Source organism: Sphingobacterium sp. IITKGP-BTPF85, assembly GCF_001006065.1.
Lineage (GTDB): Bacteria > Bacteroidota > Bacteroidia > Sphingobacteriales > Sphingobacteriaceae > Sphingobacterium > Sphingobacterium anhuiense.
Genome location: NZ_ASZT02000035.1, coordinates 1 through 42722, shown reverse-complemented (window position 1 = coordinate 42722; position 42722 = coordinate 1). Strand labels below are relative to the sequence as shown.

Genomic DNA, 42722 nt, shown 5'->3' with positions numbered 1-42722 from the left:
AAATCGGAAACTTGCACGATCGTTTCCTCCTGTAATCCCTAAATCAGCAGAGTAGGTCGGGGTATTTTTATAATATTTGTCATTCCAGTTTGAGGGACCAAAATAAGCTGTATTAGTTGAATCTCTTAAATAGCTGGCATAATTATCATACCGCTCTTGGTTGCCATATTTTTCGTAAAATGGTTTTCTAAAATTATTCTCATAAACACCATTTACAGTATACACTTTGGGTGCAGTAACATATCCAAAATAAGAATTTAAGCTAATTTCTCTTAAGCCTGACTTTGCTTTTTTAGTCGTGACATAAATAGCCCCATTTACTGCATTTGGACCCAATTTAGCAAGTTCAAAAGGATCCTTAATAACTGCAATGGATTCAATATTACTAATATCAATTTGCGAAAATAAATTAGTAGCAGGACCGATGCGGTTGTAATCGTATTTTTGTACGTCAAATGCAAAGGGGTTTTCTTGTACCATGGGCACCCCATTGAGATATATGGCAGGTTGCAAAGCATAGACATCCCTTTTAGAAAACAGGACACCAGAAGCACCTTGTACAATCATACTCTGCTCCGTGCCTGGCTCACCATTTGGTTCTTGAACATAGACACCAAGAAGATTTCCTTTGACGATCTGTTGTAATGAAAGGTTAGGAACAGGAATGACCGATCGGATGTTAATGGTATCCCGAATCGTCTTAAATTTCTGCATGGCCTTCATCATCTGGCCAATCGTATCTGTTTCAAAATTATTGCTGGAAAACTCACCTTTACTTGTATCTCTTAAAACACTGGACTTATTGGTCGGTAATTTCAAGTATTTTTGGTTAGCATGTAAAGATTGTGATCCAACAACAGCTAAAAACAAAGCAAAAGAAACGCTTGTGTAATTTTTAACCATTATTTAATTTAATTTAAGTTTTGATAAAATTATTCAACATAAATCGTTCTCAAGATGAATTCCTCAAGATAAAATGCATAGAAAAGCCAGGAAGAAAAACGGATGTTTTTTACCTAAAAATATATAACTAAAAATAAAATCACCTATAAGTGCTAAACAAAACACTATTAATTAAATTATACGGGCAATTGATTATTTACAGTCATAAAGTCAATTACGATAGAGACTTCTTAACTTTTGCTAAATTTTTACGAATTAATAAATCTAGGTACTCTTTTCATTTGATTTCATTTGGTTTTTTTAAAATTTAAAATTGGTATTATTATGATTTTTATAAATCGGTTAATGATAAATATGCGTCCGTTTTGGCAGCTAATAATTGTTAGTATGTAACAATAATATAATAATAATATTGTTATTCCATATTCCTTATGAACGAAACCGTTTGCGTAAAATGAGCAATCGATTGCATTTTTCACCACCCTCTTTATGTGTAACATAATTAAAAATATAATAAATATCCTTTCATTTTATAATCAGTGTTTTAGCTAAAAAAGCAAAATCTACCATGTATTCATTACTAAAACGTTTTTAGCACTAGATTTAGTTAATTACAATTTTGAAGCTACGATTTAATGGTCAAACATATTAATGCTGTATGGATGGTTTTGTAAACTATTTTAAAAATATCAAGAGAGAATCTAGGAATGAAATGATATTTTTCACTTTTCCAAGAAAATATACCGCTAAGTTTACTACCAGAATTCTTATTATCTTTTATATGGTTCATTAGAACAAAAAAAATCAACAAAATATCATCACTCAGTTATTAGGGTATAAATAAAATATTTGCAGCATCTATCTGTGGATTTTTCAATTCTTAAAGTTTATAAGTTATTTATTTTGATATCGTTCACATTCGTAAATGAGAAATAATAATACAGCTCACATAATTTATTCAGTTGATTCCCAACACTATGCAAATCACCAATTTAACATTAATTTAACACTATTTGTAATCATTCTAAATTCATCTGTTTGACAGATTTTTGACATATAGCAAAAGCTTTTAAACTACATTTGCAGAGTTAAAATTAATCGAGGGTATTGCTTTGAAGAATCTTAAGGTATTAGCATTCACACATAAACACGTAGAACTTAAAGATTTAGGTAATCTAGTTATTTGTAATGAGGAGTTAGAAAGTAGACTAATGAATCTAAAACATAACATGGATATTCCTGAAGTATTCTATATTGGAACTTGTAACCGTGTTGAATTTGTGTTTTATGGTGCTCATGACTTAACGAATGAATTCATTGCGCAATTTATGGAGAAACTCAATTTCTGTGTCCCTCAGGAAAGATTGCAATGTTATTTAGGTCAGGTGAACAAATATGAGGGTATGGATGCGTTAAATCATCTTCTTCGTATGTCATGTTCTCTTGAAAGTTTAGTTGTTGGTGAGAAGGAGATCTTAGCACAGGTCCGTCGGGCATACGAAAGATGTCGAGAGGCTGGATTTACCGGTGACTTCCTACGCATGCTAATGGACCGTCTGGTAAAAACAGCAAAAGAGGTCTACACCCACACTAAAATATCCAGAAACCCAATTTCTGTTGTTTCTTTAGCATACCGCAAATTAAAAGAAATTAAATCTGTTGAGAATCCAAGAATTCTGATTATCGGATCTGGGGAAACCAATCAAAATTTAGCAAAGTATTTTCAGAAAAAACAATCCAGCAATTTTGTAATTTTTAACCGTACGGTTGAAAATGCGCAGAAATTAGCTACTGAACTCAATGCTGAAGCCTATCCTTTATCGGAATTGATCAACTATAAAGGTGGATTTGATATTCTCATTACCTGTACAGGTGCTACAACGGCCATCATTGATAATTCCCTATATCAATCTTTATTAAATGGAGAAATGGATAAGAAAATCATTATTGATCTTGCCATTCCAAATGATATTGATGCTGAAGTTTTAGCCAATAATGCGGTGCACTATATTGAGGTTAGTTCCCTACAAGCGATTGCCAACAAAAATATTGAAGAACGTTATAGTGAACTGTCTAATGCTGAAAAGATTATTTCAGACAATATTCAAGAATTTTTACCTATCATTAAACAACGACGTGTTGAAGTTGCAATGCGTCAGGTTCCACAAAAAATTAAAGAAATCAAATCTTTTGCATTAAATGAAGTTTTTGCGTCGGAGGTTCAGGCCTTAGATCCGGAAGCGCGTGATGTATTGGAAAAGATTATTAATTACATGGAAAAAAAATACATCAAAGTTCCTATGGTAATGGCTAAAGAGATTTTAGTCAAAGTAAACGAAAATGGTGTTAATTAATTAAGAGCGACTTAAAACTCTTTTTCACACTGCATTTGGATTTATTCTGACAGTAACGTGTCAACAAATCAATACTATTTATTTATTTTTGCCTATCTTAATTATTAAAATAAGGTAAAGTATATAGATTGTGAATAGAAAACTTATCATTGGTACTCGTGGAAGTGCACTTGCGTTATGGCAAGCAAACTTCATCAAAGATCGGCTGGCTGAAATTGGCATTGAATCTGAATTAAAAATCATCAAAACTCAAGGTGATATCATTCAACATCTCCGTTTAGATAAACTCGAAGGAAAAGGTTTTTTTACCAAAGAATTGGAAGAAGAATTACTTTTGGGAACCATTGATCTAGCTGTTCACTCTCATAAAGATTTACCTACTGTGAATCCTCCTGGATTAATCATTGCCGCAGTATCTGAACGTGAAAACCCTGCAGAACTATTAATTATTCATAAAGATTGTGTAGATATTAAGAAACGTCTTTCTTTAAAACATAATGCCACTGTGGGTACATCATCTAACAGACGTAAAGCACAACTTCTTCTATAAGACCTGATCTTGAATTTACAGATTTACGGGGTAATTTACAGACCCGTATGCAGAAACTTCGTGATGAGCAGTATGATGCCATCATGTTAGCAAAGGCTGGTATTTCGAGAATCGATATGGACATCTCGGATTTCCATATTGAGGAAATTCCTCCTGTTGAACTAGTTCCTGCTCCTGCTCAAGGTGTACTGGCTATTCAGATCCGCGAAATTGACACAGAATTATTTCAAGCTCTTCAGCCAATTAATAATGAGGAGGTACAGAAGACCATCGCCGTTGAACGTAAAGTATTGAATCTATTTGACGCTGGCTGTCATGCTCCTCTTGGTGCTTATTGCCGTAAAGTGGGTGATACGTACGAAGCATGGACTTCTATCGCAGATACCAGTGATGATTTTCCTGACCGTTTTTATGTGAAAGGAACTGATCCGGCACTATTACCTGAAATAATTTTCTCTAAGTATGCGAAAGATCGGGTATTACCAAAATCTGTCTTTATAAGCCGGGATCTGGATGAACATTCTTATTTATCCCGCTTCTTTGCAAAGCATAATATTCAAGCTGATGCACGCTCTTTAATCAAAATATTTCCAATAATAAATAAATTGGATCCGTTTATTTTAAAGCATGTGGACTGGATTTTCTTCGGCAGTAAAAATGGAATTGAACATTTCTTTAGCTTGGAGCCACGACTAAGTAAAAAGACTAAAATTGCAGTAGTTGGACGTGGATCTGAGGAGACTTTGCGCAATTTGACCGTGTTGCTGATTTTTCTGGCGAGCAGTCCGGAATTAACATGGAAGAAATCGGGGCTAACTTTGCAGCACTGGCAAATGGTGGTACGGTTTTAATTCCTCGAGCAAAAGGTTCTTTGGAAACAATTCAAAAAGCGCTTAGTCCAGAAACCAAGGTGATCAATATGCCTGTATATGAAACTGTGCTTGAGGATAATGTCAATGCAACAAGTGCTGAGGTCTTAATATTTACAAGCCCGAGCAATGCTGAGGCTTATTTTGTGAATAACTTAATTGAACCTGAGCAACAGGTGATCTGTATTGGACGCTCTACGGCTGCTATTTTTGATGAAATGGGTCTTTCCTATACGCTGCCTTATTCACCAGATGAAATTGGCTTAGCTGAGGCCATTTTTGGATTAGACTATAAATCATAATACGATTGGAAGGATTTAACATTCTTCCAATCTTTTTTAATACATATAACATGTTACAACGTCCGAGAAGAAATCGTAAATCTGCTGTGATTCGCGATATGATTCAAGAAAACCACTTAAGTACCGCTAATTTGATCTTTCCACTCTTTATTGTAGAAGGTCAAAATCAAAAAACTGAAATTTCATCTATGCCAGGTATCTTTCGTTATTCGATTGACAACTTATTGCGTGAAATTGAAAGCTGTTTAAAACTTGGATTAAATTCATTTGATTTATTTCCTGCTGTCGAAGAATCTTTGAAAGATAAATTCGCAACTGAAAGCTACAGAAAAGGTACGCTATATCTTCAAGCAATCGAAGAGGTCAAGAAAAATTTCCCTGAAGCTTGTGTCATTACTGATGTTGCTATGGACCCTTATAGTTCGGATGGACATGATGGTATTGTAGAGAATGGAGAAATCCTAAATGATGAGACTTTAGTTGTTCTGGGTAAAATGGCTTTAGCACATGCGCATGCTGGTGCGGATATTATCGCTCCTTCGGATATGATGGATGGCCGTATTGGTTTTATCCGTAATATTCTAGATGAAAATGGTTTCACCAATGTGTCATTGATGTCCTACACGGCAAAATATGCTTCTTCATTCTATGGTCCTTTTCGTGATGCTTTAGGTTCTGCTCCTAAAAAAGGTGACAAAAAGAGTTATCAAATGAGTTATGCTAACAGCAGAGAGGCATTAATCGAAGCGCAATTAGATCTGGAAGAAGGTGCTGATTTTTTAATGGTAAAACCGGGTCTTCCTTATTTGGACATCATTAAATCATTACATGATAATTTTGATTTGCCTATTGCTGCGTACAATGTCTCCGGCGAATATGCTATGATCAAAGCTGCTATTGGTAATGGTTGGTTACAAGAAACCGCTATATTGGAGACTCTAATGAGTTTCGTCGTGCAGGTGCTACTGCAATCTTAACGTACCATGCTAAAGAAGCTATAGAAAAAGGTTGGATTAAATAAACAACTTATTAAATAACAGATGAAGCCCAAGGATAATCCTTGGCTTCATCTGTTATAGCTAAGTCCTCATCGTGATAACATCTAGATGGTGTTTTGTATAATGCTATTCCTTACACTGAAATGAGAGATTTTAGTAAATAATTGGATACTTTTGTCCTGTAAATTATAATCAATATGACACAACAAAATAGCGCTCACACGAAAACTGCTGATATTTCTAGGGAGAAGTCGGCACAACTTTTTGAAAAAGCGAAACAATATTTTCCTGGTGGCGTAAATTCACCAGTACGTGCCTTTAAATCTGTTTATGGCACCCCTTTATTTATTGAAAGAGGAGATAAAGCTCATATCTGGGATGCGGATGAAAATGAGTTTATCGATTTTTGTTGTTCTTGGGGTCCACTTATTTTAGGTCATAACAACGATCAGATTCGTGAGGCAGTAATGGCACAATTAAGCAAAGGTTTAAGTTTTGGAGCACCTACTGCTCTCGAAAATGAGCTGGCTGAATTGATTATTTCTAACAATCGATTTATTGAAAAAATCCGTTTTGTAAGCTCAGGTACTGAAGCTGTCATGTCGGCTATCCGCTTGGCTAGAGGGTACACGAAACGTGATAAGATTGTTAAGTTTGAGGGTTGCTATCATGGACATTCGGATTCTCTTTTGGTAAAGGCAGGATCTGGATTGGTTACTTTTGGTGAAACTTCTTCTGCTGGCGTTCCTAAAGCATTTGCTGATGAAACCATTGTCATTGCATTAAATGATAAAGAGGCGTTGGCCGCAGTTTTTGATCAATTTAAAGATCAGATTGCTGCTGTTATTATTGAAGGGGTTCCTGCCAATAATGGTCTTTTACTCCAGACCAAAGAATACATTCATTATTTAAGAGAGATAACAACACAAAATGGAGCCTTACTTATCTTTGATGAGGTGATCACTGGTTTCCGATTAGGTTTTGAAGGTGCTGCCGCTTATTATGATGTGCAACCTGATATCATTACCTATGGAAAAATTATCGGAGGTGGTATGCCGGTTGGAGCTTACGGGGCATCTAAAGAATTGATGAGCTGTATTTCTCCTGATGGTTCTGTTTACCAAGCGGGAACATTATCAGGTAATCCAGTTGCAATGGCTGCCGGAATCGCCACATGTAAAGTCTTAACACAGCCCGATTTCTATAAAAACCTGAATGCAAAAACGGAGTCATTCGTTTCTGAAATACGAAACTATATTGAAGAAAAGAATTATGAAGTAAAAATCTTTACGATTGCTTCGATCTTCTGGTTTGCTTTTACAGATCAAGAGGCGATTTTGAAAGCGAGCGAAATTGATCCAAATTCGATGGAATTATATAAATTGATGCATCGTGAATTGCTGAATCGTGGTATATACTTTGGCCCTTCTGGTTATGAGGTCGGCTTTATCTCGCATGCGCATACAGATGAAGATTTAATTACGGCTAAAAGACATATTTTCGCGGCATTGGATTTAGTTTTCGGGTAATCGTGAACTTTTTCATAAATAATCTGTTTATATTTATTGAATGATCAATCAATAATAATTATGAAAAAAATATCTTAAGTCTGTTGCTGCTGTTTTGGCTATCACAGGAACATTAGCTTCTTGTCAAAATACCGCAACTAAAACAACAACGGGACAGGATTCTACTGTTTCTACTGATACAGTTGCTGGTACTGAAATAACCGTAACACCAGTCTCGGACTCGAAAGCATTTCCTGGTGCTGACTTGAAAATTGCCTCTATTACATCTGAAAAGGTTGGAACGGATTCGGCAAAAGTAACTGTAAAGTATGCTGTTAGTAATTTTAAACTTACTGAACAAACTGCTCATGAGCATCATATGGCAAATTCTCATGATGGTCAACACATTCACTTTATATTAGACAATAAACCTTATGCAGCTCTATATAAACCAGAAAACACGGTTACTTTAGCGCTGAATTCGGAGCATTATCTGATGTCATTCTTATCTCGCTCCTACCATGAATCAATTAAGACAACTGAGGCTTCTAAATTGGTTAAATTTAAGATTGACAAGGATGGAAAAGTAGTTCAAGATGCAGCAGTTACAGCTCCATCATTATTCTATAGCCGTCCAAAAGGTGAATATAAGGGTGAAGATACGAAAGTATTATTGTTAGACTTTTTCTTGGTCAACACAACTTTAGCCGCTGACGGCAATAAAGTATTAGCGGATGTGAATGGGAAACAATTCACATTGGATAAATGGGGCCCATATGAAATAAAGGGCTTACCTTTAGGGGATGTGAAGGTAAAATTGACACTAGTGGATAAGGATGGTAATGCCATCACTGGTGACAATGTTTCTGTAGAAAGAGATATCAAATTATTAGCACAATAAAAGCTAATAGCATTATAAAAAAGGCTTCAAGAATAATCTTGAAGCCTTTTTTATGAACAATATATTATGTTTAAAACCCTACACTCTTCAAATTTAACCCTGCTCTTTCATCTAGACCAAACATTAAATTCATATTTTGTACGGCTTGTCCTGATGCGCCTTTCAACAAATTATCTGTTGCATTCAAGATTAATAATTTGTTACCGTGTTTTTCTATATGAATAATACTTTTATTTGTATTAACAACTTGTTTTAAATCAATATTTTTACGACTCACATGGGTAAAGGGATGTCCTTCATAATAAGCTTCGTAAAGTTCATAAGCCTGTTCTTCAGATAAATCTGAATCGACGTATATAACTGAAAATATCCCTCTTGCAAAATCACCTCGTTGCGGAACAAAATTGATTCTCTCGGCAGCTCTTTCTAGTAAGGATTGATCTGACTGAGGAAGGAATCCATCCTGCAATTGTGCTAAAGATTCCGATATTTCCTGCAAATGCTGGTGTTCAAAAGATTTATAAGCGGATAGGTTATTATTGCGCCACGAGAAGTGTGTAGTCGCGCCTGGTTTCTGTCCTGCTCCTGTAGATCCTGTTGTTGCATTCACGTGAATCTGACTCGGTAATAAACCCTTATCTGCCAATGGCAAAAGAGCCAATTGGATATTTGTTGCAAAGCAACCCGGGTTTGCAATATAGTGAGCTGTTTTAATTTTATCTCTATTCAGTTCAGGTAAACCATATACAAAATTCTTACCGTTGTACGCCGTATTCGCTTTCAAACGGTAATCTTGTGATAGATCAATTATCTTCACAGAAGGATCAATTGGATTTTCATCCAAAAACTTACGAGCATCTCCGTGACCTACACATAAGAATAATACATCTATATCTGAATGAAAATCTGAAGAGAATGTTAATTCCGTATCACCAAATAGATCATTGTGTACTTCATAGATTTTATTGCCTGCATTGGAGGCACTATTGGCAAATACAATTTCAACTTCCGGATGATAAATCAACACGCGTAATAATTCTCCTCCAGTGTACCCTGCTGACCCTACTATTCCTACTTTTATCATTTTTTAGTATTTAGATTTTAATTGTCCTACGATGCGATGGATGGGCTACTAATTTAAGATATCCAAGGACACATCTATCGGTCCAATGTATGTAAAAAATGGATCCCTATCTCAAATGGTGAGCATGGGATCCATTGTATTTTAACAAAGAAATAAGTGCCGAATTCGAATTAAACGAATTACAATAATGCTTACTTTCCGTTAACTTTATGCCAAATAATGGTTTGATTACCAAATATTTTAGAGAATCCTTTTACATCGTCACCTGTATATCCAGCGTTCATTTCACCGTATGTTCCAAATTTATTAGACATTAAATCATATTCCGATTCGATACCAATAACGACAAAGCGGTAAGGGTGTAACTCGATAATCACTTTTCCTGTTACAGTTTCCTGAGTAGATTGTAAAAATGCCTCGATATCACGCATTACAGGGTCGTGCATTTGTCCTTCGTGCATATAATTGCCATAAAACCCTGCAATCTGATCCTTCCAAGATAATTGCCATTTAGTCAACGTATGTTTTTCTAAAGCATGGTGTGCTTTTATCAAAATAACGGATGCAGCTGCCTCAAATCCTACACGGCCTTTAATACCAATAATGGTATCTCCTACGTGGATATCACGACCGATACCATAAGGTTGTGCCAATGCTTGTAATTCTTGAATTACACGTACCGCATCTAATGCTTTTCCATTCAATGCTGTTGGTTCACCTTTTACAAAATCAATCGTAATCTGCTGAGGTTCTGTAGAAGTTACTGGTGTTGGCCAAGCGGAATCTGGTAAATACTGATTGGATGTTAATGTCTCTGCTCCTCCTACTGAAGTACCCCAAAGACCTTTATTAATCGAGTATTTAGCTTTCTCAGCTGAATATTCAACACCATGTTTATTTAAATATTCTATTTCATCTTCGCGTGATAATTGCAAATCACGGATTGGCGTAATAATTTCCACTCCTGGAATTAAGGTATGAAAAATCATATCAAAACGTACCTGATCATTGCCTGCACCTGTAGATCCATGCGCTACACATTCTGCTCCAATTTTCTTAGCATAATTGGCAATAGCGGTCGCTTGACAAACTCGCTCAGCGGATACTGATAATGGATAAGTTGCATTTTTCAATACATTACCAAAAATCAAATATTTAATAGTTTCGCGGTAATAGTCTTCTGTTTCATCAATAGCTGTATGCGACTTTACGCCTAAAGCATAAGCTCGCTCTTCAATCTGTTTTAATTCCTCATCGGAAAAACCTCCTGTGTTAACTACTACTGAGTGAACTTCTAAACCTAAATCTTGTGTTAGATAAATACAACAAAATGATGTATCTAACCCACCACTGAATGCTAAAACTACTTTTTCATCTTTTTGGATTAATTCATTGATAAACCTCGGAATGAGACTTAAACAAAAATATAAAAAACTTAAAACTCCTTAACTACTTTTTTACTCTTATGGAAATTAGCTGCAACAAACTTCTTTGCTGATTTCCATAATTTTGCTTCTATACGTTTCAACAACGATTGTTTCTGCGTAATACGCTCTAATCTTTCTTTTGCTTCTGCTTTTCGCTGAATTTTTTCTTTCAATTCGCGTTCCTTATCAACAGGGTCCCAAAGCATAGCTGTACACATACAGTTTTTACGATCCTTACTTAATAGGATATCGTAATTCACACAACTTTGGCATCCTTTCCAAAATTCTTCATCTTGTGTGAGCTCGGAATAGGTCACAGGTTCATAACCTAGTTCTGAATTAATTTTCATAACCGCCAAACCTGTCGTTAAACCAAAAATCTTTGCATGTGGATACTTTTCGCGAGATAAATCGAAGACTCTTTTTTTAATTGCTTTGGCTAAACCTACTTTACGAAATTCAGGATTGACAATTAAACCAGAATTGGCAACATAATCACCATGTCCCCAGGTTTCAATATAGACAAACCCAGCCCATCTTCCATCCTTGTGTAAAGCAATAACGGCTTTACCCTCAATCATTTTATTAGCAACATATTCTGGCTTGCGACGTGCAATACCAGTACCTCGAGCTTTTGCAGACTCGAACATTTCATTGCAAATCTGCTCAGCATATGCAACATGCTCAGGTTTTGCGGGAATAATTAAAAATTCTGAAATAGTCATTGACTTACGACCCAAATAATAAAACTAACAACCGAAATTGCGTTTTGTTATGAAAAAACAATTAATAAAATCGTGGAGCGACATCATCGGACCTGATGATATTACTGAAAAGAAAGATCACTACCTCATATCAAGCCCGAGGTAGTATGGGTCGTCGAAAGCGAAGAACTGGAATCTGCCTAAAAATAAAAGAACAATACCTCTTACCAACAAACTTTTTAAAAGCATGTAGCAAAGAGAATTTTAATGTATTGTTATTCTTCATTTCTAGTTATCGTCTTCTTAAAGGACGTTGCAAATGTATAAAATAATTTTTTTCTTTTCTGCAATAATAGTACGCATTTTTTATAAAATGACAAAAAACCACAAAAACTTAAAACCACTCAACTTACAACTTATAAATCAATCACTTAAATCATTTTATTGCAATGAATAACTGATGAATAAAAAAACCAATCTGGTAACAAATGTCTAGAATCATTAATAACTTGCTATCAATACTAAAAAAAATAAAGAAATAGAAACTTTTAGTATTCTCATTAAAATTAGATAATTTTGTGCTTCATCGGTGATCTTATAAAGTTCGCCATTAGTACACAACAGCATATGGACACTCCTAGTATCATTTTTTATTGCATTTTCGGGATCCCTTACTTTATTTTTATGTATTGGTTAGTTAAACAAGATAAACAAAAATATGCTTGGGGAATTGCACTTATCACAGTAATTGCTGTTCTCGCAATATATGTTTCGCAAAAGGCGAGCAAGGTTGCGATGGATAATTATCAACAACATCAAATTGATTCTAGACAAATCGAACATGATGAAAAAGTCGATAGTTTAAATCATAAATAATAAAAGCGCCTTTCAGGCGCTTTTATTATTTATGATTTACTTCTCTATATGCTCTAAAGCAAATAGAAATGCATAGTTTAAAGCAATATCTTTGAGATAGTCAAATCGTCCGGATGCCCCACCATGACCGTACTCCATATCCGTTTTAAGCAGTAACACATGATTATCAGTTTCATCTTTCTTAATTTCGCGACCCACTTTGCCGGCTCAAAATATTGAACCTGACTATCGTGCAATCCTGTTGTGACTAATATATTTGGATATTCCTTTCCTTCTATATTTTCATATGGGGAATAGCTCTTCATATAATAGTAAGCTTCCTTTTCATTAGGATTTCCCCATTCGTCATATTCATTGGTTGTTAATGGAATGCCTTCGTCCAACATCGTATTCACGACATCCACAAAAGGAACTTGTGCAATAATACCATTCCATAGATTTGGTTCCATATTGGCTATCGCTCCCATTAAAAGTCCACCTGCACTTCCTCCTTGTGCATAAAGATGTCCCAAGCTTGTAAATTTCTGATCAATTAAATAATGACCACAAGAAATAAAATCTGTAAATGTATTGATCTTATTCATCATTTTACCTTCTTCATACCATTGTCTCCCCATCTCCTCACCTCCTCGGATATGTGCTATTGCATATACAAAACCGCGATCTAACAAACTCAATCGAGCACTATTAAATGTAGGATCTATCGCGTATCCATACGAACCATATGCATATAATAGCAAAGGTGCCGAACCATCTTTCTTAATACCATTTTTATAGACAAGAGAAATGGGAATAGCAGTACCATCACTTGCTTTTGCAAAAATGCGTTCCGTACTATATGCATGCGTATCATAGCCCCCAACAACCTCTTGTTGCTTCAATAAGATTTTTTCCCTAGTCACCATATCGTACTCATAAGTCGATAAAGGTGTTACAAGCGAGGTATAGCCGAAACGTAATTTTTGTGTATCGTATTCAACATTAGTACTGGGATAAACTGTATAAGCTACTTCTCCAAAATCAAGATAATACTGTTCTTCATTTTGTAAGTTGTGTATAGCTATTTGAGACAATCCTTTTTTCCTTTCGGTAACGACCAAATAGTCTTTGAATTCATCTACCTCACTTACTAATACATCTTCTCGATGTGGAATAAATGCTCTCCAATGTTCTCTACTAGTCATACCAAGCTGACACTGCATAACCTTGAAATTTTTTGCTTCGTCATTTGTTACAATGAGAAAGCGATCTTCCAAAGCTGTAACATGGTACAGCACATTTTTCATTCTTGGTTGAAACACCTGAAAATTTCCAGCTGGGTCATCAGATTTCAGATAAAAAACTTCTGATGAAAGCGTTCCTTCTGATTCAATAAATATGTATTCACCATTCTTTGATTTTCCGACACCTATGTAATTGGTATTATCAATTTCTTCATAAACGGTTACATCATCATCTACAAGGGTTCCTAATGTATGTCTATTAATTTTTTCACTTAATAATGTAACTGGATTTTTTGCCGTATAGTAAAGCGTTTTATTATCCTCAGCCCAAGTAGAGTTTCCTGATGTTTTTGGTATTTCGTCTTTATAGATTTCACCCGTCAGTAGATTTTTAATGAAAATGGTATATTCTCTTCGTGATACGGTGTCGACACCAAAAGACATTAAGTTGTTATCGGGGCTTACCGAAAACCCTTTAGCAGCGTAATACGCATAACCTACTGCCATGGCATCAATATCGAGCAGAATCTCTTCGCTCGCATTAAGCTCATCCTTTTTTCTACAAAACTTAAAATACTGCTGCCCATCTTCTGTACGGGTATAGTAATAATATCCATTTTTAAGATAAGGAACAGATTCATCTTTTTCTCTAATCCGTGCTTTCATTTCCTGAAACAATTGCTCCTGCAATTTTTCCGTTGGCTTTAGCACAGCATTCGTATAATCATTTTCTTTTTTTAAATAATCAATTACCAATTCAGCGTCAGGCCCCTCCTTAAAGAAATCATTCATCCAATAATAATCATCGATCACTTGATCGTTGTGAATGTCTCTCTTATGTGGTTTAATCACTGCTAAGGGAGCTTGAATACCTTTTGTATTTAATTGTTCTGAAGTATATTGCTCTGCTCGTGCTGTTCCTATTATAGCGCTTAAAATAATCATATTTCTAATTTTCGTAATGATCAAAAGACTGAATTAATCAAAGAATTCAGAATTATGTAAAGGTAAAAATACGGATGTATCAGTATTATTTAGTAAAAATTAACATTTTAAGCATCATACTAGCATTATATTTGCAGATCGTAACCACATCAAAATATCAAAAGATGAATTTAAAAAGATTACTGTATGTATTTGCTATTGGATTAACCCCCATTTTGGGCTACGCTCAGGAGAATAAAAGTGTGCCTGAAAACTGGTTTAATCTGGATTATGAAAAAGATGGTGTACTGGGCATAAGTACAGAAAGAACTTACGAGAGTTTACTAAAAGGTAAAAAATCTACACCCGTTATTGTAGCCGTTCTGGATGGCGGTGTTGATGTCAATCATGAGGATTTAAAAAACATAGTCTGGATTAATTTGAAAGACAGTATCTCGAATGGAGTTGATAACGACAAAAATGGATTCATTAATGATAAATATGGCTGGAATTTCATTGGTAACGCAACTGGTGAAAACGTGCATTTTGATAATTTGGAATTAACAAGACTGATCCGTAAACATGCTCCAAAATATGATGGAGTAACGGCTTCGACCGTTATGACCGACCAAGAAAAACGTGCTTACAATGCTTATTTAAAAATGGTAGATGCCTATAATGAGAAATTGGATGAAGCAAAATATGGTGCACTAAATTATGTTGCATTGAAAGAGAACATAGATAATCTTATCAAAAGCATTAATAAGGATAAGTCTGCGATAACAACAGCAGATCTAGATAGTCTCAATCCTCCGGGCAACCGTCAAAAGATTGCAATTAGAATTGCGAAAGAAGAAATTGAGAAAGCTGGCGGATTTAAAAAGTTTTATGATGATTTAACTGAAGGCGCAAATTACTTCGGAAATCAAGTCGCCTATCATCTTAATAAAGAATATGATTCACGTTCTATTGTTGGTGATAACTACGATGATGCACGTGAATATCATTATGGAAACTCGGATGTTACAGGTCCTGATGCACTTCACGGAACACACGTAGCCGGTATCATTGCAGCTGATCGCAAAAATAATATTGGCATTAAAGGGGTCGCTAACGATGTAAAAATACTTTCAGTTCGCCTAGTGCCAGATGGAGATGAGCGTGACAAAGATGTCGCAAATGGCATCCGCTATGCTGTTGATAATGGCGCTAAGGTTATTAATATGAGTTTCGGAAAAGGATACGCTTATAATAAAAATACGGTAGATGAGGCAGTAAAATATGCTATGTCAAAAGATGTTTTACTTGTTCATGCTGCAGGTAACGACAGTGAGGATAATGATATTTCACCTAATTATCCGAATAAATTTTATACAGATAGCTTAGGTGCTATAACAGGCGTTGCAGATGCATGGATTACTGTTGGTGCGACAGGGCCTCGGAAAGATGATGAGCTGCTGGCAAGTTTTTCAAACTATGGTAAAGCTTCCGTGGATGTATTTGCTCCAGGATTATATATCAATTCAACTGCTCCACACTCTGAATACAAAGAAGAACAGGGTACAAGTATGGCTGCACCTGTAGTTGCCGGTCTTGCTGGTATGTTACGTTCTTACTACCCGCAGTTATCAGCTCTTGAGACAAAAGATATTATCATGAACTCTGTTACAAAGTTAGATGATTCGGTTCGAATTAAACTGGAAGATGGTTCTTATAAGACAGTCAAATTAGCTGATATTTCTATTTCAGGCGGTATAGTTAATGCTTACATGGCTGTGCAAAAAGCAAATGAATATCTCATTAAAAAGAAAAAATAAAATATTGACATAATATTTGCATCTTGTTTTACGTTTTACTAATAAATTTAACAGTAACAACAAAGATTGCGTATGGTCGAAAACTTTACAACAGAAAATGAAGTTAAAAACATCGAAACAGAAGTAAAAATCTCTGATGAGGATGTGGAACAACAATTAAAACTTCAGCTACCAAAATCATGATGAATCCAAGTGATTCCTGTATTGATAGAATTTTGAATTACTCAAAATCTGTAGTCAACAAAAAGGCTTAGTCGGGAGATTAAGCCTTTTCTATATTTTAAAAACTTAACTATCTTTGATAGATATGTTGAAAAAAGATAGATATAAAGCTTTTGTAGAATATTTTTCTAAAAATAGCCCAGATGCACAAACAGAATTAAATTATAGTAATCCTTATGAATTATTGGTCGCTGTAATATTGTCTGCACAATGCACAGATAAACGAATCAATCTGGTGACCCCTAAACTTTTCCAACAATTTCCAACTGCCGAAACTTTGGCGAATAGTAGTGCTGAGGAAATATTCACGTATATCCGTTCAGTAAGCTATCCGAATAATAAAGCGAAACATTTGGTTGGAATGGCCAAAATGCTGGTTGATGTATTTGATTCTACAGTTCCTGAAAAAATTGAAGATTTGATAAAACTACCCGGTGTCGGCAGGAAAACGGCAAACGTCATCTCTTCAGTGGTTTACAATAAACCTGCAATGGCTGTTGATACACATGTATTTCGCGTTAGTAACCGGCTTGGTCTCACGAGTAAAGCTACAACTCCACTTGCTGTGGAAAAACAATTGGTCAAATATCTGCCTGTTGAAACCATCGCTATTGCTCATCATTGGCTTATATTACATGGTCGCTACATTTGCTTAGCCCGAAAACCTCAATGTGACAAATGTGCCATTACTTACATGTGTAAATATTTTGAAAAAACGCACCAAGTGAAAGAAATCAAAGAAAAAGTTAGTTAAAAACAGTAGACTAATTTTTTTAGTAAAAATATTTTGCAAATTAAAAACTATTCCTTACTTTTGACTTAACAATACTAAGAATATGAGCAACCCAGATAAATTAAAAGCATTACAGCTTACATTAGATAAATTAGAGAAATCATATGGCAAAGGCGCCATTATGAAATTAGGAGATACTACTGTTGATCCCATTGAATCAATCTCTACAGGTTCTTTAGGTCTTGATATCGCATTAGGTATCGGAGGCGTTCCTAAAGGTCGTATCATTGAGATTTACGGTCCTGAGTCTTCTGGTAAAACAACCCTTGCAACGCATATCATTGCTGAAGCTCAAAAATCAGGCGGTATAGCTGCTTTTATTGATGCTGAACATGCTTTTGACAAATACTATGCGCAGAAATTAGGTGTTGATGTTGAAAACTTATTAATTGCACAACCCGATAATGGCGAACAGGCTTTAGAAATTGCTGATAATCTAATCCGCTCTGGAGCTATTGATATTATTGTCATTGACTCCGTCGCTGCTTTAGTACCTAAAGCAGAAATTGAAGGTGAGATGGGGGATTCCAAAATGGGACTTCAAGCACGTTTAATGTCTCAAGCTTTACGTAAATTAACAGGTACAATTTCCAAAACAAACTGCTGTTGTATTTTCATCAACCAGCTCCGTGAAAAAATCGGTGTTATGTTTGGTAACCCTGAAACAACGACAGGTGGTAATGCATTAAAATTCTATGCATCTGTACGTCTTGATATCCGTCGTACTTCTCAGATCAAAGATTCTGATGAAGTATCTGGTAACCGCATAAAAGTAAAAATTGTTAAGAATAAAGTAGCTCCTCCATTCCGAATCGCCGAATTTGATATCATGTTCGGAGAGGGTATTTCAAAAGTTGGTGAAATCATCGACTTAGGTGTTGAATACAATATCATTAAGAAAGCTGGTTCATGGTTTAGCTATGGAGAGACAAAATTGGGACAAGGTCGTGATGCTGTAAAATCATTATTACTTGACAACCCGGATTTGGCGGATGAACTAGAAGCAAAAATCAGAGCTGAAGTTGCTGGCGTAGATCCAAATCTCGTTTTAGAAGAAGGTTAATTTTTTCGTTACATATAGATTTTTAATATAGCCATTCCAAAAGAATGGCTATATTTATTTACTAAAACCTATGCTAATGAAAAAGTATATTCTTTCTTATTTTATTCTTTCAATTTTATGTTGCAGCTCGCTTCTACTTTCGGCACAACAATTAAAGATATTAACATACAATATCCATCATGCTAACCCTCCTAGTGAAAGTGCCGACGTTATCAATCTAGATACTATCGCATCCATTATCAAAAAAACAAATGCAGATCTAGTTGGTCTACAAGAAATTGATGTTAACTTAGATCGATCCCAAAATATTGATCAGGCAAAGAAATTAGCTCAACTCACAGGTATGCACTACTTCTTTTCTAAAGGAATTAATCTAGATACGGGTGAGTATGGGACTGTGATCCTTTCGAAATACCCGATTGTTAAAAGTGAACGTTTCGAACTTCCATCACCAATTGAAAGTGAAAAGAGAAGTTTAGGCATAATCCATATCAATATAAAAGGAAAAGTAGTCAAGTTTGCTAATACGCACCTTGATTTGAAAAATGAAAATAGACTTGCGCAAACGGCTTTTATCATTGACAAATTTAAGAATGATAAAAACCTCGTTATTCTAGTTGGTGATCTAAATGCAACACCTACAGAACAACCAATCCGTAATTTAGAGCAAATATTTACACGCAGTCAAATCAAAAATGGATTTACAATACCTGAAGTAAATCCTGATCGTGAAATTGATTTATCATGATAAATAAAGGAAGTCAGTTTAAATTTAAAAATCATCGCGTTTTATCTGAAACTTATGCAAGTGATCATCGACCTGTATATGTTGAAATTAATGCCCAGTAATAGCTCATGAGTATCAATAGAAGAAAATTTATAGAGGCCTTAACCTTAGCGGGCATAACATTACCAAGCATCGGTTTGGCTGAGGAAAAAAAAGAACTTAGCGACAACGAAAAATTTGATTTTATCGTACCAGCATATTTGCAAAATCAAATCAATAAGAGTATAAGTATCTTTTCCATTTTAAGCAGGCCTGCATTTGCATGGTTGGAGATCTTAGACGACAACAACCAGGTAATTGACAAGATATATCAAAGCGAAGATGGTATGTTAGAGGCTAATACTGACTTATTTAAATTTACTATACAGGAAGCGCCTAGAGTCTTTAAATATAGAATAGTAGCTAAAGAAGTTCTTAAATTTGAAGCTTATAAAATTGTTTACGGAGAGGAAATTAAAACCAACATTCTGCCAAATTAGCTGAAAAAGATCAGGACAAAATTAGATGTTTGATATATAATGATGTACACGAAGCGAAAGATACATATAAGGATTTAGTTCCAAGCCATAATATAGAAGCATATGATTTTTCTATTCTAAATGGCGATTCTTTTCATTATGTTACAAACCAAAAAGATATAACAGAAAAACTGCTTCAACCCTTTTCATTTTTTGAAACCAGCAGGCCTTTTATCATGAATCGCGGTAATCACGAAACAAGGGGTTCATTTTCTCGTCTTTTCAAAAAGTTATTTGGCTATCCTGAAAATAAATTTTATCAATCCTTCAAATTGGGCCCTATTTACTGGATTCTATTAGACAGTGGGGAGGATAAACCAGATACACATGAGGTGTATGGAGGAACTGTAGATTATGACAATTACCGTAAAGAACAGGCTATTTGGTTAGAGAAAGTTTTGCAATCGAAGGAAAGAAAGGCCTCTCAGCATACCGTTGTTGTCAGCCACATTCCTATTTTTCACTCTGATGACTGGCACGGAACATTACATAACCGCTCATGCTTTCATCCATTATTTCAGAAGTATAAAATTGATGCGATGATTACAGGACATACACACAAATATGGGTATTATCCGCCTGACAAAGATCATAATTATACGATCTTCATCGGTGGCGGTCCAAAGGTTGGAGAACGTACAATAATAGATGTGAACGGTGATAAGAAATCGTTAGATATAAAAATGATCAAAGATAATGGAGATGTATTAGGTCATCTTAAAAAGGCATAATTATTACTAATTATTGCACGTAAAAAAGGCGTTTACATAGTAAACGCCTTTTTATAAAATTAATAATCGCTCTGATTACTCACCTTCTTCTAAGAAAGGATATTTATAGTTTGTATCTGGATTAAAGGTTTCTTTAATCGTACGTGGAGATACCCAACGCAATAAGTTGATCATTGATCCGGCTTTATCATTTGTACCAGAACCACGTGCACCACCGAATGGCTGTTGCCCTACTACGGCACCTGTACACTTATCATTAACATAGAAATTACCTGCTGCATTACGCAATGCATATGTTGCCTGTGCGATTGCATAGCGATCTTTAGCGATAACTGATCCTGTTAAAGCATAAATAGAGGTTTTATCAACGATTTCTAATGTTTCTTCCCATTTCTCATCTTCATAAACAAAAATTGTCAAAACTGGCCCGAACAATTCTTCTGACATTGTTTCATAATCTGATTTTTTAGCCACAATAACAGTTGGAGAAATGAAGTAACCTTTAGATTTATCATATGTTCCACCGATCACAACTTCAGCATCAGCAGATTCTTTTGCACGATCAATATATTTTGAAATCTTATCAAATGATTTCTCATCAATAACTGCATTGATGAAATTTGTAAAATCTTCTGTTCCTCCAATTTTGAATGAATTCACATCTGTAGTCATAGCATCTTTCAATGCTGGCCACATCGATGCAGGAACATAAGCACGTGAAGCAGCTGAACATTTTTGTCCTTGATATTCAAATGCACCGCGACTAATGCTGTATTAGTTACTTGCAAATCTGCTGTTGGATGAACTAAAATAAAATCTTTACCTCCAGTTTCACCAACTATTCTTGGATATGTCTTGTAAAGATGGATATTCTCACCGATTGTTTTCCAAATATCTTGGAAAACTCCTGTAGAACCTGTGAAGTGGATACCAGCAAAATCAGGATGTTTGAAAATTACATCACCTGCGTCCGGTCCAGATACATATACTAAGTTAATAACACCTGCCGGCAAACCTGCTTCAATAAAAATCTCCATTAACACTTGCGCAGAATAAATCTGAGCATTAGATGGCTTCCATACGACAACATTTCCCATCATAGCAACACATGATGGTAAATTACCAGCAATAGCTGTAAAATTGAATGGTGTCAAAGCGAATACAAAACCTTCCAAAGGACGTTGCTCTACGCGATTCCATACACCTTTTCCTGATACTGGTGGTTGCTGTGCATAGATTTCAGTCATGTACTGTACGTTGAAACGTAAGAAATCTGTAAACTCACAAGCTGCATCAATTTCTGCCTGATAAGGGTTTTTTGACTGCGCTAACATGGTAGCAGCATTCAACTTATAACGATATTTGGTCGATGCTAGTTCTGCTGCTTTCAAAAAGATTGCTGCACGGTCTTCCCATGGCAAATTCTCCCAATCACTTTTAGCAGCCAAGGCGGCATTAATGGCATCAGTGACATGACTTTTAGTACCTTGACTATATTGTCCCAAAACATGTTGGTGATCGTGTGGAGGATTGATAGATACTTTATTATCAGTACGGACTTCCTTTCCGCCTATATACATAGGTACGTCAACTTGCTTAGCACGAGCTTCATCAATTGCCGCTTTTAATAATTTGCGTTCTTTTGTTCCAACAGCATATGAGTACACTGGCTCATTTGTAGGTGTCGGTACATTAAAAAATCCTTTTATCATAGTAATAATTTTATATTTTCAAAAAGCTGAATTTCAATGAATTCATAGAATTCAACATAAATTTACAAGATTTTAATCCGTGTTCCAATTATTGGATTAGTCTTTAACAGTACTGGTAAAATATGTTTAAACTTTTCCAATTTTGGTTTAATCACGTATTGACAATATCGATCTTCCTTATTATTAGCATAGTAATTTTGATGATAATCTTCAGCTTTATCGAAAGTAGTAAATGGATTAATTTCTGTCACGATAGGACGGTCATACAACCGTTCTTCTTTCATTTTTTTTAGATAAAAATTAACTTTTTCTAATTGTTCTTTATCATGAACAAAAATTGCAGAGCGGTATTGCGTACCGATATCATTACCTTGCCTATTAAATTGTGTAGGATCATGTGCGATAAAAAAAGCTTCTAACAAGGTATCGAATGTTATTTTCTTGGGGTCATACAAAACATTGATCACTTCAGCATGTCCTGTACTCCCTGTACTGACTTGGCTATATGATGGATTCTTCGTTTCTCCTCCAGCATAGCCTGAAATAACTTGCTGTACACCATCAAGTGTCTTAAATTGAGCTTCAACACACCAAAAACAACCTGCTGCAAATGTTGCAGTATCTACAAGACCATTCTGATGATCTGGCAACTGTTCAAATGATTGCGGTTCTTTTTTAGCAATATTAGATTGACAGGATAACAATGCATTACTTGTTGCCAAAAGTACAAGCATAGCGATATATTTATGTACCATCTCTATAACCCTTAAATTAAAAAAAGCGGTAAAATGTTATCATTCTACCGCTTTTGTTTCGCTACTAAAATTAAAAACTATTTAGCGGCAGCATAATTTTTCGCTACTGCATCCCAGTTGATGACATTGAAGATCTCTTCTAAATATGCAGGACGTTTATTTTGAAATTTTAAGTAATATGCATGTTCCCAAACATCAATACCTAAAATAGGTGTACCTTTAACTTCAGCCACATCCATCAATGGATTATCTTGATTAGGTGTCGATGTTACTTGTAATTTACCTTCTGCATTTACAATTAACCAAGACCAGCCAGAACCAAAACGTGTAGCTCCTGCATTTTGCAATTGTGTCTTCAATTCTGCAAAAGAACCAAATGTTTCATTGATTGCCGTTGCCAATTCACCAGTTGGCTCACCACCAGCATTTGGACCTAATACTGTCCAAAATAATTTGTGGTTATAGTGACCACCACCATTATTACGTACTGCTGCAGGATATTTACTGATATTTTTAACGATATCTTCTAAAGATAAGTTCTCAGCTTCTGTTCCAGCAATTGCCTTATTTAAATTATCTACATATGCTTGATGATGTCTATCATGGTGGATTTCCATAGTAGCTTTATCAATATGTGGTTCTAATGCGTCTGACGCGTAAGGTAGCGCTTCTAATACAAATGCCATAATTATTATTTTTTATGTTTATTTAAAGATTGTTTCTATGCAAATATAACGTTTAATATACCTTTATGTTTCGTTTTGCGATTAAATAATCACTAAGCTTTTAACGTTTTTGACGAAAAAATGATTTAACAAGTTCAGCACATTCTTCCCCCAACTTACCATGCTCTACAATTGTTTTGGGATGTAAAATTTTATCATGAAATTGAGAATAACCTCTTTTTTCGTCTTGAGCTCCATATACAATTCGGCTAATATGTGTCCAATAAGCAGCACCTGCACACATTACGCATGGTTCTACAGTCACATAAAGTGTGCAGTCGACCAAATATTTACCTCCCAAATGATTTGCAGCTGCCGTAAAGGCTTGCATCTCGCATGGGCTGTTACATCATTTAAACGCTGTGTCAGATTATGCCCCCTACCGATAATATTACCTTTATGCACAATTACCGCTCCTATGGGCACCTCCCCTGCGGCTAATGCTAATTTTGCTTCCTTCAATGCTTGCTGCATAAAAAATCGTCAGCATTGTCTACAGATGTTCCTTCAAAATCGATATACCGCATTTTACATTAATTTTGCACCATTAGGCACTTTTTTTTCTACAGTTGTTAAAATGATATCCCCGTTGTCATCAGCAAAACCGGTAACTAAACATTCCGAGAAAAAATTTGCGATCTGCTTCTTGGGGAAATTAACAATAGCAACAATTTGTTTACCTACTAATTCTTCTTTACTATAATGCACTGTGATCTGAGCACTACTTTGTTTTACTCCTAACTTATCTCCAAAATCTATAGATAATTGATAGGCTGGTTTTCTTGCTTTTGGAAAATCTTTTGCACTCAATATAGTACCAACACGTAAATCTACTTTTTCAAAGTCATTCCAAGATATTTCTTCCATTATAAACGATTACTTTCTATATTACTTAATGACTTGGCGAGCGTAAATAAAACATATTCTCGATCACGATGTAGTTTAATCATCAAATGATTAATCAATTTTTCTTCTTGATTTTCTTCGAAAACTAAATCTGCATCGCTAAGATGATTGTACTTTCTTTTTATTTTTTCTTTTGCAGTAATCCAATCAAATGTTGTTATTTTGAGTTCCATCATCTTTTAGGTATAAAATTTGCTGATATTTTAGAAACTTGTTGAAGTTTAGTTAAAGATACAATTTATATAGAAAATAAAAGTTATGAAGAAAATTTTACCTGCATTACTATTAATTTGTGGCAGTGTTGCTACTGCAAATGCGCAATTGTTACCTGGAGTCGAAATTGGTTTAAAAGGTGCCTTAAACTTTTCTAAATTTAAAAGTGATGGCAAGTATTTCAATTCAGACAATAAAGCAGGATATCAAGCAGGTCTGTATGGACGTGTTGGCGTTTTAGGTTTCCATGTGCAACCTGAGATTTACATTACAGGCAAAAATACTACTATTAAAGCTGAAAACGGACAGACAACAGATGTAAAATTCACTTCTGTTGATATCCCTGTTCTTTTGGGTAAGCGATTTGGTTTAGGACCAATTGGAGCAAGAATCCAAACTGGACCAATATTTTCATTTAAAGTAGACGACAAACAAGATACGAAGATTCCTGAATTAGATCCAAATAGCTACAAAAAGAACGGTACATCTTGGGCATTTGGGGTGGGTGCTGATGTTTCAAGTCTTCGTGTTGATCTACGTTATGAAATGGGACTGAGCAAAATCAACAACAGCAGTCAAGCAAATCCAAAAATTAACATGTGGAGTGTAGGATTAGGCTATCGTTTATTTAGTTTATAGTACTTTTCAATCAAATTATAAAAGGCTCGTTATCAAAAATAGCGAGCCTTTTTCAATAGCGGTTTAGAATAGTTCTAAATTACTTCTTTTTCTTGTCAAAATTGTATCATATTTAATATCAAATAGTAGATTTGCCTAATTAAATTAAATTACAAAGAATAATGAGTAAATCAAAGCCAGTTTTAAGTTCTTCAATCGGGAAGAAGCTAATCATGAGCTTAACGGGACTTTTCTTATGTACGTTCCTAATTGTTCACTTGATTGGAAACTTGCAGTTATTTAAAGATGACGCGGGTTTAGCGTTCAACAAGTACGCCTATTTCATGACGCATTTTACACCTATCAAGGTTGTGTCTTATTTATTGTATGCTTCGGTGATTATTCACGTGATCTATGCAATCGTGATTTCATTAAAAAATAAGGCTGCTCGTCCTATTGGATATGCATCTTATGATGGAAGCGCAAACAGCAAATGGAACTCACGTAATATGGGTATTTTAGGTACTGTTATCTTAGTATTCTTGGCGACGCACATGTCAAATTTTTGGTGGAAATACCATAATGATCAAACACCTTATATCGAATATCGTACCGATCTGTCGAATGGTGTAACGACTCATCAAGAGATCCAAGCGTCAGATTTTCATGATTACTCAGTGGTTGTTGAAAATGGCGTTGAAATCGTAAAAGCACGTGACTTGTATAAGCAGGTAGACTTTGCATTTAAAAACGTTGCTTTAGTAGCATTATACGTAATTGCAATGGCTGCTTTAGCATTCCACTTGATTCACGGTTTTCAATCTGCTTTCCAAACAGTTGGATTCAATCACAAAAGATACATTGGATTGGTTCAATTTATTGGAGTATGGGTATTTGGAGTAGTTATTCCAATTCTTTTTGCAGCGATGCCATTATATTTCTATTTCCGTTAACAATATTTTAGGATGGTGCTATAAGGCACGATCTAATAAATAAAATATAAGATATGTTAGATTCAAAAGTACCTGCGGGGCCATTGGCCCAAAAATGGTCAAAACATAAATTTGAAATGAAGCTGGTTAACCCTGCTAACAAACGTAAATTTACAATTATCGTTGTTGGGACAGGATTGGCAGGAGCTTCTGCAGCTGCTTCTTTAGCAGAGTTAGGTTACAATGTAAAGACTTTCTGTTATCAAGATTCACCTCGTCGTGCGCACTCAATCGCGGCACAAGGTGGTATTAATGCTGCAAAAGATTATCAAAATGACGGTGACTCTGTTTTCCGCTTATTTTATGATACTATTAAAGGTGGTGATTACCGTGCTCGTGAGGCAAACGTTTATCGTTTAGCAGAAGTATCGACTAACATCATTGATCAATGTGTGGCTCAAGGTGTTCCTTTTGCTCGCGAATATGGTGGTTTATTAGATAACCGCTCATTCGGTGGTGCCCAGGTATCACGTACATTCTATGCGCGTGGTCAAACGGGACAACAATTATTATTAGGTGCATACTCGGCTTTAAACCGTCAAATTCATAAAGGTAAAGTAAAATCATACACTCGTCATGAAATGCTTGACCTTGTTAAAGTTGATGGACAAGCACGCGGTATCATCACTCGTGACCTAGTAACGGGTAAAATCGAATCACATGAAGGTCATGCTGTATTATTGTGTACTGGTGGATACGGTAACGTTTTCTTCCTTTCGACTAATGCAATGGGATGTAATGTAACTGCTGCTTGGAGAGCTCACAAACGTGGTGCTTTATTTGCAAATCCTTGTTATACTCAAATTCACCCAACTTGTATTCCTGTTACTGGTGATCATCAATCAAAATTAACTTTGATGTCAGAATCATTGCGTAATGATGGTCGTGTATGGGTTCCGAGAACAGTTGAATTGGCACAAAAACTTCAAAAAGGAGAACTGAAAGCTGTTGATATCAAAGAGGAAGATAGAGATTATTTCTTAGAGCGTAAGTACCCATCTTTTGGTAACTTAGTACCTCGTGATGTAGCTTCTCGTAATGCTAAAGAAGCAGTGGATGAAGGCCGTGGTGTTGGTAAAACAGGTGTTGCTGTATTCTTAGACTTTGCTGAAGCAATCGGTCGTTTGGGAGAAGATACTGTACGTGAAAAATATGGTAACTTATTCGATATGTATTACCAGATTACGGACGAGAACCCGTACAAACAACCTATGCGTATCTACCCTGCTGTTCACTACACTATGGGTGGTGTATGGGTTGATTATAACTTAATGACAACTGTCCCTGGATTATATGCGTTAGGAGAATGTAATTTCTCTGATCACGGAGCAAACCGTTTAGGAGCTTCTGCTTTAATGCAAGGATTATCGGATGGTTACTTTGTTATTCCTTATACTGTTGGAGATTACTTAGCAAACTTGGGTTCTTTTGCCCCTATTGATAAAATCATCCTGCTTTCGAAGAAACTCGTAAAGAGGTTGAAACTAGAATCAATGCGCTATTAGCGTTGAATGGTACTAAAACTGTTGATGATCTTCATAAAGAATTAGGTTTGATCATGTGGGAATACTGTGGTATGGCCCGTACAGCTGAAGGATTAACTAAAGCTAAAGGATTGATCCAAAACTTGAAAAAAGAATTTTGGTCAAATGCAAAAGTATTAGGTGAAAATGAGGAGTTAAACATGTCCCTTGAAAAAGCTGGCCGTGTTGCTGATTTCATTGAGCTAGGCGAATTAATGGTTGATGATGCGTTGAACCGCAGAGAATCTTGTGGTGGTCACTTCCGCTTAGAATCTCAAACTGAAGAAGGTGAAGCTTTACGTATTGACGAAGAGTTTACTTACGTATCTGCTTGGGAATTCAAAGGTGAAAATCAACCAGAAGTTCTTCATAAAGAAGAGTTAGTTTTCGAAAACGTTAAATTAACACAAAGAAGTTATAAATAATATCAATTGACTACTTTATTAGTAGTCATTGATGACTCAATATTATTATTATGAGTGCACATATGAATTTAACGCTAAAAGTTTGGCGTCAAAAAAACGATAAATCTAAAGGTCAATTCGTAACTGTACAAGCAAATGATATCGCCGATGATATGTCATTCTTAGAAATGCTTGATATCGTAAATGATGAATTGACTCGCAAGGGAGAAGATCCTATTTACTTTGATCATGACTGTCGCGAAGGTATTTGCGGAATGTGTTCATTAGTGATCAACGGACGTCCACACGGACCAAAATATGGTATCACTACTTGTCAATTACACATGCGTTCATTCCACGATGGACAAACAATTGTTATTGAGCCTTGGAGAGCAGCTGCTTTTCCAGTTTTAAAAGATTTAGCGGTAGATCGTACATCATTTGACCGTATCCAACAAGCGGGTGGTTATACAAACGTAAATACGGGTGGTGCACAAGATGCAAATAACATTTTGATTCCAAAACGTATTGCGGATGAGGCTTTCGAGTCTGCGACATGTATCGGTTGTGGGGCTTGTGTTGCAGCTTGTAAAAATGCTTCAGCAATGCTTTTTGTTTCTGCTAAAATATCTCAATTCGCGTTATTACCTCAAGGTCAAACAGAACGTTATGAGCGTGCTCAGGCGATGGTTGATCAAATGGATGCAGAAGGATTTGGTAACTGTACTAATACTGGCGCTTGCGAAGCGGAGTGTCCTAAAGGTATCAAATTGACTAATATCGCTCGAATGAATCGCGAGTACCTAGGTGCTAAGCTTTTTAGAGAAGAGGATATCCACGGATAAAAGAACATCACTTTATAGATAAGTCCTTACAATCTTTTTGTAAGGACTTTTTTTATATATTTATATATTCAATCTCAATAAATAGATAATATAGTGCCGATATCCTCCAAAATAAGAATTTTACTTATACTGCTGACGCTAAGCTTTATCGTTACTGCTATTACTTTACAAAAGTCTATTACTAGTAAAGATATCTTAAATTTTGAAACCGCCAATCTAGAATCTAAAATTCATGAAAAAGAAGAAGTAATTGATGAATTATTTGCGGATCCAATTATTTTAAAAACATTCAAAAATGCAGAAAAATATCCTGAGCAGTCATATCATATACTTGAAAAGTATAATAAAGATGAGGGAATCGCACTTTTTATTTTTAAAAACCATGAACTTCTACTCTGGAGTACAAACCTATTTGTACCCCTAACTGATGCTGGACTCAAAAATCCGGTCAACTATATAGCGACTAATGATCGCTCATTTGTTGTTAAAAAGAAGGAGATCGGAAATACGACAGTTTTAGCCTATGTTATGGTTAAAAAGTATTTCAACATTAATAACGAATATTTCACTAAAGCATTTTCTCCTTTAATAACAAAGAGTACAAACATCGAAATTGCTGATTATGATGATAATGTAAGCATCAAAAATATTTACAGCAAAGACAAAACTTACTTATTTTCTATTAAACTAAAATCTGGTCAGGTACAAAATATTTTTAGTATCCTTCAAACACTCTGCTGGATACTCGCTGCAACATGTTTTATCACTTTAATACATAATCTCGCGAAACTACTCGTAAATAAGGAAAAAATAATACTTGGAATTTTACTCTATCTTACAGCATTAATTGTTTTACGTTATCTAGACCTTAATTCTAATTGGTTGAATATCCACGCTAATTTGGGCATATTTAATCCTAAAAATTATGCCTATAACTACCTTTTTCCAAATATCTGGGGACTACTTATTACAGTCTTTTTCATATTTCTTTTCATATTATTTCTATATAATATCAAAGACTCATTTTCAATTGAGAAGTATCTGAAAAAGAAAGGCTCAAAAATAATCTTTGCAGTTCTTTCCATCCTAAGTGTCTATTTCTTCTTTACTATTCTTTACAGAACTTTAGGGACACTCATTACACACTCCACTACAACTGTGGTAGACTTCACAAAACTTGTTGAGCTAAATATATTTACATGGATCGACCTTTTTATTATGTGCGTAAGTCTCGTCACATTAATATTATATATCGATCTGGTTATTTCTAATATAAAAAAATTACAGATATCAGATACGGTATTAATTAATATACACTTGAGTTGTCTCATCTTATTTATTTTGATCGGGACTTCATTAAGTGAAAATAATGGGCTCGTTAATATTCTACTTGCACTTATAATATTAATAAGATCATTCAATTCGTTTCTAAAAAAGAAGTTCAGACTAGCTACACATATCATCGTTATCATTCTTTTATCTACAATCTTTTCCATTTACCATGGACATTTCTTCAAAATGAAAAAACTGGAGAACATGAAGCTTTTTATCAGCAATTTAGAAGCAGAAGATGACATTAATGCTATTTCATTATATACTGAAATTGAAAAAGATATTTTAAATGACGAGCAACTCAAACATTTATTTAAAATAAGTTTACCAAACACCAGTACACAAACCATAAGTGAATACATTGAAAAAAAATATCTTAGTGGGTATCTTTCTAGATATGAATTTTTGGGATTTTACTACAATAACAATAAGGAACTTGCTCCTTACAAAAACAATAAAGTAGATGAGTACAGAGAAAAAGTTATTAAAAACTCGTTAAAGATTAGTAATAATTTCTACAGATTAAACAGCGAACTGGGAACTCATGAGTATTTTTCTATTATCAATATTCAAATTGATAAACAAAACACTGTCTCACTATACCTTAATCTAAAGAATAGATCATTCAATTACAGCCTGCCTTATCCGGACATACTAGTTGATTCCAGATTAAATAAAATGGAGGCACAGTCATTTAATAATAGTTCCATTGCATTGTTTAAAGATGGGAATTTAGTGACCCAATATGGAAAATATAACTACCCAAGTCATGACAATGGTTATCCGAAGAAATTGGGAGAATATATTAATTTGGATAGTAGGGATGATTATTTTCATATCATGTACAGGCCTAATAATTATACTACTTTTTAGTTAGTTATCCAAAAGAGACACCATGGGAATATTTAGCTACCGCATCATTTTTATTTCTGGTTATTTTTATCTTTTTTTCTATCTCTTCCAGTGTTAGATATGGCTTTAAAATTTTAAAGAATAAATCATTCAAAATCAGAAGCATAAAGTACCATTTCCTTTTTTTAGTAAATAGTATACAATACAGTTCCAGAATACAAACATTGTTTATATCTTCCATCGTGCTGGCAATTTTGATCTCTGGAATTATATCTTTCGTAAGTATAAGTATGCAACTTTCGTATAATAATACTTTGGAAAGAGAAAAGACTGTAACAGATATTAGTAAAAGACTTGAAAGTATAGTCAGTACAGCGTCTACTGCTGAAGAAAAAGAAGAAAGACTGATCTATTATCTGAAATTATTATCAGAATCGCTTTCAAAAGATTTTTCACTCTATTCAAAATCGGGTCGTCTATTATTCAGTTCACAACCCAAGATTTATGATTTAAATATTTTATCAACGTTTATTAACCCGAGTGCATTTAGAAAACTCTCCCTTCTTAAAAAATCAGAGACTATTGAAGAGGAGGTTGTTGGTGATTTTAAGTACGAATCCAGTTATGCAACTATTAGAGATGAAAACTATGCTACTATAGCGTATCTGGGTATACCGAATTTTAATGCACAGAAAGATGATAACTTAAATAAAAATCTACTTTTAAATACATTAATTAATATCTATTCTCTAATAATAATTGGATTTGGTTTTTACGCGGCTTTTGTTGCGAATAAAATCACAGAACCTTTAAATTTGATCAGTAAAAAAATAGCCCAAACAAATCTTGGACAACAAAATGAACCTTTATTTTGGCAACGCAATGATGAGATTGGGGGTCTTATTAAAGAATACAATTTAATGATATTAAAACTTGAGGACTATGCAAATAAAATAAAGGATAATGAAAGGGAGTCTACCTGGCGAGAAATGGCACAGCAAGTTGCTCATGAGATCAAAAATCCACTGACACCAATGAAACTTGGGATCCAACAATTGACAAAATCTTATTATGATAACGATGCAAAATTTGAGGAGCGTTTTAAACGTATCACCGCATCTTTTATTGAACAAATCAATAGTTTAACCCATATAGCTAAAGAATTCTCAGCCTTTGCAAAATTGCCAGATACTAAATATGAAAAGGTCAATTTGGTGGAAAAAATTAATAAATCAATTGCTGTATATAGTCAAAATCCGCATGCTCAGATTCAATTAATGAATCAAACAAATCAGGCTCCTATATTTGTAGAAGCTGACCGGGATCAATTATTAAGAACGTTTAATAACTTACTGAAAAATGCTATTGAAGCAGGTTTTGGAAAAAGGAAAATAAAAATTGATATCAGCATTTCAAATGGAGAACATGATACATACATTATTAAAATAAAGGATAACGGACTAGGTATTCCACAAGAAATGCGGGCAAAAATCTTTGAAATTAACTTTACGACTAAAAGCTCCGGAACGGGACTTGGGTTAGTTTTTGTTAAGAAAACAATTGAAGCCATGGGTGGAACTGTAAAATTCGATTCTATAGAGGATCAGGGAACGACATTTCAAATTACTGTACCGAAATACAGAGGTTCATAGCAAAATATTCGTCATGATTGGGCGGAATTTAGATTACCAATATACAAAATGCGTGATAAAAAAATAAGGAGTTCAAATTGAACTCCTTATTTTTTTATCGTATGACTCGTAATAAATAACGTATATAGTACTATTTTAATACAACAGTTGATCTTCCCATGATAGCATTTTCGGCATACAAAAGAACAGTATAAGCTCCCTTAGTGAACTTTTTATCGTCTTTCCAATATAATGAATATTCTTCACCATGATTGGTAAAGTCTATTGTGCTTTTAAAAGTATATTGGAGTTTTTCACTATGTGCATAAAAAGTATTGTCATCCTGATTGATAATAAGATTACCTTGAGGATCAATAATACGTACAAAAATATCTTTTTTCCCCACTTTTGCAAGGGTATTATCTGCGATATTAAAATTTATACTTAATTTATCAACTCTCTTTGCCCTTTCCTCTACTTCAACTTTATCGTTTCTTTTTTCCTGTAGTCCATAAACCGCAATATTAGAAACTTTGATAGCTGCAGCGACATTTACCTTTGACGCTAAATTTGTATTTGAGCTTTCCAAATTACTAATCTTAGTGGAGGAAGCTGAGACTTCTTTTTGTAATAAGCTATTCTTCTCGGCTAGAATTTTATTTTCCTGAATAAGTCTATTAACATCCAAACTAAAATATGCAACTTCACTTTTCAACGAAGTAATTGTCGACTGTGCATGATCAATATCATTCTGTGACAATTGTTTCTGCGCTAATTTAGTTCGTAAGTCTATGATTTTTTTTCTCGCATTTTGTTCTTTCTCGATTAAAGGAGGAGATAATTGAATATTTTCAATTTTCATTTTATCGAGCTCTGCTTCAATACGATCGATCTCCACTTCAAGATTCTCTTTTTCAACCGTTAGTGCATAGACCTTCTCTCCTGAAGACTTAAATTTAACATAAAAATAAACATTTGTGACAACAAGCGCAGCGATTGCTATTATAAAAAAATAAACTTTTGATGTATTTTTCTTAATCTCTTCCTGCTTATTACCTTTTACTAATTCAGTTTCCATTACCCTTGAATTCCATTTATATTTGACTTATTAAGTCATAGTAGATACATGTGTACAACAAAATTATTCCAAATTTAAATTTTAACAATATTAAAAAAATAATATCTTAAGTCTTAAGGACTGCTTTTGAACATTTCAAGGTTAAAGCGTCTCAAAGCTTAATTAGGACTGTTTTTTCACAACCATTAAATTACTCATAATCACTTCCTTAATAAAGTTATCAAAATGAATCTCCGTTTCGAAATGACCAATATATTGCTGTACTAAATGTTTTCCTATTGTTCCATTCACATCAATTGAAACAGAGGATCGATCTTCAATTTTAACGACAGTTTGTCCAAATTTTGTATATTCTTTGTCTATCTTCAACAGGTCCAATCGTTCCTCATCAATATCAATAATTACACCCTTCTCTAATTCTCCTCTTCCACAGAATTCTATTTCTACCCCCAATTCGGCAAAGCTCATTCTTATCAAATCACGTATGGTAATATCTTTGGCTACATATTCCTCCCCAAAATTAAATTGAGATTTTTCCATCCAATATAAATGAGCAGATAAGTCCTTGATATATATTCTATTTTCTAGACCAAGAGCGATATGAACCACCTCCCTTATAATTTTTTGTACAATATTTTTTTCGATCAAAGTACTGTTTCTAAAATTAGAAAATTTGTTAAATAAAAAATTTTAAACAAGTAAAGCTATAGTTTCCTATAGCTTTATCTATCTTCAAAAAGAATATCTTAATTTACTCTTGAAAAAGTGAACACTAAATATGCTTCGCCATTTGTAATGGTTACGGGCATACGCATAACTAATTTACTAGCGTCTGAGTATGATAAATCTAAACGGTAGCCTGTAATAACATTTTTAGCTTTATCGCCAGCATAAATCTTTTTAAACTGAAACTGAGGTTGTCCGTTATTCTTTCCTGGATTGAATATAGACCATATAATATCTCTGGAAGCACCAGGGCACATAATTTACCGTCTGCTGAAAATGAGATGTTTCCTTTACCATTACCTGGCAATGTCCAAGTACTTCCTATAAAGCATTCAGCAGGTGCTTCTTCAAATACACTTTTAATGGTATAAGATGCGGGTAAATTCTCGCGATCAATAGTGTTTAAAACCCAAGTTCCTTTTACAGCTCCTTTCCAGTCAGAGGCACTAGGCCCTGTAGACATCGCAGTAGATGAAGAACTAGATGGTGTTCCTTTTGGTTGCATACTACAAGCCGAAAAAAGAAACAAACTCAACATGAAAGTTGTGATAGATAAAAGAACTCGATTCATATTCATTAATTTTATAGTTACTTATTGTATTTTGCTGTAAATATAACAACAAATCATGATTGAGACATCCAAAAATCATACCATTAGTAAGATTGTAGCAAAATCACTATTGCGTCTTTTCGTTTTACTTTTAGCACTAGCTTCTGTTCCTATATTATCGAATAAGGGAACCCAGTCTAATTTAGATGCTAAACACGTTGCATTTCCAAATGAAATGGCAGTAGTTGCTCCTGCATTGCTCTTTATCATTTTTGTAGTTTTACTGATTGTCATGTTAAAAAACAAATATTTAAGAGTCGATATTAATTGGCAATTCTCATTATGCACGATTTTCCTATTGATCTACTTAATTCTATTATACTCCCGCATATATCCCCTAATAGCATAATCCAAATAAATACAATATCATTAATCAAATTAATATCTTTGAGAATTAATGAATAAAGTCAAAACATAGACTTAAATATCTAATGAATAAAAAACTAATTTGGAAAATTGTTAAGAATATACTGAAAGTAGTTGTTACTGTTGCTGCTCTTTATTGGGTATTTAGTAAGGTTTCTATCCAAGATCTAAAAGATGCTCTATTAAAATCAAATCCGCTGTTCCTTTTATTCGCATTTTTAGCATATGCCATCTCAATACTAATATCATCCTCTCGCTTACTTAGCTTCTTAACTGCAATCGGACTTCATGTTTCTGAGAGATATAATTTTAAACTTTATCAGCTTGGCTTGTTTTATAATCTTTTCTTGCCTGGAGGTGTTGGAGGTGATGGATATAAAATATATTTCTTCGAAAAAAGTATAGTATTAAAGGTCGAAAGTTGCTTGGAGCATTATTCTTTGACCGATTAAGTGGTCTGTGGGCGCTATGTTTAATAATTGCGGCATTAATCATTTTTATGCCTCAACTTGGAATTCCTAATTACTTAACAATTTTAGGATTTATCTTGGGTACGACGCTTTACTATTTTTTGGTAGGCAAATTTTTCAATGATTTTAAGGCAAATTTCATCAAAACACATCTAAAAGCAATAGGTGTACAGTCAATGCAAGTAATTGCTGCTATTATGATATTATACGCCCTAGGCTTTGATGGAAAATTTTCTCCTTATCTCTTTCTATTTCTCGCTTCTTCATTAGTGGCAATAATTCCATTTTCCGTTGGAGGATTGGGTATGCGAGAGCTAGTTTATATGTGGGGAGCTAATTTTTTTTACCTTGATTCACATTTAGCTGTCTTGATTAGTCTACTATTTTATATTATATCGGCATTCATGGCCTTTACTGGTTCGTACTACATATTTCATCCCTCTGCATTAGGGACCGAAAAATTACCATCTGTTAAAGAAATAGAAGAATCTCAGACGGAAGATTAAATAAATAAACATGGCAAATATTATAATAACAGGAGCAAGCAGTGGAATTGGGTTTGAAGCTGTATTGGATCTCACGGCAAAAAAAGAAAATAATGTTATCGCACTTGCTCGATCTGCAGATAAACTAAAGCGCCTTCACGAAATTGCTAAGGATTTGAATTTCGACGGGGGTAATTTATATCCAGCTCAGTTTGATATTGTTTATGATGATTATCAAACTTTATTACCATTTATCAAATCAAAATTTGAACAGGTAGATATCCTGATCAATAATGCAGGAGTGCTTATCAATAAACCTTTTATGGATAGTTCATTGGAAGAAATTGCATCGATGTTTCAAACCAATGTATTGGCACATGCTAATATGATTCAACATATCGTCCCTTTAATGCCCGAAGGATCTCATATTCTCAATATAGGAAGTATGGGCGGTTTTCAAGGCTCTTCCAAGTTTAGTGGCTTAGCAGCTTATTCTTCTAGTAAAGCGGCGTTGGCAGTATTAACAGAGTGCTTGGCTGAAGAATTTAAGGGTAAAGGTATCCGCGTAAATTGTCTTGCTCTTGGATCTGCACAAACTGAAATGTTTGAAGCAGCTTTTCCGGGAATAGAAGCTGGTAAACTCGCTTTTGAGATGGGAAGATATATTGCGGAATTTGCCCAAAATGGACATCAATATTATAATGGTAAAATTCTACCTGTAGCATTAACAACTCCTTAATAAAAAAGTCTCAAAAGTAGCGTGCCCCCAGAAAGTGTTTAACTTTTAGGGGGCATTGCAAAAAGATGCTTTTTTATAAACCAATATGTTCATTTTTATTGGATTTCGGTCCATCTTTACTGATTGCCTTTGGGTTATCTTTCAAGTAATGCCAAGTAATCTTATCTTCAAATTGTTGACCTTTCCTTGATGCTTTTACCTGGATAATATTATCCCCTTCTTTCAATTTAACATTTTGAAAAATATAATGGACATCAGTTTCTCCGATAACAAAGTTCTTTTCTTCAACACCATTGACCAACAAAGTAGGTGTACCTAAATTAGAATAGACTGTCACCGGAGTAATCTCGTTTACTCTCTCAATAACACGTCTTTGTGTCAGATATAATACAGGTTCTTTACTCCAGTTAGCTTTATACCAATAAAAGGATCTTTCTTAAGTTTTCTATCAAACGTAACCAATCCTTTGTAATTCCTTGGCTCAACATTTAGTGCTGTAATCGGAGTAGCAAAGTCAAATGTATTCCAAAGATAAGACGCTAAAAAGATCGGATGTCTTTTAATCGTTCCCCAATGTATTTCATGGAACTTTGTTGAAAATTCTTCAGGAAAAAATGCTGGATTCGCCCATTGATTACCTACATCTCCAACAACCTCTTGTTGATGACTAGGATTAGCCTCGGCTCCATACTCTGAAAAAATAATTTTATAATCTTTAAAATCTTTTGAGATTTGATCTGCCCACTTATCAACATCACGAATAACACCATTATACCATCCGAAATAATGATTGATTCCCTGTATATCTGCATTATTATTTACAGCATGGTTAATGACATTATAGCCGCTCACTTGCACCGTATAGCGATATGGATCTTCGGTCTTAGCTAAATCATTTAATTTTGTCGTTAACTCGATTGTGTATGCATTAGGCGTATAAACCTCATTATGGAGACCCCATGTATAAATAGAAGGATGATTATAGTTTTGTCTTATAAGTTCTGTCAATTGCTGTTTTGCATTTGCTTCCTCTAAGGTCGTTACACGATTAACAAATGGGATTTCTGCCCAAACAATAAATCCAATACTATCGCATTTTTCATAGAAGCATGTAGATTGTTGATAGTGAGCTAATCGAATAGTAGTTGCTCCAATTTCCTTGATGATAGCCAAATCTTCATCATGATCAGCATTTGATAAAGCGGAACCCTTTCCCCAACGATCCTGATGTCTTGTTACTCCATACATTGGATACTTAATATCATTCAAAAAGAATCCCTCTCCGGTTCTTAATTCAAATTTTCGTAAACCTAGAGGCTGAATCACTTCATCTAGTACAGTATTTCCATCAACAAGCTGTGTAACTACTTTATAAAGATATGGGTCCTCCAGACCTTGCCATAAATGTGGATTTGTTAAATTAAAGTCTTGCATTACTTCTTGTCTACCCTGCGGAAGTAAACGATATTTTTTTATATTCTTGCTTTCACAGCGCCGTTTTGTTCAAAAATCGTTGACACTACCTGTAAATCTCTTGCGTCATGATTTTTATTTTCAAGTTTCACTTTTAAATTTATTGATGCACTTTTTTTATTAACGTCCTTTTGACTTATATATACTCCTGAAGAAGCATAATCGGATACTGCAATATTAATCTTATCCGTCACAATAAGTTCAACCGGACGATAAATACCACCATACATAGGGAATAGCGTATGATTGACTGGGATTACTTGTGGAGTTGCTTCATTGTTAACTTTTACAAGAATCTCATTCTCAACTCCAAATTTCAACATATTAGTCAATTCCAACACGAATGCTGAATAGCCCCCTTGATGTCTTCCCACAATCTGATAATTACCATTTATAGCTGACGCATCATAAACTACATTTCCCTTTTCCTTCTTCGCAGGCAACGGTGAATTATTAATGTAAACTTCTGTGTTAGTATTTACACCTTCAAATTTTATAAAAATGCGCTTACCATTCCAAGAAGATTCGGGAATAAAAGTTTTACGATAATAGGCATCTCCCACATAAAATTTTTCATTAGATGTAAATCGATCATTACGTACTTGCATATCTTTTGAGTTCCATGTATGAGGAACAGCTATAGATTGCCATGTTCCAGAAAAAACATTCCCATACTGTAAGAGATCTGTAGTAAAGGGGCCCTTTTTGAAAGCCCAATCTTGATTGAAAGAAATAACTTCTCTAGAAAAGGAAACTGAGGTTAAAATTGTTAAGAAAAATAAGGTGACGATTGCCTTGAAATTCATAATAATAAAATAAAGGTTTTGTTCAATAGTATCCATCATAAACATGATGATGGAGTGTAAAACAAAGATATAAACCTAATTGTATTACAAAGAAGAATTGACTTTACTAGAAAACTACATAGAAGTTAATATTGGGCAAAAAATTGCTGTAGCATCACAGAAAACCAATTTACAACGTTATCGTACTTTTACTAAAATAGAGATGATGTCACTTAAATAATACTAACTACAGGTAACTATTATAAGCTTTTTATCCATTTAACTAAATCATTCAAGACTTCACTATTCATGGTTTCACTAATATGCTCATACTCTGAAACAGCCCCAGTTGTCGATTTTTGAAATAAGTGATTCAATCCTTCATATTTCTTTAGAACAGTTTTTCGAATATATGGTAGATTATTCTTTAAACTTTTTAGATTTTGGTCAGCAGGAACCTGAACATCTAAACTCCCAAATGCGGCATAAACCGGCACGGTAATTTTTTTAATAAAAGGAATGGGATCAATCCGCATGAAATATCTATAAGATGGCAGCAAGAGTGTCTCTAATTCCAATTTACTCGATGAATTCAATTGTGCTGGATCTATTTTCATATTATCAAGAATCATTGCCATAGCCTCCATATGCGGCCTATTACTTTTAACAATCTCAAAATTCCTTTTATTAATCTCTTTGGCATGTGATAATGCTAGTTCTGACATGCCTGCTACTTTACCAATGCGATATAGCTGTGATACCATTAGAGAGTCGATAGGAATGGCTGGACCTGCTAAAGAAACAATAAAAGAAAGCGCCGGAAATTTTTGTCCAGCCAACAATTCTGCGATTAAACCACCCTCACTATGCCCAATAATACCAATTTTCTCAGGGTCTACATTTGGTCTTTCCTTTAGAAAATCTATCGCTGCCATTGCGTCTTTACTGAAATTCTCAATTGAGGCATTTATAAAACTTCCTTTTGAAAGTCCGACACCCCGATCGTCATAGCGAAGAACAACAATATTATTTTTTGTTAAAAAATCTGATAATATTCGAAATGGTTCATGTCCCATTAATGTCTCATTGCGATCTTGGGGACCGCTTCCTGTCACTAAAACAACTGCAGGGAATTTACCTTTTTGTCTAGGTGTGGTTAAGGTGCCACTTAATAGGACATTATCATATTTATTTCTGAAATTGACATCTACTCTATCGTATGAATAAGGAGGAACAACACGTTGAGATCTTATTGTCTTGATATTATTAGGGGTTGCCTTTATTTTCATAAGATCTAACTTGGCTCGAAATGTCCCTTGTTGAAACTCACCACCTATTAAATCATCCCGTTCCATTTTCCCGATATAACTAATTCCTCCTTCAATCAGTACTTCGATTCCGTTACCATTAACGTTTGCCTTCGCGGGAATGCCAAAGGCTCCCTGATCTGGACTATCCGCTTTTGCCTTCCATGCACCATTTTCCTGAGATAAATGAATTATAAAAACCAAACTCGAATGTCCTACTTGCAAATTACCTTTCCAGTCCCCTACGAAAGTTTGGGAAAAAGCAGTTATTGTTATAAACAACAGGAGAAATGTACCAACTATTTTTTTAATCATTATATGTAATAAAAGAGAATAAAGAAGATAAAGCTTCCATTAACATTACAACAAGTACCAAAATCAAGCCATTATAATTTTTTTCTATTTATAACAGTAAGAAATCCTTTAAATAAGTAAATAGAAGAAATAGATCAGCAAGGAAAGGCTGAGAATAACACCAAAAAAGGGATAATTCTAACTGCTTTATCAACATTTTGGTTACCCAGTGGATTTAATACATTCTGGCAATTAAATCTGTTATCGGATTTAGCCATTTAGTTGTATTTAATAAAGCCATAGCATAAATGACAGACCTTGCAACCAATACGGTTATTAGCATATCTACAAATCTCACACTCGAATTCAATATTTTTTCAAGTAGAAATATAATAATTGTAAAAAGCTAGCCTCGTTGGATTTAAAACTCATCATCCCAGGAAAGGAATCTCCTAAAAACAAGCTACAAAAGAGCCGATTATAAATGAAATAAGACCAATAGATAAAAGTTTTGTCTCCGAAAGATTATCAAATGGATTTAAAAGTATTTTATTCATAGTCCTTATTTAAAATTTCTTGATTAACCTTAGAAATGATCATATTGAGTTCGCATTTCTTTTGGGTACCTATCAATAGGCTAGACCCGCTTTTAAAGATCAATTGCAACCCATGTGATCCTTTGGTATTATAGGCTTTACCTTTTATTCCAATGCGATACCCCCAACCTCCATAGTCGGATATAGGATTATAATCCTTTACAGAAACCTGTGCTACTTCTGACCAAGGAATAAATTTACTTTTCAATAGAAAGGGAAAGAAGTGAATCATAATTCCTTGAGAGTTTATTGTTGTTTTTAATTTAATGAACGAAAATATAATAATAATAACAGCAATAATCCAAAACCCAGGATTTACACTTAATTCTTTGAAATTACCATCTTTTATATCATTCCATTCATAATTTAAAGTCGATAATAATAAAAAGACGATCAAAATCACCATCCACCAACTCCAAAAAGACTGTTTCTCTTTAAAAACCATACTAATCATTATTTTTTAAACCCAACAACTTATCAATAAGATCATCTAACTTATTTCTTACGGTAGGATAACTCTTGCCTAATTGATTGCCATCTCTTTCAGACTTCCTGAGTTTAATAAAAACTCAAGTACAAAATCCTGTTCCTCAAGAGTTAATTGCGTCCAAATTGGCAACATAAATTTACCGCTAACCTCAGTATTGCATGAAGAACAAGTTAATTTACTGACATCTAATTTTGTATCACAGCTAGGGCATACGTTTGGAAATCAGTTCCGTCCTAAATAA

36 protein-coding genes and 6 pseudogenes are annotated in these 42722 nt (G+C 34.5%); 21 read left to right on the top strand and 21 right to left on the bottom strand.

Annotation, left to right across the window (positions count from 1 at the left end):
• The coding region (locus L950_RS09410; protein ID WP_031289386.1) for a TonB-dependent receptor at positions 1-903 on the bottom strand (903 nt) is incomplete at its 3' end.
• Between the two features lie 1112 nt (positions 904-2015).
• On the opposite strand from L950_RS09410, the gene hemA reads away from it, so the two are divergent.
• The 5 genes and pseudogenes from hemA (at position 2016) to L950_RS09385 (ending at position 8385) form a co-directional block, all read left to right on the top strand.
• Positions 2016-3257 (top strand): glutamyl-tRNA reductase, encoded by a 1242-nt coding sequence (hemA, locus tag L950_RS09405; RefSeq protein WP_031289384.1) that lies wholly within the window; start codon positions 2016-2018, stop codon positions 3255-3257.
• Between the two features lie 130 nt (positions 3258-3387).
• A pseudogene (hemC, locus tag L950_RS09400) lies at positions 3388-4978 on the top strand (hydroxymethylbilane synthase).
• A gap of 50 nt (positions 4979-5028) precedes the next feature.
• Positions 5029-5999 (top strand): annotated as a pseudogene (hemB, locus tag L950_RS09395) (porphobilinogen synthase).
• Between the two features lie 174 nt (positions 6000-6173).
• A complete protein-coding gene (gene hemL / locus L950_RS09390; RefSeq protein ID WP_021191931.1) occupies positions 6174-7505 on the top strand; it encodes a glutamate-1-semialdehyde 2,1-aminomutase in 1332 nt (443 codons plus the stop codon).
• 94 nt (positions 7506-7599) lie between these two features.
• The gene (locus L950_RS09385) at positions 7600-8385 is read left to right on the top strand and encodes a hypothetical protein (protein WP_021191930.1); all 786 of its coding nucleotides are present in this window, start codon (positions 7600-7602) and stop codon (positions 8383-8385) included.
• A 70-nt stretch (positions 8386-8455) separates the two neighbouring features.
• On the opposite strand, the gene argC is transcribed toward L950_RS09385, so the two are convergent.
• From argC to L950_RS09370, 3 genes are all read right to left on the bottom strand, one after another.
• Positions 8456-9469 (bottom strand): N-acetyl-gamma-glutamyl-phosphate reductase, encoded by a 1014-nt coding sequence (argC, locus tag L950_RS09380; protein WP_021191929.1) that lies wholly within the window; start codon positions 9467-9469, stop codon positions 8456-8458.
• Between the two features lie 191 nt (positions 9470-9660).
• On the bottom strand, positions 9661-10854 hold the full coding sequence (argG, locus tag L950_RS09375) for an argininosuccinate synthase (RefSeq protein WP_031289383.1): 1194 nt from the start codon (positions 10852-10854) through the stop codon (positions 9661-9663).
• Between the two features lie 50 nt (positions 10855-10904).
• Positions 10905-11621 (bottom strand): N-acetyltransferase, encoded by a 717-nt coding sequence (locus tag L950_RS09370; protein ID WP_021191927.1) that lies wholly within the window; start codon positions 11619-11621, stop codon positions 10905-10907.
• Between the two features lie 606 nt (positions 11622-12227).
• Between L950_RS09370 and L950_RS09365 the strand changes: the two genes are divergently transcribed.
• Positions 12228-12476: a hypothetical protein gene (locus tag L950_RS09365; protein ID WP_031289381.1), complete on the top strand. Its 249-nt coding sequence runs from the start codon at positions 12228-12230 to the stop codon at positions 12474-12476.
• A 77-nt stretch (positions 12477-12553) separates the two neighbouring features.
• Here the strand turns inward: L950_RS09365 and L950_RS09360 are convergent, their stop codons facing one another.
• Positions 12554-14644, bottom strand: coding sequence for a S9 family peptidase (locus tag L950_RS09360; RefSeq protein WP_231577024.1), 2091 nt, complete (start codon positions 14642-14644; stop codon positions 12554-12556).
• A gap of 164 nt (positions 14645-14808) precedes the next feature.
• Between L950_RS09360 and L950_RS09355 the strand changes: the two genes are divergently transcribed.
• The 6 genes from L950_RS09355 to L950_RS09335 all read left to right on the top strand — a co-directional run bounded on the left by L950_RS09355 (position 14809) and on the right by L950_RS09335 (position 20554).
• Positions 14809-16440, top strand: coding sequence for a S8 family serine peptidase (locus L950_RS09355; protein WP_021191925.1), 1632 nt, complete (start codon positions 14809-14811; stop codon positions 16438-16440).
• Between the two features lie 307 nt (positions 16441-16747).
• The gene (gene nth, locus L950_RS09350; protein ID WP_021191923.1) at positions 16748-17416 is read left to right on the top strand and encodes an endonuclease III; all 669 of its coding nucleotides are present in this window, start codon (positions 16748-16750) and stop codon (positions 17414-17416) included.
• Between the two features lie 82 nt (positions 17417-17498).
• Positions 17499-18518: a recombinase RecA gene (gene recA / locus L950_RS09345; protein WP_021191922.1), complete on the top strand. Its 1020-nt coding sequence runs from the start codon at positions 17499-17501 to the stop codon at positions 18516-18518.
• Positions 18519-18594: 76 nt separating this feature from the next.
• Positions 18595-19266, top strand: coding sequence for an endonuclease/exonuclease/phosphatase family protein (locus tag L950_RS09340; protein ID WP_021191921.1), 672 nt, complete (start codon positions 18595-18597; stop codon positions 19264-19266).
• 107 nt (positions 19267-19373) lie between these two features.
• Positions 19374-19784 (top strand): hypothetical protein, encoded by a 411-nt coding sequence (locus L950_RS26285; protein ID WP_052764377.1) that lies wholly within the window; start codon positions 19374-19376, stop codon positions 19782-19784.
• A 29-nt stretch (positions 19785-19813) separates the two neighbouring features.
• Positions 19814-20554, top strand: a complete 741-nt coding sequence (locus L950_RS09335; protein ID WP_052764376.1) for a metallophosphoesterase family protein — start codon at positions 19814-19816, stop codon at positions 20552-20554.
• 75 nt (positions 20555-20629) lie between these two features.
• Here L950_RS09335 and pruA read toward each other — a convergent pair.
• The 6 genes and pseudogenes from pruA to L950_RS09305 form a co-directional block, all read right to left on the bottom strand.
• Positions 20630-22266, bottom strand: a pseudogene (gene pruA, locus L950_RS09330) (L-glutamate gamma-semialdehyde dehydrogenase).
• Between the two features lie 62 nt (positions 22267-22328).
• The gene (gene msrA, locus L950_RS09325) at positions 22329-23021 is read right to left on the bottom strand and encodes a peptide-methionine (S)-S-oxide reductase MsrA (protein ID WP_021191920.1); all 693 of its coding nucleotides are present in this window, start codon (positions 23019-23021) and stop codon (positions 22329-22331) included.
• 77 nt (positions 23022-23098) lie between these two features.
• A complete protein-coding gene (locus tag L950_RS09320; RefSeq protein WP_021191919.1) occupies positions 23099-23707 on the bottom strand; it encodes a superoxide dismutase in 609 nt (202 codons plus the stop codon).
• Positions 23708-23807: 100 nt separating this feature from the next.
• Positions 23808-24220: pseudogene (locus L950_RS09315) on the bottom strand (nucleoside deaminase).
• A gap of 54 nt (positions 24221-24274) precedes the next feature.
• Positions 24275-24613 carry a tRNA-binding protein gene (locus tag L950_RS09310; protein WP_021191917.1) on the bottom strand — a complete coding sequence of 113 codons (339 nt, stop codon included), beginning with the start codon at positions 24611-24613 and terminating at the stop codon, positions 24275-24277.
• Entirely contained in the window at positions 24613-24828 is a 216-nt protein-coding gene (locus tag L950_RS09305; protein WP_031289379.1) for a hypothetical protein, read from the bottom strand. The genes L950_RS09310 and L950_RS09305 overlap by 1 nt, the downstream gene beginning before the upstream one ends.
• An 82-nt stretch (positions 24829-24910) precedes the next feature.
• Here L950_RS09305 and L950_RS09300 point away from each other — a divergent pair, with 82 nt between their 5' ends.
• The 6 genes and pseudogenes from L950_RS09300 to L950_RS32600 all read left to right on the top strand — a co-directional run bounded on the left by L950_RS09300 (position 24911) and on the right by L950_RS32600 (position 33083).
• Entirely contained in the window at positions 24911-25504 is a 594-nt protein-coding gene (locus tag L950_RS09300; protein ID WP_021191915.1) for a porin family protein, read from the top strand.
• Between the two features lie 161 nt (positions 25505-25665).
• A complete protein-coding gene (locus L950_RS09295) occupies positions 25666-26436 on the top strand; it encodes a succinate dehydrogenase cytochrome b subunit (RefSeq protein ID WP_021191914.1) in 771 nt (256 codons plus the stop codon).
• A 53-nt stretch (positions 26437-26489) separates the two neighbouring features.
• A pseudogene (locus L950_RS09290) lies at positions 26490-28423 on the top strand (fumarate reductase/succinate dehydrogenase flavoprotein subunit).
• Positions 28424-28485: 62 nt separating this feature from the next.
• Positions 28486-29247: a succinate dehydrogenase/fumarate reductase iron-sulfur subunit gene (locus L950_RS09285; RefSeq protein ID WP_037527569.1), complete on the top strand. Its 762-nt coding sequence runs from the start codon at positions 28486-28488 to the stop codon at positions 29245-29247.
• 93 nt (positions 29248-29340) lie between these two features.
• On the top strand, positions 29341-31452 hold the full coding sequence (locus tag L950_RS32605; protein WP_021191912.1) for a hypothetical protein: 2112 nt from the start codon (positions 29341-29343) through the stop codon (positions 31450-31452).
• A 269-nt stretch (positions 31453-31721) separates the two neighbouring features.
• Positions 31722-33083: a sensor histidine kinase gene (locus tag L950_RS32600; RefSeq protein ID WP_021191910.1), complete on the top strand. Its 1362-nt coding sequence runs from the start codon at positions 31722-31724 to the stop codon at positions 33081-33083.
• A gap of 130 nt (positions 33084-33213) precedes the next feature.
• Here L950_RS32600 and L950_RS09275 read toward each other — a convergent pair whose 3' ends face one another.
• From L950_RS09275 to L950_RS29775, 4 genes are all read right to left on the bottom strand, one after another.
• On the bottom strand, positions 33214-34140 hold the full coding sequence (locus tag L950_RS09275; protein ID WP_021191909.1) for a hypothetical protein: 927 nt from the start codon (positions 34138-34140) through the stop codon (positions 33214-33216).
• 162 nt (positions 34141-34302) lie between these two features.
• A complete protein-coding gene (locus tag L950_RS09270) occupies positions 34303-34680 on the bottom strand; it encodes a hypothetical protein (RefSeq protein ID WP_156169620.1) in 378 nt (125 codons plus the stop codon).
• A gap of 307 nt (positions 34681-34987) precedes the next feature.
• Entirely contained in the window at positions 34988-35437 is a 450-nt protein-coding gene (locus tag L950_RS09265; protein ID WP_231577023.1) for a hypothetical protein, read from the bottom strand.
• Positions 35438-35512: 75 nt separating this feature from the next.
• A complete protein-coding gene (locus L950_RS29775) occupies positions 35513-35686 on the bottom strand; it encodes a hypothetical protein (RefSeq protein ID WP_197086329.1) in 174 nt (57 codons plus the stop codon).
• 221 nt (positions 35687-35907) lie between these two features.
• Between L950_RS29775 and L950_RS32595 the strand changes: the two genes are divergently transcribed.
• The 3 genes from L950_RS32595 to L950_RS09250 are packed head-to-tail and all read left to right on the top strand — an operon-like array spanning position 35908 to position 37536.
• Complete coding sequence (locus L950_RS32595; protein ID WP_231577022.1) at positions 35908-36294, top strand: lysylphosphatidylglycerol synthase transmembrane domain-containing protein; 387 nt, start codon at positions 35908-35910, stop codon at positions 36292-36294.
• Complete coding sequence (locus tag L950_RS32590) at positions 36264-36818, top strand: hypothetical protein (protein ID WP_231577021.1); 555 nt, start codon at positions 36264-36266, stop codon at positions 36816-36818. The genes L950_RS32595 and L950_RS32590 overlap by 31 nt, the downstream gene beginning before the upstream one ends.
• Before the next feature lie 10 nt (positions 36819-36828).
• Positions 36829-37536 carry an SDR family NAD(P)-dependent oxidoreductase gene (locus L950_RS09250; RefSeq protein WP_021191904.1) on the top strand — a complete coding sequence of 236 codons (708 nt, stop codon included), beginning with the start codon at positions 36829-36831 and terminating at the stop codon, positions 37534-37536.
• 73 nt (positions 37537-37609) lie between these two features.
• Here the strand turns inward: L950_RS09250 and L950_RS32585 are convergent, their stop codons facing one another.
• From L950_RS32585 to L950_RS32570, 6 genes and pseudogenes are all read right to left on the bottom strand, one after another.
• Entirely contained in the window at positions 37610-37873 is a 264-nt protein-coding gene (locus L950_RS32585) for a hypothetical protein (protein ID WP_231577020.1), read from the bottom strand.
• A gap of 41 nt (positions 37874-37914) precedes the next feature.
• Positions 37915-38970, bottom strand: a complete 1056-nt coding sequence (locus tag L950_RS32580) for a glycoside hydrolase family 2 TIM barrel-domain containing protein (RefSeq protein ID WP_231577019.1) — start codon at positions 38968-38970, stop codon at positions 37915-37917.
• Positions 38971-39008: 38 nt separating this feature from the next.
• Positions 39009-39815: a sugar-binding domain-containing protein gene (locus L950_RS32575; protein WP_231577018.1), complete on the bottom strand. Its 807-nt coding sequence runs from the start codon at positions 39813-39815 to the stop codon at positions 39009-39011.
• Positions 39816-40054: 239 nt separating this feature from the next.
• Positions 40055-41416, bottom strand: a complete 1362-nt coding sequence (locus L950_RS09240) for an alpha/beta hydrolase family protein (RefSeq protein WP_021191903.1) — start codon at positions 41414-41416, stop codon at positions 40055-40057.
• A gap of 528 nt (positions 41417-41944) precedes the next feature.
• The gene (locus L950_RS09235) at positions 41945-42436 is read right to left on the bottom strand and encodes a hypothetical protein (RefSeq protein WP_021191902.1); all 492 of its coding nucleotides are present in this window, start codon (positions 42434-42436) and stop codon (positions 41945-41947) included.
• Positions 42437-42514: 78 nt separating this feature from the next.
• A pseudogene (locus L950_RS32570) lies at positions 42515-42679 on the bottom strand (DUF2089-like zinc ribbon domain-containing protein); the annotation flags it as partial.
• Between the last annotated feature and the right edge of the window lie 43 nt (positions 42680-42722).

Bases quoted from the DNA above. Each gene is read 5' to 3' on its own strand.
- hemL (WP_021191931.1), top strand. From the start codon at position 6,174: ATGACACAACAAAATAGCGCTCACACGAAAACTGCTGATATTTCTAGG.
- argC (WP_021191929.1), bottom strand. From the start codon at position 9,469: ATGATAAAAGTAGGAATAGTAGGGTCAGCAGGGTACACTGGAGGAGAA.
- L950_RS09370 (WP_021191927.1), bottom strand. From the start codon at position 11,621: ATGACTATTTCAGAATTTTTAATTATTCCCGCAAAACCTGAGCATGTT.
- L950_RS09365 (WP_031289381.1), top strand. From the start codon at position 12,228: ATGGACACTCCTAGTATCATTTTTTATTGCATTTTCGGGATCCCTTAC.
- L950_RS09360 (WP_231577024.1), bottom strand. From the start codon at position 14,644: ATGATTATTTTAAGCGCTATAATAGGAACAGCACGAGCAGAGCAATAT.
- L950_RS09355 (WP_021191925.1), top strand. From the start codon at position 14,809: ATGAATTTAAAAAGATTACTGTATGTATTTGCTATTGGATTAACCCCC.
- nth (WP_021191923.1), top strand. From the start codon at position 16,748: ATGTTGAAAAAAGATAGATATAAAGCTTTTGTAGAATATTTTTCTAAA.
- recA (WP_021191922.1), top strand. From the start codon at position 17,499: ATGAGCAACCCAGATAAATTAAAAGCATTACAGCTTACATTAGATAAA.
- L950_RS09340 (WP_021191921.1), top strand. From the start codon at position 18,595: ATGAAAAAGTATATTCTTTCTTATTTTATTCTTTCAATTTTATGTTGC.
- L950_RS26285 (WP_052764377.1), top strand. From the start codon at position 19,374: ATGAGTATCAATAGAAGAAAATTTATAGAGGCCTTAACCTTAGCGGGC.
- msrA (WP_021191920.1), bottom strand. From the start codon at position 23,021: ATGGTACATAAATATATCGCTATGCTTGTACTTTTGGCAACAAGTAAT.
- L950_RS09320 (WP_021191919.1), bottom strand. From the start codon at position 23,707: ATGGCATTTGTATTAGAAGCGCTACCTTACGCGTCAGACGCATTAGAA.
- L950_RS09310 (WP_021191917.1), bottom strand. From the start codon at position 24,613: ATGGAAGAAATATCTTGGAATGACTTTGAAAAAGTAGATTTACGTGTT.
- L950_RS09305 (WP_031289379.1), bottom strand. From the start codon at position 24,828: ATGATGGAACTCAAAATAACAACATTTGATTGGATTACTGCAAAAGAA.
- L950_RS09300 (WP_021191915.1), top strand. From the start codon at position 24,911: ATGAAGAAAATTTTACCTGCATTACTATTAATTTGTGGCAGTGTTGCT.
- L950_RS09295 (WP_021191914.1), top strand. From the start codon at position 25,666: ATGAGTAAATCAAAGCCAGTTTTAAGTTCTTCAATCGGGAAGAAGCTA.
- L950_RS09285 (WP_037527569.1), top strand. From the start codon at position 28,486: ATGAATTTAACGCTAAAAGTTTGGCGTCAAAAAAACGATAAATCTAAA.
- L950_RS32600 (WP_021191910.1), top strand. From the start codon at position 31,722: ATGCAACTTTCGTATAATAATACTTTGGAAAGAGAAAAGACTGTAACA.
- L950_RS09275 (WP_021191909.1), bottom strand. From the start codon at position 34,140: ATGGAAACTGAATTAGTAAAAGGTAATAAGCAGGAAGAGATTAAGAAA.
- L950_RS09270 (WP_156169620.1), bottom strand. From the start codon at position 34,680: ATGGAAAAATCTCAATTTAATTTTGGGGAGGAATATGTAGCCAAAGAT.
- L950_RS09265 (WP_231577023.1), bottom strand. From the start codon at position 35,437: ATGAATCGAGTTCTTTTATCTATCACAACTTTCATGTTGAGTTTGTTT.
- L950_RS29775 (WP_197086329.1), bottom strand. From the start codon at position 35,686: ATGATAAAGAGCAATGCAGGAGCAACTACTGCCATTTCATTTGGAAAT.
- L950_RS32595 (WP_231577022.1), top strand. From the start codon at position 35,908: ATGAATAAAAAACTAATTTGGAAAATTGTTAAGAATATACTGAAAGTA.
- L950_RS09250 (WP_021191904.1), top strand. From the start codon at position 36,829: ATGGCAAATATTATAATAACAGGAGCAAGCAGTGGAATTGGGTTTGAA.
- L950_RS32580 (WP_231577019.1), bottom strand. From the start codon at position 38,970: ATGCAAGACTTTAATTTAACAAATCCACATTTATGGCAAGGTCTGGAG.
- L950_RS32575 (WP_231577018.1), bottom strand. From the start codon at position 39,815: ATGAATTTCAAGGCAATCGTCACCTTATTTTTCTTAACAATTTTAACC.
- L950_RS09240 (WP_021191903.1), bottom strand. From the start codon at position 41,416: ATGATTAAAAAAATAGTTGGTACATTTCTCCTGTTGTTTATAACAATA.
- L950_RS09235 (WP_021191902.1), bottom strand. From the start codon at position 42,436: ATGGTTTTTAAAGAGAAACAGTCTTTTTGGAGTTGGTGGATGGTGATT.